The sequence below is a fragment of the Paenibacillus sp. 01T442 genome (genome assembly GCF_056398345.1).
Map to the genome: position 1 here is coordinate 1 of NZ_JBFTPF010000033.1, position 57,671 is coordinate 57,671.

A 57,671-nucleotide genomic window follows, 5' to 3' on the forward strand; every position below is an offset into this window, starting at 1 on the left:
CGGCGATTTTAGCTGTAGTTTTTACAGTTATTTGAAAGCTAGCTACTAAAATGAGCACACAGCACACTACTTCTACTTCTACTTCTACTTCTACTTCTACTTCTACTTCTACTTCTACTTCTACTTCTACTTCTACTTCTACTTCTACTTCTACTTCTACTTCACCCTAGCTCAACTCGCTGTCACCATGCCACATTAAATAAGGAGRAAGCTTCAATTAGCCCAAGACTGAGAAAAAACATGAATCCAGCCCAATCCAGAGCTTGATTCATGTTTTTATATTACTCACTATAAGGCGCGATGCATAGCCCCTCTTCATCCTCTTCGACGCCAAGCGGGACAATTCCAGGACGTGTCCGGAAAGGCGCAGTACGGTCGTTGCCAAAAAATGTAGACATGAGTCTGCCGTTATGATCAATAAACATTGTTCCGTGGCCGCCATGCGGGACGGCAAGTCGCCTTGGGGTATACGGGCCGTACAGCTCATCCGCAACCGCATACATCAAATCATACGTACCATCGACGCGTTTATCGCCGTTCCATTCTGCCGCACCCAGAATATACTTGCCCTTATATTTGACGATGAAAGCACCTTCGTAGCCCACTCGCTGACCATCCGAACATAGCAACTTACGAGGGTCTTCCGCAAAGCCCGTCATATTCGTCTTCATCCTAGCAATTTTACCATCCTGCCAAACAAAATACACGTGACCATCCTCATCTTGGAACAGGCTGGAATCAATATCCGTATTCGTCATTCGTCCCATATCAATATAGGGCCCTTCCGCAAGTCCGGTTATGCTTTTAATCATCCCTGTACTGCCGCCTTGAAGTGAATAAGTGATCCAAAATGTATCGTACAGATAGATCATCTCTGGTGCCCACAGACAAGGGTTCTCATAAATGTTGTTCTCCCAGGTACCGTTTTCGGACAAATCCCATACCTTCGCTACATGGTTCCATTCCTTCAAATCGTGTGAGCGCCATATATGGAGCTGGTTATTCCTGTCCCAAAAATTGTGATGCGGCTTATCTGACGTCCCCGTCAAATAATAGGTGCCATCCGGCCCCGTGCTAATATGCGGATCACGAATCGGGAAGTCAGCAATCGGCTTAAGAGTTCCTACCCCACCTTTTTCAAGCAATACGTCCTCACGTGGTCGAATAAATCCTGATCTCACCAAGGACATTGGAACAATGGCAGGATAGTTCTCGACCAGTGAATAGCTGCCACAGCCCGAGAAAGAGGCATGCAACTGATTGTCTACATCAGAAAATAAAGAGATCTGACCGCCATGGGGAAGTGCCAAATACCGCCGGCTGTAGGGGCCATAGATCGATTCGCTCACCGCGACGAAAGTATCTACAGCATCGCTCCCCATTCTAGCAAGGGCATCTGCGCAAAACATATAATAAAATCCTTCCTGTTTGTATAGAAAAGCCCCGTATGTTCCTACCTGCACAATCTGACTATACGAGGGATGATCCTCACGTCCTGCAACCTTCCAAGGCTGAACTTCTGCCATTCGAGGCGATTCCGCGAGACCTGTCATATCTTCTGTCATTCGAGCGATCTGGCCATTTCCATACACCCAATAAACGGCTCCATCATCATCCTTGAACAACGAAGCATCTTGCCCGTCATCCGTTATTTTCCCCATATCCCGATATGGACCCAGAACAGATGCTGATAAGCTTTGGAGCAATCCTGTGCCGCCAGCCTTTAACCCATACGTAATCCAGAACATCCCATGTACATAGTGGATTTCAGGAGAGCAAATGCCAGCAGGGCCCTTGCTTGCCTTCTGCCATGTGCCGTTTTGCTCGAAGTCCCATATGTTTGTCGGACCGTTCCACGACGTTAAATCGGTGGAGGTCCACACTTGTATATTAGAGACATCCGTCGTGCCGGTCAAATAGTATATATGATCCGGTCCTTTACAAATACTCGCATCGCTTATAGCGACATCCAATATTCGTTCTATKGGCACAGCAGATTCCGTATAGCCTGTACATGCGGACCATTCTGTCTCTGGATGCGGAGGCCGCATGAGAAAATCACTTTTCATTTCGATGATTCCTTTCATCTACCGAGTTGTGTTTGTAGCATAAGTATAGCGTGCTTTGAACAAACGCTTAATAGAGAAAGTGGTACGTAAGGTGAGGAAAAGGGACATCAATCATCAAATAAAACTGTTGTGCATAATCATGGATTCTTGGTAAAATGACCGGAAGAAGAAACTGTTTTCGTACTTAGAAACCAAAGAAGAAGAAAGGAACTCCCTAAACAAGCGATGTTAAATATACCTAACAAATCCGGGCCTATCTATCACCTGCCATTAGTTGGAGAACCCCCTCCCCTCAGTGTGCAGTTCTTGGGAATTAATTATTGTGAAAAGGATTATAGGAATATTCGCATGCTTGCTACGATTACCGTTTTCGGTTTCGTATTGTCAGGCCAAGGCGTTGTTAGGGTCGGTACCCAATCCCAAACTGCTTGTCAAGGCGACATATTTATCCTTCCAGCTGGTTGCTACCATGAGGTTACCTCGGACATCCACCACGAGGAGCAATGGAGCTACATCTGGCTTAATATAAGTGGAAACTGGATGATAAAGATGCTCGAAGCGTATCAATTGCTCCCCCATATCGTGACGCAGGACAGCGGATTAGAGCCTCTTTTTCAAGAAGCTATTGAAGCTGCCCAGCAAAAATCTGTCGAGGACATGCAAACCGAGCTTCAAATCATCCTCATGCGAATGATCATTGCCCTCTCTGACATATTGCGTAAAAGAGGTAATGCCTTAACTTCAACCGTACAAGTGATCAAGCAATTTTTGGATAACAGCATCCTTCATCCCTTCGACTCGCCTGAGCTCTCTTCCCATATTGGCCTTTCCATGAAGCAAATGAATCGCTTATTTAAACGAGAAGTCGGAACAACCATCTATAACTATGTCATTACTAAGAAAATAGAATCCGCTAAGCTGATGCTCCTCGACACACGACTAACCATTAGCGAAATTGGTTATAAGCTAGGATATGATGATCCGCATTATTTTTCGAACCTATTCTATAGCAAAACCACTGTGAGACCAAGCGACTTTCGTCGGATATTTAGTCAAAGTGRATAGGTGAGGAGGCAATTTGTGATGATGTCAAAGGGATGAATCCCTGCCGTTGCAAATAATTTCCCAGGAAATCTATCCGCATATCGCGAAGCTTCATCGCTGCTTCGCATTCTCATTCATTCGGCAGAACTCGGCAGGTACTGCGTCTGCAAGCCATACTTCATTCCCCGCATAGTAGAAGACCACTCCTGCTTGGGTAGCTTTCTCTGTATCAATGGCTAATATAATTAATTCCCCTCTGCGTTTTCCAGCAAGCGTTGCAAAGTGAAGTCCTTCGGACAAATGGACATATTGACGATGCATAGGACGTAATCCCTGTTTTAAAATCTTAGGGGCAGCATGCACATTCGTGCCATGGTAGAGTACGGTTGGAGGTATTGCAGCTGGATAGCTAACTTTATCATGGCTATGCCCATATCGGGCTCGGATTCGATCTCCGATAACCTCAAAGCGCTGCTTTTCACAACGCGCGACAACTTCTTTAACATCACTTACGCTAATCTCTGACCACTTCGGATGTGCTCGAAGAACATCTATTAATTCAGCAACCGTACAGGAACCATCGTTAGGATCTAGGCTCAGCCCGAATTCTTCCGGCGAATGCCGAAGTATTTTACTCATAAACTTACTCAATTTTGTTTGCATGTTATCTTCTAACATCCCACTCACGTCCTAAACATAAATTCAAATTTGTTATCACATTTCTCAACTAACCAAAAACMCAACCCTCACATCCGTCTCCTCTTTCATCCATAGCATCGTCTGCCCTTTATGCAGATCCGACTTCATCGATTTCACCAGCTTCTCGATATCCACATTTTGCTCATAATGCCACTGCAGTGCAGCGGATACATATAATTCATTTAACTGGGCAAAAGTAAACCCTTCTGTTAGCTTCGCCGTCAAGAACATCAAGGCGTCATTCAAAAGCTTTCCTATCCCTTTCTGCTCCAAATAAATTTGTCTCAGCTCCTGGTCTAACACATAGACGTAGTCCCCATACGCTTTAGGCAAGTCGCCCTCGGCTCTAAGCGGAGCTGATACAGCCGCTGTTACTTCCTTCATTTGTACTTGTTTCATTTAGCACCTTTTACTGTCGCCATAGGCTTACATTTAGCTACTACTTCAGCCAAACCCGCTCCGACGACACTTTCAATAATTTGATCAACATCTTTGTAAGCTTGCGGTGATTCATCTAGAATCGACTCTAATGACCTTTGGTTGACGACAATTTCCTCACTCGTTCCCACTCGCATAGAAGAGGCAAACTCATTCAGCGTTATCAATCTTTTCGTCGCACTGCGTGAGCGAATTCGCCCTGCTCCATGACAGATGGAGTGAAAGTTGGCTTTGCCGCCCGGTGCTCCTACCATAATGTAGGAAGCAGTCCCCATTGAACCCGGAATCAGCGCAGGGTGACCTGTTGTGAGATAAGGCTGTGGGTTATCAGGATGTCCAGCCGGAAGTGACCTCGTCGCCCCTTTGCGATGGACAAAATAAGACTGCTCTTCATGCTTTTCCTCCCACGCATAGTTATGCATAAGATCGTACAACGTGGTCATTTCAAACTTCGAGCCGAACATATCTTTACCGGCCTCACGAATGGCATAAGCAATCAAATGGCGATTGACGACCGCATAATTGAGCGCTGAATACATCAGATTGACATAAGTCTGCGCCTCCGGATGTTCCAAAGGTGCAAATAACAGCTTAGGATCGGCCGTTCCTAATCCGTTCATCCGCATCACCTTTAACATATCACTGCTGCAATATTGACTCACAGAGCCACCCCATGCACGCGAACCTGAGTGAATCATGATGACCACTTGACCATCGAATAGTCCCCATGCTTCAGCAATCTCTCGGTTCTCTTCCGCAATTTCGATCGACTGAATCTCCGCAAAATGGTTCCCATTCCCAAGCGTCCCAAGCTGACGATGTGACCGATGCCAAACATGGCTCGGAAATCGATTCAATGCATTTTCATCCAAGGTAAATTTACTGCTCTCTACATGTGTAAGCGATGTCGCCTTGCGTGGCGTATACCCGTCAGGAATGTACTTCTTGGGAAGTCCATGCAGCCCTTTGGTGACGATGTGTTCCAATCGAATGTCCGAGAAATGGCCGCGTGCATGATCTTCAACGGGTAAATACTTCTCGATCGTCTTCACTAGCTTGCGGCGCAGCTTCACATCCTTCAGTTCATCCTTATGCAGATTCGTCATATGCACGCGCATGCCACAGCCAATATCGCTGCCGACAATTGACGGTGACACATACCCGTTATGCGAATTCCATACTGCTGTCGTGCCTATACAGGTACCAACACCGACATGTACGTCAGGCGTGTAGCTCATATATACTTGATTCGGTATCTGCAAATTGTTGTTAGCCATCTGAAATACTTGATAATCTAACGCTTTAAACAACTCAGGTCCTGCGTATACATGAACGACTCCCGCTGGGAGCTGGACCTCTTGATAGTAATTTTCTTTCATTCGTTCTGTTCCTCTTTTCTTATTATGTGGACGCAAAAAAGCCATAGACCAACATCGTCTACGGCTTTTTCATGTCAAATTTAAACTAGGCATACTCCAAGAGTACCTACGTATTCGTCACAAGTCCGGTTGAGACCGATGGTATGAAGTGCTTTTCAGTTGTCAGGTTATTGATAGAAATTTGATTGCGAATCATATCGTCGGCCTCCTTTCCATTCATTTACAAACATCATACGAGTCAGAGCTAAGAACTGTCAATCCATCTGTGGCGGAAAGATTAATTATAGTGATCAGGCTTATTTATTAAAAACATTGCTGTCTCCCAATCCCTTTTTAGGGGAATACATTAAAACGTCCTTGCTGCCTCAATATCAAATGCAAATTGTGCTTTATGGCAATAGCCCGATGCTGCTGTTAGTCATATGCTGTTTAGTTCACCTTAGTATACTCTTTGGAAGTCCAACGACATCGTACTTGAAGCGATACTTGCCGCTCTTTTACGCGGCTCCTTACGTATTATGGCTGTTTTTTCTAAGTACTAAGGATCATCGTATCTTATACAATGCGAATGTGACTGATGGACGAAGTCCGCTCGATCCGCTTTTTCTGCTTTGTACCGTACTCGTCGTAGCCGGGTATATCCTGATTTCGGTTGTGATTCTCTCCATCTCTTGGTTTCGAACTCGTAAATTGAAACATATGAAGTCTCTTCGTTCCATGCTTCTCAGTTTATTCTTGCTTTTTGCCTGGTTTGTCATGGTCACCTCTCTCTTACAGGTGAAACTAGTGACATCACGGAATGCCATGATTTTATTTTTTATCGGCTATTTGTTCTGGGCAGTTGCCCTTCGTCACTTCATATGGTCATTACGTTGGAGATCTTTATTTGAAGCATTTTGCGCAAATTCTGGAAAGCTGCACTCAACCTGATGATAATCGGAGGAGACGAATTTGTGTGGATCATTTCATCCATGCATGAAAACATTGAATTAGACACGTTTATTAATGAAAGATTATCTCTATTATACAAACTCCCTTTTCAATATGAGGACATTCAAATCGCCATTTCATTTAGTTCTGGCGTCAGTATGTACCCTAGGGATGCGACGGATATCACGACATTAATGAAGAAAGCGGATGAGGCTATGTACAAAATGAAACACAGCAAATCAACCGTTAAATGAATGTGATCAAGAGATTGGCTGTAAAATGTGTTAAGAGGCCGTCTATTGGCAGCCTCTTAACAGTGTATGATTTTTTTCATGAAGTCCACTTCTGCCTATTCGCCGATCGGCAGACAAATATGAATCGTTGTCCCCTGGCCTTTTTGACTAGTTATATCCAAAGATCCGCTATGTGCATGAATAATTTGCTGTGTCGCCATCATGCCAAGACCCGTTCCGTTCTCTTTTGTACTATAGAAGGGAGAGCCGATTTTAGAAATGAGCTCCTGTGGAATTCCATGTCCATTATCAATGACTTGAACCATGATCGAATCTCCGCTTGGTCTTGATCCCACAATGTCAATCATCCCGCCATCTGGCATAGCCTCCATTGCGTTTTTAATTAAATTAATAAAAACCTGCTTCAACTGAACCCCTACACATGGAATGGCAGGCATTTCCTCTAGATGAAACGTTCTTAATTCAATATTGTTAATTAACGCTTGTGAGCTCATCAGCATGACGACATCCTGAATAATTTGCCAAATGTTTTCACTTTTGAACTCTTGTGCTTTTGGTTTAGCTAAGTACAGCAATTCACTTGTAATCAGCTCGATTCGTTTAAGTTCATCCTTCATGATCGCAAAATAATTTTTATTAACCTCAGGTAAGGTTTTTTCAATAAGTTGGGTAAATCCTTTCAATGATGTAAGCGGATTCCTAATTTCGTGAGCAATAGACGCCGCTAGCTGGCCGACCGCTGTCAGCTTTTCTGCTTGTAACAGCATCGTTTTGCGGTTGTTTTCTTRCGTAATATCTTTCGCAACTCCAAATACCCCCATAACCTCATCATTCACTATGATGGGTATGTTGGTCACTTTGACATCAATAATACCCCCATTTTTGTGATAAGCTTTCGTTTCATAATGCTGGGTAATACCTTTTGCCGCTTTATAAAAACAGCTTTTCGTCTTCTCCAATTCTTCCGGCGGTATTAATGGCAAGTACGACATTCTTAATAGCTCGTCCGCACGGTAACCAATCATTTGCTCCATAGCCGGGTTCACCCGAAGGTAATTCCCTTCCAAATCAAATGCAAAAACAGCATCAGGGTTATATTTAAATAAAGACTCATAATGCTGCTCCTTTTCTAACGAAATGCCCTTCTTTTGTGTAATATCTTGAAAAAAAATCGAAAGACCGCTGGAAGACGGATAGGCTCTCACACTAAACCAAACTGCTAGAGGTGCATAAAAAATATCAAATTCGACTCTTACTTGCTCTTGCATTGCTTTAAAAAATTGKGCATACAAAGTTAGATACACCGCATGCGGGATTTCACTCCACATCGATTTGCCGATGAGCATTCTCGCATTGGGAAATAAAACACTAGACGCTTCMGCGTTGATATAAGTAAACTCCCAGTCCGAATTGACTGCAAAAAATGCATCCGAAATTCGATCAAGTATCTCATTCCGTTCATTTAAGTCAACCATGTTTTGCCCTCATTTCGCGAAAAGTGAATTCAACAAAAAAAGCCTAAATAAGAGCTGCAAAAAGCAACTTTTATTTAGGCTTATGCCCAGCGTTCTTTCTGGTTCATTACCGCCAACTTATGGACCCGGATTTAAGATGAACACAATGACGCTTTTATCCAAATGAAAGTCCCAATCGACAAACACATCATTAATCCTCGCATTTAGGAAGCTCTGGAAATGACCGTTATTATGGAGATGACTCTTTTCGAGGTTACGTTTAGCCAACCTTAAACTTTCTTCATGTCCAATTCGAATTAATTCTTTTTCAATACTAATTAGGATACCATTTCGAATCACTACAAGGTTTCTTTCATTGATCAAGTATGAGTATACTTCGTCCGGCTTTTTCTCAACCTGTTGTGAGATCGTATTAATCTCCTGATGAAGCTCCTTTTTCCCTGTGTAATCTGATTCTAATGAGATTTGTTCATGGTCATCTCCAGATTCGATACCGACCATAACTCCGGAATGATTATGAAGTCCCCAATCGTAATAGAACTCACCAATTTTCATGCCAGCAAATACGAACAGATAAGCTTTTATTTCAGGAATTAATGTCTTCATCAATAAGTCTCTAGTCGATTGTACCGAATGGATCTGATCTTGATGAAGAAGAATTTTTTCCGTCGGTGATAGGAAGTGTTTCAAATAAAGTACGACAAACGGACGATTGATGCTGACAAAAATGGATTGAGGACCTTTCCCGAATGACTCTCGTAGCAACCTGCCTACGTAACTCGCTATTTCGGTTTGTGCTTGTTTATCCAACATCATTCATCCTTCAGTAAGGCAAAAGCATTATTTCTTTCACCCCAGATTTATTGTAAATAGTTATTTGGAAATATTCAACAGAAACTTTACTTAGTATGTACCCCTGGCAGCGTTCTATCCATCTATGTATCAAATTGGTTTCTAATCGTGACTTGGGTTTAAAATAAACACAATTACGCTTTTATCCAAATGGAAATTCCAGTCCGTAAATATATCCAAAATCGATGACTTTAAAATTTTTTGTAAGTGATTGTTATTGAACAAATGATCTTTTTCAAGGTTTCGCTCTGCCAGCTTTAAGCTTTCTTCAAAACCTAACCGAATTAATTCTTTACTAATATTAATCAAAATACCTGTTCTGATAACGAGGAGTGTCCTCTCATTTATGAGATAAGATTGAATGTGATCGGGGATTTTTTGAATGAGAAGACTGATTCTCTCAATCTCAAGGTGAAGCTCTTTTTTCCCTGCATACCATTCTTGAGGGCCATGATATACTTGATTCTCTTCGGATGCAATGCCGACAAATACGCCTGAATAGTTATGCAATCCCCAATCATAGTAAAATTCTTGAATGTTTAATCCTGTTAGAAGCAGCAAATACGCTTTAATTTCTGGAATTAGAGACTCCATCACTACGTTTCTCGTATGTTGAACGGAATATAAATGGTTCTACTGCAGAAGAATTTTCTCCGTTTGCGATAAAAAATTCCTTAGATATATCACCACAATCGGACGATTGATACTGACGTAAATTGATTGCGGTCCTTTTCCAAAAGCATCTCTTAGCAATCTTCCAATGTGACTTGCGATCTCGTGTTGTGTTTGCTTTTCTTGATTATCCAAAAATCTCATCCTCAGCTCAGGTAAGGCTAACTTTTACCTTCCATTATTTAGTGACAAAAAAAGCCTAAATAAAAGTTGTTGTGAACAACTTTTATTTAGGCTTATGTCCAGCTCAATCTCTGGTTCATTAAGTCCGAAGTAACAATTAGACAAACTTAAATTCTTCATTAAAGGCTCAAGCATTATTTCTTTTACCCTAGTAATTATTTTAATAATTTTTTCTAAATATAACAAGACAAATTTGCCCAGAATTTCTCTTACTACAAGCAACTCGATCATTTCTACTCTAATTCCTACCGACGCTCTAGCAATCCCCCAATTGAAGACTGCACTCCTGGTAAAGAGGCATTTTTCAGGATATTTTCGTTAAGCCGCATATACGTCGAGGTCAGATTCCTCAATGCTGCCGGGCAGCCCATGGAAGTGGTATATACGTCCCCCTCTTTTAACCGTAAAGCGGAAGCGAAACTTATCAGTTTTTAGACATGTTTCTATCTCCAACAAAAGAGTTCAACTGCTCTAATAAGTTGCCTCCACCATTAAAAGAAATCGTCCCGATTTTCTCACAAATCTTTTCCAAGAATTCAAGCTCCTTCAGTCGGAACAGGGTTTGATTCTCATCCATAAGCTTCGCTGTATTCAACAAGCTTCTCGTAGAAGCCGTCTCCTCGCGCCGCGTAATGAGATTAGCCTGAGCTTTCTTCTCAGCCAACAACACCGTATTCAAGATATCCTTAATATCACCAGGCAAAATAATATCTTTCACACCTGCCGACAAGAATTGCACGCCATAATCTAGACTTTTCTCATTCAAGCGTGACAATACGTAGGTGGTGACTTCCTGTTTCATTTTCAGCAAATCATCTAATCGCAAAGTACCAACATACTCACGTAATACAAGTTGCAATTGAATGTACATTTGCTCTTCAAACGATTTGATTTCAAGCGCCCGAAGTGGATTTATAGTGCGATATTGGCACACAAAGTTAAGTCGGAGTGTTACCTTATCCTCCGTCATCATTTCTTGTCCTGTCATATCCATTTGCTGTTGACGGAGGTCAACGGTTTTCACAGAGACTCCGATTGGCCCYTTCCAGAAATAGTATTTGCCGGGAGCAAGCTCCTTTTGCATGACATGGTTATAAAACAATGCTCCACTTTCGTGACTAGCCACATCAAATGTTTGATAGTAACCTATTAGCTTAGGAATGATAGCTGGATCAATCTCATTGGGCAGTTCAGGATTACGTATGTCTGCACGAAGATAGGTGTGTTCTTTCAATACGTTCCAAAAAGCATATCTTCCAGCTGTCAACAAGCCAACGAATTTGCCATCTTCATAATGCAGCACATACTCATTGTCTTGAACCTGTATCATATCCAGCTCTTTGATGAGTATGTCGTCATGCATAAACAACTGAAGATCTTTCCCTTTCACATGAAAAGCGTTCATGATATTTAAAATCTCAACATGATCATCTGAAAATGGCGACAGCCGATATGTGCCTGGTTGTAAACTTTTATAGTAGCTGCCTTTACGAAATAGCAGTCCTMGTTCGTCATTGTGTATCGTTACTTTTTTAAACATGTTAAAACCTCCTTGAGTGTTAGATCACGTATTTGGAGTCTTCCTGCGATTAGAGCGGAATTCTGCTTAAGAATACAAAGTATGAATATCGCCATTTAAAACTCGTTAGAGATGTTCGGTTTACACTAGAAAACCTTCTATCTTCCGTTAGTAACAAACGGGTTTAAGCATTCTTGTAATCGGTATCTGCAGATTGCATAGCCTTCACGCAGTGTGCCATGTGTAAGCCACAGAAGACTCCAGTACACGATCAATTAAGAATAATTTTTTTGCTCGATTAAAAGTCGAGTGCTCTACCACTGAGCTAATCGTTCCACACGATAGGGGATTCGAACCCCTGCACCTGGTGAATATAAGTCGGAATGAACATTACAGTATACATACACATAGGGATGTGTACGCACTGCTGGACGATTTGACATCCTAGCCATGGTAAAGTCATCCGTATCTACATCCAAATCTATCTTCGCCTATTTCCCTAAAAACGAACATGGTGAAAGTATGGCGACAGGTAAAAAGTTTCCTTTTAATTTCTCGTTTCCTGTTGCCGATACAAAAAAAGATACGCACAGAGGGAACACTTTTTCAAAGTGTCCCTTCTATGCGTATCCGTGTATTGCATGTCTTCCGTCTTTACCTCATCTTTATTCCCTAGTCAACATTTTTTGGACTGCTTGAAAATCATGCTCCAGCCGATCGTAGGCAGGAAATGGCGCATGGCATTCCAAGGTTATCCATCCCTTATAACCGACTTCCTTCAGCGCATCGAACATGGGTTGATGGTCAGCTTCCCCCTCGCCCAAGCGACTTTGCAGAAACGCTTCTTGTCCGCGATGCGTCAAGTTAAGGAAAGTGCCTGGTGCTCCAGCCTCTTTCACACGTATCTCATCTTTGACATGAACATGGAATAAATACTTGTCCAGATTTACGATAGAATCCCTGCCATAATCCGTCCCCGTAATATACATATTACCTGCGTCGTGAATCATCCCAACATTGTCATGCTGGGTCAAATTCAATAGCTTCAAGCTGCTGTCAACGGTTTCTACAAGTGATTCATTATGAATTTCAAGCACTAGCTTTATTTGAAGTTTTTGAGCCATCTCAGCGCATTTATTCAGCCAGTGAGCCGCTTTGGCATAGTGGTAGTCGTATGCCATGAAAGCATTCGGCCCTCCCGGGGATACCCGAATCATGGAAGATCCCAGCTCTCCGCCAATTTCCAACAAACGATTGAAATCGCTGAATGCTTGCTCACACTCTCGATCGCTAGCCGTCGAGAAGCCGCCCATATAGCCGGCAAGTACCGGAATTTCGAGTCCCAAATCCGCTGCTAGCGACTTGATTTCCTGGATCCGCGGCGTACTCGTTGTCGGAGAAAGATGTGGCTCGCGAGCTGCAATTTCGATCCCATCCATGCCCAACTTTTTAGTTAATTTCATAGCTTCTTGAATACTATGTGCCATAAAAACACCGCTAAATGCCGCAATTTTCAATGATATCTCCTCCTAGAGATGAAGTTGATTTCTACTATATCAACAATGCTTCTCTTAAAGTTGACTTTTCTTTCGAAGAATATAGGCATTTTTTACAAAATACAAAATAAACCTGAGGCTCTGCCTCAGGTCCTTTGTAAAAACCCAATCTGATGTGTATAGGGAGGGTTGTCCATGTTTCAAGGTAAACAGGCGAGCCTATTCTTCCCAAACCTAAAGAGTATCGCGAAAAGAGGATGGTTGCATTTTCTAACAGACATGACAGCCTCTAATAGCTAAAAATGAGGCCGTTTTGATTTTTAATGGACACCAGAAGCGTTATTGACTGATTTGTGTGCCAACATGTGTGGCAAGGGACTGAATAACGGCCGTGGCGTCCGTTAGCATTTGGACTCCCTGCTTTTCTTTTTAAATAACGGCTCCCCTGTCCGTAACGCAGAAAAAATGAAAGCTAACCTTGCATCACAACTGGTTCCCTCTGCTGCTCTTATCCCAACAGCAACGGTTAACTTAGGTGAAGTCTTCCTACTACCCATTTTTTAGAAAGAGGGTCGGTCTTATTTACACTTCCCTTGCTGGGCGTTTAAGCAGCACAATACCATTTACCGGTAGATCGATTACACCTTTTACCGTTTCATTCGACTCCAACAACGTGTAATCTCTGTCGTCAAGAGAAATACGTTCGCTTTGGCCACTGAAATTCATGATAAATACATATTCCGTTGAAGTATCTGTTCGCACCTGAATGGTTACTCCCTGAGGGAGGTACGTGTTCATCGCTCTAGCAACGCCCGTTTGCTCAATAAGTTTCGAGTAAAAAGCTTGAAGAAAATCTGCCTTCAAACGCGTCGCCATGTGATAAGCCTTCCCTTTTCCAAAACGATTAACCGTAAGCGCAGGTTTCCCTGCATAGAAGCTGTCCGTATAGACACCTAGTACCTCTGCACCTTCGGTATGGATCAGCTCACAGATCTCATGCGACTCGAAAGTCCCCGTTAGTCCGAGTTCATTATCAGATGACATCGATAAGCCATTACGATCGTGATCATATAGGCCTTCAATCTCTTCTGCCCAAATGCCAAGCGTTGTCCGAAGTGGTCCTGGGAATCCGCCCAAATGACATAAATCATGTTCGTTCACAATACCTGACCAATAGGTCGTGACCAGCGTTCCACCTTGCTCAACGAACCTTTCCAGTTTACGCCCCGTTTCTTCACGGCAAAGATACAACATAGGCGCAACTACTAGCTTGTACGAGGACAGGTCATCCTCCGAGCCAATAACATCGACCGGTATACCCTGTTCCCAGAATGCTTGGTGATGGGCAAGAATGGTTTGCTCATAGTGAATGCCCATATTTCGCGGCCCTTGAGCGTCTTTCACGGCCCAGCGGTTATCCCAATCGAACAGAATCGCTGTTTCCGAAGGCGTCGTAGTGCCTACTACTTCAGAGATGTTCGATAAGGTCTTCCCCAGCTCTGCTACATCATGAAACACTCGTGTATGCTCATGTCCAGCATGGTCTACGACAGCACCATGAAATTTCTCACTGGATCCTCTGCTTTTACGCCATTGGAAATATTGTACGGAATCCGAGCCATGGGCTATTGCTTGAAGAGAGGACAATCTGTGCATGCCAGGTTGCTTCAGCTTGCTGACCGACTGCCAGTTCGTAAGGCTAGGTGTGCTTTCCATCAGCAGAAACGGCTTCTTCTTCAGCGAGCGGAACAGATCATGATAGAAAGCAATGGAAGCACCCAATTGGCTATCATTCTGCCCTTCATGCCAAGTTGGATAAGCATCCCAAGAAATTACGTCCAGTATGTCAGCAAATTTTCGATAGTCTAGGCCTTCAATTAAATGCATATTTGTTGTAACCGGAAGAGCAGGATTGGAACCCCGAACCGCATCAATCTCGTGCTTGCAGAAATTTACTGTTTGGTCCGTAACGAATCGACGCCAATCCAGATTATGCCCATGAACCATATACTCACCATGTGGTGCTGGAGATTCAACCTGCGACCAATCCGTAATCGTATGTGCCCAGAATGAGGTCCACCAAGCCGCATTTAACGCTTCCAGCGAACGGTATTTCTTTTGCAGCCACTCTCGGAAGGCATCCTGACAATACTCACAGTGGCAATCTCCACCAAATTCATTAGAAATATGCCAACCGATAACCGCAGGATGCTCGCCATACCGTTCAGCAAGCTTCGTGTTAATAATCGCGGTCTTCTCCCGATAAACGGGGCTGGTATAGCAATGATTGTGCCTGATTCCATGCAAATTACGTACGCGGTTTGCCTCTACCCGTCTAACTTCTGGATAGCGCTCTGACATCCACGCAGGACGTGCTCCACTAGGTGTTGAGAGCCAAGCGTAGATGCCATTCTCTGCAAACGTATTCAGAATTCGGTCCATCCATTCAAAAGTAAAGGTCCCTTCTGCCGGCTCTAGTGCAGCCCAAGAAAATATACCAATCGCCATCACATTACAACCAGCCAGTTTCATCAGGCGTATGTCTTCCTCCAAAACCTGTGGGTTGTGAAGCCATTGGTCTGGATTATAATCAGCACCGTGCATCATGACGGGTAGCTTTGGGCTAATTGGATGAAATTTGTGAGTCATTTTCAAATCATCTCTCCTCTATGTTTATCCTCGTATTCTCTTATATACTTTGATTATAGGATAAATAGCTGATAAGATAATAGAACTTATGAATTAAAAAATCGTACAATATGAACATCGGTGGTGAAAATAGGTTGATGCCTTTCCTTTTTGCTGAATTTGCTATGCTCGATAACAAATTGCCCCTCTATGTGTATTGTGTAGGCAGTCATGAGCAAAAGCATCTTCTACGACCTGATGGGTATCCAGCTCATCAACTTTTCTTAAGCCGACGCGGGAAGGGAATATTTCGCTTACAGGGTAGTCCGGATATGATCATGACGCCTGGTACCATGCTAATCCTTCCCGCGGGTGTACATCATGAATATTTTCCTGATCAGAGTGAGGATGCTTGGGAACTAGGCTTTGTGGCTTTTAGCGGCTCCATTGCTAGTTCCATTCTTGAGCACCTTGGCAACCAAAATCCGACGCTATTACAGCAAAACCAATTTCAGGCGTATTGGAATAAGCTTGAATCCTTATGGCAGCTTATCAACTTGAATAGCGAAAGTGGTTATTGGGAAGCGTCTAGAAAAATGTATGACTTCCTACTGTCTGTCATCGAAGGACAGTCCGATCAAGAAATAAAGCAGCGAATGAAACCAATCGGACATTCCAATGCTGCTTTACAAGAAGCGATTAAACTTATTCATGATCACTATAATGAACGCTTGCATTTATCCAACTTGGCAAGAGCAGTCGGGTATTCTGTTCAACATTTTCATCGTCTGTTCGTCAGTATTTACGGTATTTCCCCTATGCTCTATATCCAACAGATCCGTATGCGCCGTTCAGTTCAACTCTTTGAAGAGAATCCTTCTATTACTGTTGAAAAGGTGGCACAGCAACTGGGTATGGAGACCAGTTATTTTATTCGAATTTTCAAACGAACGTATGGCAAGACGCCTAAACAATTTATGAAATATGAATAAAGAACTTTCGCACCACTTATTAAGTGCCAATCAAAGATATTAGATTATGACTGTTTTGTTATTGGAATATTCGACTTATGTCAACTTACTGTTTAATCTTAACGCCACGTGCTGCTGCGAAATTGCCAAACATCCCGATATAGTGGGGCGAAACCTAGGAAACTAGCGCTCGCAGCAGGCGAGTAACTTCATTTTTTTCATCCACTTTATATTCAGCTTACATACATCATGCATAATAGACATTATCGACTCTATGTAAAAAGGCGGCTTACAATTAATGACTTCACTTGAACCTGATGCACGGAACGCATCGAACCTATTAGGCTCTGCTAAATCTTCACTTGAAAAAGTAGCCTATCAACAAATTCGTGAGAATATAATCAATGGGCATTTTCTGCCAGGCACACTGCTCTCAGAAAATGAGCTGGCCGATCAACTCGGCATGAGCCGCACGCCAATTCGAGCAGCCATCTCCCTCCTAGAGACAGAGGGATTCGTGGAATCGATTCGGGGACGGGGTGTCTTCGTCAAAGAGATCTCCTTTCGGGAGTTTCACAACATGCTCGAGTTCCTGGCCTCGATGCAGCTGTACAGCCTCGAAGTCGCAGCGTTCCGGAAGCTCAGCTTCAATCTCCCTGAGTTGGAATATCTTCTCGCGAGACAGCTGAGCGCTTCGGAAGAAGACGACTACCGCACCTATTACGAATGTGGGCTTCTCTTTATTGAAACCATGCTGCTTCTTGTGAAGAATGAGAATATGATGCAAGTTCTCGAGCAAATTAAAGGGAAGTATATGTTCAAAATCATTTCGTACCGCAAGCTGCATGTCCACACATTGCCGAAGCCGCAACAATCGGGACAATTTAATCAACGCATCTATGATGCGCTTGCAGCAGGAGATTTGAATGAAGCGAAAAGAATCATTCTAGAGCTCATCGATCAGACGCGTCAGCAATTTCAATCTTTTCAAATGTAATATTCTCCGAAAACCAAAAAGCCTGTGCGTACCGAATTTCGGTCTGCACAGGCTTTTCAATCATGTATACAATTAGTTTTGAACTCTTAATTTCTTTTTTATCTTCCCTGCCACTAGCTCAAGCAAGATGGCAAACGTAAGAATGAGATACGTAATGGCTCCGATTTCCCTCACATCATAATAATAGGAGCTAGCCATAAACATATCAAACCCAATTCCACCTGCACCAGCTGCAGCACCCATAGCTAACGCTACGGAGAAGTTGATTTCAAATCGCATAAACGTCCATGAAATCAAGTACGTGATAGACGAAGGCAATACAGCTTGAAATACGATTTGAAGCCAATTCGCACCACTTGCTTTTAAGGCTTCAATGACGCCTTTATCTAACTCCTCGAATGATTCCGAGTAGGTTTTGACGAGATAACTGACAGAATGGAACGTCATACCAATGACCGCTGCCACACTGCCTAACCCAGCAGCAACCGCAAAAATCAATACCCATAGAACAGTTGGTACCGCTCTAATAAATGCAACTATGCCTTTAACTATAACGGATAGTGTAGGATTGGATAAATTAGTGGCGGCCATTAAGCCGAGTACTAACGCGATAACGGCGCCGAACAACGTTGTCAGAAATGCCAGTCCTAGGGTGATAAACAAATATTTAACCGCATCGATGAAGGTAATATGGTGTAAGAGCGGTCGAAAGAACATGGTTTTAAGCGTATGGCCTGTCGATATGACAGCATCAAGAAACTGAATGTCCTTATAGTCAAAAGTTATAAATGCATAAAGTGTCAATACGACGATTGACACCAAGGTCAGCCGGATCACTAGCTTTTGTTTACTAAACGGCTTCTTTATTTTCAGTTCTTCCAAGGTCAGTTCCATTTTATAAGATCACCTTCCTGATATAGGTAGAAACCGATTCTATGATAAAGATAGCCAGGACGAGAACAAGAACGATTAAAGATGCAGCGCTGAAATTTAGACTTTTGTAATACAAGCTGAAAAGGAATCCAATTCCCGTGCCGGTCAAAATACCAATTAGCGTGGCCTGACGAATGTTCGTTTCCATCATGAACAAAATCCAACTGATCAGTTGTGGTATACAAGCTGGAATGACAGATTGCGAAATAATGGAAAAGTAGCCTGCTCCCGTAGATCTTAATGCTTCTACAGAGCTGCTGCTCACTTCGTCAATCGACTCCGTGAAAGCACGGGTCAAGAAGCCAAAGGAGCCAAAGAATAGCGCGAAGTATCCGGTTAGTACATTTTGACCAAAAGAAATGAGTAATATCATCGACCATGCGGATACATCAATGTTACGAAATACGGTTGCGATTGATCGACTCACAAAACTGAATACGCCACCTGCCCCAGTCGTATGGGACCCTGCAATAGCGAAAATCAAAGCAAACAAGGCTGCCACGGCGGTCGCCGCGATCGAGACAAGTACCGTCTCAGTGAGGCTGCTGATAATGACAGGAAGCCGTTTCAATGCTTTTTCATTCGGATAGAAATTATTGAATGCCCATTCGGCAGCTTTCGGGATAGAGGTAAAGCCTTTGATGACATTATAGTTCGTTATGACTATGGCGATTAGCGTGATGGCAAGCAAGAGAGCGCAATATAACAGAGTTTTCAGTCGCTTTCTGGCAAAGAAATTATCTTGCATGACTGCCCTCCAGCTCCTTCAAATCTATAAGATCTTTCAGCTCATCAAGCTCATCCAATTCTCCTTGTTGCTCATGAATCTCTGAACCGTAAATTTTGGCTAACTGCTCGCGATTGATTCCTGTCGGCTTACCGTCGTAAACGATGGTTCCCTTGTTCACACCGAGAATCCGGTCTGAGTATTTCAAGGCTGTATCCACTTGATGCAGATTCACGATAACGGTGATACCCATCGTGGTAGAAATATTGCGCAGATGATCCATGATAACCTTAGAGGCATTAGGATCTAGAGAAGCGATTGGTTCATCGCAGAGCAGCATTTTAGGATTCTGCACAAGTGCCCGGGCTATCCCAACCCTCTGCTTTTGTCCACCGCTCAGTTGATCACATCGCTTATAGACCTGATCTTCCAAGCCGAGCGTTTTCAAAATGGTGTAAGCTTGATGCTTCTCCTCCTTGGAGTAAATCCCAAGAATTCCCTCCAGCGTTGACTTATAACCAAGTCGCCCGTGCAAAACATTTTCGATGACAGACAGTCTATTCACCAAATTATAATGTTGGAAAACCATGCCCATCTGAGTTCTCAACCGTTTTAATTCACTCTTCTTACTTGCCAAAATATCTGTGCCATTAAATTGAATTTCTCCACTGCTGGCATCAATCATTCGGTTAATACAGCGAAGCAGCGTCGACTTACCGGCCCCTGACGGGCCGATAATCGACACAAACTCCCCTTCTTTCACAGCGAAATTAACATCTGTTAACGCTCTTGTATCCGTGCCATATTGCTTGGATACCTGCTTGAATTCCAGTAACATTGTCATGGCTGCTCCCTTAATCGGTTTCACATGTTGTTGTCATACATTTTAGTTGTTGTAGAGCGTTCTGATTGGGTTGAAAAACGCATCATCCACAGTAAGGAATTTTTCTTTACCGGTCTTTTGCTTGAACATGCCTGCATCCTTCGAATCTTTCGGCAGGAAGATCAGAGGGTTCTTCGTTACCGCGTCGGATGTGAATGCATCCTTTAATTTCTTCGTGTCCTCTGCGCTTATCGTACCTGTGTTAATGACAAATGGTTGGTTCAGAACTGGCGTTACGGAGATAACCTCGAATTCTTTACCAATCAATGTATTAAACGGTTCTGCAGCACCTTGTTTTACTTTGTAAACAGCTCCTGGCGTGTTCGCCGTTCCTGAGCCGAGTTCGATATAGTTAGCCACGCAAGTATCACAGAAGGCAGCTACATCAGCTTTACCCGTCAACAAATTAACTGCTGAACCCTGGTGAGTTCCTCCAAAAAGGACATCGCTAAAGAATTTATCCTTACCGCCAATAATCAAATCGTCCACGGTCAAACTCTTGTACTTATCTTTTTTAGTAAAGAAAGTAAGGATTCTGCCGGAAGGAACTTTAAAGCCGGATGTGGAGGAGTTGGATACGAACGAAAACTTTTTGCCAGCAATATTGTCAATGGAATACATGCTGCCGACTTTATAGGCATCTCCATCGCCTTTACGCACGTTTAACCAGCTATTGTAAACAGCATCATCCAGCGTTCCTGACTCCCCACTCTGAACAACTAACGGTTGGACTTTCTTATTCTTTGCATTTGCTTCAACATAACCTTGCGCACCCATATAGACAATATCCGCACTGCCGCTGGCAATTGCTTCGATTGCGATCGTGTAGTCAGTCGTCGTTTTGTGTTCGACCTTTTTCCCAGTGGCGGCTGCAACAACTTTACCAATTTCATCCCGTGAAGTTTTCATATCTGCACCAGATTCATTCGGGTACCAAGCTAAGGTAATGGTGTCTTTCGTCTTTACCGCTTTTGTGTCATTCTTAGCATCATCGGCTTTCACACCACAACCTGCTGATACAGCTACTAAAGATAAAGAAATCATGAGCGTTAACATTTTCTTTTTCATAATTAAAATGCCTCCTAATATTTTATGATAAAAGCGGCTATCCTATAATAATGAAACGAGCATACGTTCAAGTTCTTCAAGAGAGATTTCAACTGGATTATTATCCATTCTCCCCTTCGTGTACGAGTGAGATACAACCTCACGGATACCTTCGACGGTAACACCATATGGGCTTAGATTGCTTGACAATCCATAGATGGTATACATACTTCGGATGAGACTATCCACTTCTTCCACATTCGCTGCTCCAAAGGCACGTAGTAATTTATCAGGTTCGATTAATGCATCGAAATTATGTTTCAGAACCGTAGATAAAGTTATGCTAGCGGMGATACCATGATCGATCCCAAAAATCATCGTAAGCGGATAAGATATCGAATGGCAGGCCGTTGTTCTCGTGTTGCTAAATGCCAATCCCGCCATTAAACTTGCTAAGGATAACTGTTCTCTCCATACTAAGTTATCTGGTTGCTCGATTAATAAAKGGAGCGTTTGCCGAACTCGTTCGATCGCTTGCAGCGCGTACACGCGGGTAACTGCGTTTGTATGAACAGACCAATACGCTTCAGTTGCATGGCACAAGGCATCTAACGCTGTAGAAACGCTTAAACGGAGCGGCATCGTAACGGTTAACTCTGGAAGAATTATAGCTGACCTAGCATACAGCCGCTCATCCGAAACCGAATATTTGCTTCCGCATTCTTCGTCCCATACCGTTGCCCAACATGTCACCTCAGAGCCTGTTCCCGATGTCGTTGGTATCCCAATCCAAGGGGTAAAATAGGGCTCACTGCGGTACGCCTCACTTGTGATCGCTTCTCGAACTTCAGCGATTGTATGAAACGTCTTGTGCTGCAAAGCCGACATCACTTTAGCTGCATCCATGACACTGCCTCCGCCAATTGCCACGATGAGGTCATACTGGAAAGGCTCAATCTCCTGTTTCAGGTTCAAGATATCTGCCACATTAGGGTTGTTCAGGGTCACTTCAATCAGTAAAGTTTCCTTCTTGGAAAGTGCGTTTAAGAAAGGCTGTAAGCAATCACTCTTCTCAACGCCCCCACCTCTTGTCAGCAGCAACACTCTCTTGACATCTGCATAACGTTTGTTAAACGACTCAGCGAATGCTTCCGCCGCTTCTGTTCCTAAGGATACCGCTACTGGATTATAAAATTGGTTCATCTGATTACCCGCTCCAAACCGCTTCGTTCAATCTCTTCAATGACAATTGGAAGTTGAGTAATTGAACCGATAATATAATCTGCTCCTGCTTGTTCAAAAGTAAGTCTCGTTTGATTCATGCGCTCTGCAAGTTCATCGGGGTGCAAGCTCTCAACTTCAGCCTGCGTTAAACCTAACTCACTGCTTCCAAGTATGATAGCAACCGTCCATACCCCAGCATTCCTGCCTTCATGAATATCGGATACCGTATCTCCAACCTTGATGACCGCTTTCGGAGGGTAGATGCCGAGTTCCACTAAGTTCTGGAATATCATATACGGATACGGCCGGCCAGCCTTTACTTCATCCGATGCGACCATATAGTCTGGTGAATATCCCTTCCGCTTAGCTTCCGGTACGATAACCGCCATCATGCTTGCTGTATATCCCGTCGTCGATCCGATGGCAAGCCCTGCATTACGAAGGGTTTCCACCGTTTCTAAAGCTCCCGGAATCGGATCAGTATAAGTTTTCAAGGAATCCATCAAGATGGCTTCGAATCGAACATAAAGACGATCAACATCTTCCTTAACGGGGTGCGTTCCATACGCGTCAATCCATGCCTGTTTGACTCTTTCCATCTCCAAAATAGCGTGAATATGATCCCATTTCAGAAGACCCATTGGAATTCTTGCTTCCCGATCCGTGACTGGTACTCCCGCTTCTTCAAAAGTTTGAATAAATGCGTGCATGGGTGCAAAGCATCCGTAATCAATTACGGTTCCTGCCCAATCAAAAATAACAGCTTTTATGCTTTCTGTGTGAATCAACATGACTCCTCATTTCTTGGTGGCTTTGATATTTTCAATTATAGATCGACACAACGCAAACACGCAATAGATTTTGCGATAATTTACGTGAAATTAACAATTATGTGCTGTTATATGCTGTTTTTAACACTGGGAAAACATAATAAAAACGCAAGTCATTTAAACTTGCGTTTTGTTAAAGAAAACGACTGAACTCATACAGCTGTCATCCTTCTCGCATCTCGCAATCATGGATGTGATTAGATGGAAAAGCTACATCTAATTCCGCTCGATTCGGCTGATTTTTCCATCTAGATGGAAAAACTCCAGTTAAATTTCACCTTTGTCGTGAAAAGCGAGCAAATGGTTGAAACTAGCTGGAGTTTTTACAGTTATTCTCTGAATATAGGTCAAATGGTCTGATTTAGATGGAGATTTTCCAGTTATTGCGGCAAGCTGCGATTAGCCTGCGTTTATAATGGAAATATGTTGTTTTTTATACATCTCAAGAAGATCAGTATCCATATAAGAATCGGTTACAATCGTATCAATCTGATCCAATCCACAAATGTTCAGGTACGATACCGTTTCGAATTTGCTCGAATCCGCTACGACGACCTTCCGCTTGGCGCTCTTTAGCATGGCATTAATGACCCCATCTTCGCCCTGGCGAAAATCGGTCAGCCCTTTCTCAAGGGATATCGCATTAATACTAATAAATGCAAAGTCGATATTAAAGCTCATAATTTCTTGTTCAATCGAGCGGCCGTACAAGGAGAACTCCTCATGATTCAAATAGCCTCCTGGAATGATAACCGTGAAGCCCTTCTTCTGGGCCAAAATATCTGCGATCMGAAGCGAATTCGTTATGACGGTAAGCTTCTCAAAACGAGCAGCGAGTCGCTTGGCAACCTCAATATTCGTCGTGCCAGCATTGAGAGAAACAGCTTGATACTCTCTCACCAGTTCAACAGCATACGCGGCTAATTCCTGCTTCCTTTCGTTCTGCGTAATCTTTCGCTTAAAGAAAGCTTGATTCGTAGCCAACTCTTCTCTTTTGGAAACAGCTCCCCCATGTACACGCTGAAGCTTATCTTCTTGTTCCAGACGTTCTAGATCCCTACGAACAGTATCAAGGGAAACTTGCAATAATGACTTTAATTCGACAACCGTGACTTGCCMCTTGGATTCTAGCTCCAATAATATTAATCGATGCCTTTCTGGTGCAAGCATTTCGTATCTCCTCCGTGTTAACGCATCCATCTGCATTGTATCTATCTATCCTAACAAAAATGCTTAATCTAGTAAATGTGACATTTGACATCATGTCGCGCGCGCCCCTAGTCATGGAAACCATCAAGCATATTCTAAGCAAAAAAAGATGCTTACAAAGAACATGCGTTCTCTGTAAGCATCTTTCAATTTCATTTCCCAAATAAATAATTGTGTATAGCTTGAACAGTTTCCGCTCGAGAAGTATTGCCTTTTGGCGAGAACTGCCCTTCTCCCGTTCCATTCAGCAGCCCGATTGAAGCTGCATCTCGAATAGCCTGCTTCGCCCATGACGATATCTCGTCTTGATCTTGAAATTGAATTGCACGTGGATCTGACAAGGCATGTCTAGGCATAATTGCCCACGCACGCATCAACATGACAGCCATCTGCTCACGGGTTACCAGATCATCTGGCGAGAAGCTCGAGTCACTAACACCTTGTACAACGCCACTCTCCACAGCAGCTGCAACATCTTGGCCGTACCAGGCTGTGCTCGGAACATCATCGAAATTACTTTTAATTGACCCTGATAGGCCAATCGCACGGACAAGAAGTGCAGCGAATTCAGCCCGTGTGACACGTTTGTCTGGTTCGAATTGACTGGTCTCTTTCCCTTTTACAATCGGTTCAGCCACGATATCTTCAAAAATATGTCTAGCTGCCAAGTCACCGATGACTTCCGCTGCCCAGTGGCCGCCGGTATCTTGGTATTTCACATTGTAATCCAGAACAACGTAGGAGCCTCCATTTGACACGTTAAACACAGCTTCTGGCTTATCCCATGCCATATTTTCCGACTGATATGCCAGACTACCATCCTCATAAACCTTGTATAGTCCTGCCCGTTTGGCATTTCCTTGCGGAGGTACTTTCATACTTAGTTGTATAGGTGTGAAGTTCTTGTTTGGCTCCTGCAATCCTTTGCTACCGTTCGTCGGGAATTGCCAGTTCACTTGGACTACCGGGGTTAAGAACACCGTTCTTTGGCTGGAATCCGATTGCATGCCACCCAGCAACTCATCAGTGATCGAATTGTAAGTCAACACAAGCGAGCTTTTTTTCCTATTCTCGTCATCAAGACTGGAGCCGGCTTCGCGAATGGCTTTCATCGAAACTTTTGCCGATCCCCAATCAAATACAAGCTGAAGATGATCCCCGGTAAACCCTGCAGCTGCTTCATACGGAACAGCAACTTGGGATTTCCCCTCTTCCACTCGAATCGTGGCTGTGCCCTGTTCATTCTTAAGAGTTAAATCATCAGGTTTAATAACCTGTACAAATGGCTCGGAAACAAGATGAGTATCCGTCGGTATAAGGCCGCTTTGCCCGCCAGATCCTCCACCCGTGCCGCCGCCTGGTGATCCCGAATTGCCGCCTGTATCAGCTGCCCTTACGGTCAGCTCATAGGTAGCCTTAAGCTCATGATGAAAAGTTGTGATCGTTACCGTTCCTTGTTTTTTCGCTGTTACAAGCCCATCGGCATCGACCGAGGCGATGCTTTCATCGCTGCTGGCAAACTGCAAATCCTCAGTAATCGTCTCTAGTTTCTGATCACTATACGTTCCCAGCAATTTCACTTTCGCTTTTTCTCCGATTTTCAATGGATTCAACCCAGTAATCTCCAACTTTATTAGCTCTGGAGGAGTCAGGATCGAATCGTCTCGAACGTTAATCGTATAGTTGGTGCTCAACTGCTGATACGTAGCCGTGATAACCGTCTGGCCTGCTTTCAGCGCAGTAACCGCACCTGACCTTCGATCTAGCGCCGCTACCGTTTCATCCGAAATGAACAAGTTTAATCCAGACGGTGCTAGGAGATTAGCATCGAGCAGCACCGAGCTGCTGCTGTCGCTATATACGGCTGTGACAACCGTTTGCAGATGATCCCCAACCATCGCCTGCTTCAAGCCATCAATCTGCAGTGATTGCATAACAGCCCCTGCCGTTGACGGGTCTTGCACAATCAACTTATAAGAACCTGATACATCCCCATTCGTCGCTGTGATGATGGTCTCACCTCGCGAATGAGCGGTTACCACTCCCGCTCCCGTAATGGAAGCAACAGCCGAATTGCTGCTGGTAAACGAGTATCCCTCCGTAGTTTCCACCACTTTACCATTCTGGTAAGTCGCCTCGACAACCGTGCTTCTCTGCTCACCAATCTTCATTGGCGCAAGTCCCTTCAAACGGATCGACGTCACCGGTGAATCCTTCAAAGTAAACGTCTTCTCCACCGATTTCGTCGTATTCCCATACGAATCCGTCGCTTCCGCGTACCAGGAATAGGTCGAGTTTGTAGTCAGCCCTGACCATTCCCACGCTGATTGTCCACCGCTCACGATAGGCTGAGCTGCTGCAAGTTGCTGTATTTTGCTTCCTTTGAGACCGATATAACCTGTCGCCAACTCGATATCGCCAATATCCGTGTTAAGCGGCAACGTATACGTTTCATATTGCTCTTGAAAAAAGCCATAGTTATCATTCGTTATCGTCGAGTAAGGAACCATATAAACCAACTGTTTTTTAACATCAAAATAAAGCATTCGCAAGTAAGCTGCTCCGCCTAACGACGTATCCTGATAATCATGCAGCAATTCATAGACGACTTTCCCGTCAATACGCTTCACATTATAGAAGGCAGCTTGACGATGTCCGCATAGCACCATGAAGACATTGCTGTTCGGTGCAATGACTTTTTCCATAATTTTTTGTCCGCCAAAATCTTGCGTATCATAGTTGCCTGTATCATATAACAAGTACGAATGCGTAGTAACGATGGCTTTGCGATCCTTGTACCGGCTGAGCACATCATTCGCCCAGTCGATGGAAGCTTGATCAACACCCCAGCTCAGATAGACGATAATAAAATCCATGCCGCCAGCAGAAATTAAATCATAATGGTTTTTATTATTACGATCAGTTCCTCCGTAATAAGGTTTGTTCTTAAATCGATCCTCACCGAAATATTTATAATATAACTGACTTGAGCTTGTATTCGTATAAGGTGAATTTACGTCATGATTACCGGCAAGTACACCATATCGCACATTAGCGTCATCCAATATTTTCATACTGCGATCCGCATTTACCCATTGAGGATCAGACGTAGCAACATTGACAATATCTCCGGTATGGACGACATATTGAATGTTTTTACTATCTTTATTGTCTGCAACCCACTGGGTCATTTTGTCGTAAACATCCGGAAAGTCCTGTGCTTCCATTTGCGTATCCGTCATCCACGCGAAGGAGAAATCATACTGGTCACGTTCCGGCTTCTGCCCTGGGAGCATGGTATTCTGCTGTGTAGCTGCAACATACAGTTTCACTTTCTTATTCGCATCCACCATCGTTGCTGTATCTAAAATAGCTGTGAGTTCGAAATCGCTGTTGTTCGCATTTCCCACCTTCATCGCAACTTGTTTCCATTTACTAGCGATAAAGTCCCATGCATAGATCATTACTTGTTGCTTGGAATGTCCTTGCCAAGTTACTTCCAACTCATCTATCTGGGATAGATCACCTTCAACGGTCATATCGAACCGTTGATATGGATAATTTTTCAAAGATTGCGTACTATAGTAAGAACTATCAGAAGCCTGTATCGACTTTAAAGCGTTATCCGGCAACGGCTGTTCCACGGTAATCGCGTCAGTTTTCGGCGGATCCATGGAATTTGTGAAATCATACGCTTTGTTCGTCGACGAATTCGTTTGAAAATCGCTTACAAATTGTACATTTTTCTCGTAAAATGCGAGATCCATCGTATCGTCCGTCGGTTCGATTACATCAGCTTTCAATGACACTTTCCCGTTGGCATCGACAATCTCACCGTCAGCACCTTTCAGTGTAACAATCGGCTTCAACTTGCTTCCATCAATCTGGAATGCAATACGCTTACTGACTACCAACTGGGAGTTGGAAGTAGCGACAGCGTCAATTGCAAGCGTATGCTGGCCGCTTTTCAACGATAATAACGTCGTTTGGAATGCTGTTGATTGGGAGCTGATCGTAACTGGCGCACCGCCGTCTAACCTGTAGGTAATGACAGCAGACTGACTAATAAATCCACTGAACGTAAGATCAGGTGAATAATATGTAGCCCCTTCTTTGGGTTGAAAAACCGTCATCTGTAAAGCGGCATTCTGGGATTCCGCTTCTCCGTAAATAAGAAAGGTATCCATCATACTCAAATATTCAGCTTGTACCCATGAAGCGCTTCTAGCCGTTCGGGATATTCGTGCTTCATCGATCCCTCCTTTGAATGAACTGCCTCCTATCGTTAAGGCGCTGCCCGCCTTAATATTTCCTGTGCGCCGACCCTCGGCAACCTTGACTCCATCGCGATACAAAATCAGGTTATTGCCTGCAAGTGAGCTATTATAGGTCAGCGAGAGGTACGTCCAATTGTAATCAGTAGCCCCTCCATTTAATTGCAGGCTTGCTGTTTGACCATTTAAGTTATTATCCGTTGCATCGGTAAAGACGTTAGCCATCCATTTGCCGGCCACCGCTTTTAACCAATACGCATTTTCCCGAACCAACATACTGCCCGCTACTTTCCCCTGAGCTAATCGCGCCCAACCGGAAATCGTGATTTGCGGCTCTCCGTCGCCTATATTCCCATTGTTGGTTGTATTGGCTGGATAGATTGTCCCCAAGCTATTCTCAAAATAGCGTCCAACCCTATGATATTTAGGATCTTCACCCTCCAGTGTGTAGGCCGTGCCGCTTGTTGTGGCACTTTTCGCTTGGCGCAAGCCGATGTTGGCATTTGACGTAGAATCCTTGAACTGCTCCACTTGACTCGGGTTAGCATAATTGTCCACAATCCGTTGACCGAAGTGATAGACTAACAAGAAGTCCGAATTCCAAGCTTGCAACTGATCGTTCGTCTTGAGAGAGCTTCCGCCGTAATAAAGCCACATATGATCCGTGCTGGATGCCGAGCGAATCTTTGGCACTGTCACCCATACGATGCTTTCGCCTTGCGGATCCCATTTCTCAACTTCATACAGCAATTGTACCGATTGATCGTCATTGAAGAAATGCAAGTCATCTTGATTGGTGACCGTGTAATTGATTTTGGAAGCATCAAGCTTCACAGGAACTGGGAAATCCTGCAAATCTTCCAATGCCGCTTGATTGTCGAAACTTATCATGATTCGGTAATTCCGATCCGTATCCGCCCAATTGGCGGTAACCGCTGCAGTCGCAGTGCTAGTAGGCAATACGCCGACAGGCTGTAGGATTTGGAGGAATAGCGCGAGCAGCAGTATGACCATTATTCGTTTTTTCCATAAACCCATTTTCAAAGCTGGTCACTCCTTTATCTTTAATATGAATGCCTATTTCGCTTGCAATTTCATCATGACTTGTACCGCTTCTGCCCGTTTGGATGGCTCCTCAGGAACAAATGCACCATTACCTCGACCATTCAACAGGCCTAATTGTGCTGCCATCTGAACGGAATCGCGCGCCCATGTTGAAGTCTGATCCATGTCTAGGAAAATGGAAGCTTGCTTAAGCTCCACCTTGCCATACTTACGCTCATAAGCTCGTACAAGTAGAACCGCCATTTCTTCTCGGCTGATCTCCGCATCCGGCTTGAATAAGCTGTCTCCCTTGCCGTCAATCAACCCTGCCCCCGCCGCCGAATCTATATATGCTGCATACCAAGCGCTGCTTGGCACATCCGTAAACTTCTCAGCTTTGCTCGGCTTAAGTTCTAGCGAGTTAACCAACAGCGCAACAAATTCCGCTCTTGTGATACTTCGCTCAGGTTGGAAATATTGATCACTTACCCCCTTAACCGTATGATTAGCGCTCATGACCTGAATGGTCCGGAATGCCCAGTGCTCGACAGGGACATCGCTATACGTTTTTTTATACGATAACACAGCATATTTACCATTATTATCTAAATTAGACTCAATGCCTCGATCTGTCAGATGACCTCCCACGTATTTCGTGCTTCCATCTTGGAATAGTTGATACACACCAAGCAATTCCTTGTCCGCGCCTTGAGGTACAACGAACTCAATTTGCACAGAGCCTTGAGGCAATTCCGTAGCGATCTTCTGTCCGTTAGCCATTTGCAGTTCAGCTGAGAAATCATATATGCGGGAGACTAGTGACATCGCTCCTGCATCTTGTTTCAATGTATTCTCCCATTTCTGTTGGTCTTGCTCAGACATGGCCGGAAACGATACGGCAAGTTTGCCTTCGCCCGCAGTTTTAAGTACCATTTCCTTTGCTGCCGATTGCAACAGTTTTCCGCTCACATGAAGGGAAAGGTCATCTTGCCCAATTGAAACCACTTGGCTGCCCGACAATTTGCTTGCCAAAGCCGGGAACAAAACTTGTGTAATATCTGACGCGATATCAACACGGATATTCCCTGACAGCCCTTGGAGTTGTTCATCTGTTACAAGCGTTGAACCCGGCTTATGATCCGTAGGATTGGACGAGCCTGAAGAGTTACCTTCATAAGAAGAATCTCCTCCACCGCCGCCACTTCCATTATCTACATCGAGCACACGAATGGACGACTGTGCAGCTTTATCCTGATAAACTACGGTGACTACCGTCGTTCCTTGCTTTAGTCCAGTCAACCTGCCTTGTGAATCTATGCTTAGAATGGAAGAATCCTCCACAGTCCATTCTGCCATTGAAGCAATTTCGATTGGATCTGCATGATCGTAGATGGCTTGCGCTTGTAAGGAAACTTGCTCGCCAACTTTCATGCTCGCAGGAGCAGTAAGATTAACACCCTGCAGAAGAGGTCCTTGATTTGGGACCACAGCTATCGCATAATTGGCAGCAAACCCTTGGTAGGTGGCATAAAGTCGTGCTACTCCTGACGTTAAAGCTGTTAACTCTCCCGTTACAGCATCGATTTGAACGACGCTTGGGTTGTCGCTTCGATAACTAACATACTGGTTTACAGGGAAGAGTGAATTATCATCATATACAGCTTGAATAACGGTTGATGCTGTATCCCCCACTTTAAGTGTGTGTGGACCGGCAAATTGAAGTGAGATGATGTGAGACTTGCCTGGCTCACCGACAGGTGGCGTAAATGCTACGACGATCATCAGGTCCGCTGTTAATCCATTTGCTTCAACATGAATGAGTGCAGTACCAGGAGCTATCGCTCTGACCTTTCCACTCGCATCAACTTGGATAACGTTTGGATTATCCGATGAATAAGTTGCCAACGTAACGGAATCCATACTGCCATCATTATTAATAAATTTGGCTTGCAGATTGGCAACGTCCCCTGGTTGCATCGTTTGCGGACCATCAATCTGAAGATACTGCCGTACTTTTGCTCTCACTGTAATCTCGACTGAAGCACTGAATGTGCCTAACTGTGCCGTAATCAGAGACTTGCCTGGAGCTATCGGTACGATGATGCCCTGAGCATTGACGGTCGCTACTTCTGGATGTTGACTTTGATAGACAATGGCTTGCTGCTTGGCCTTAACTTCATTGGCCGAGTTGTCGATCAGTTGGAGGACAGCTTGTCCTGATTGTCCAACGACCCAGTTGGTGGGAACATCCAAGCGAATGGACGTGACCGTTGATGCATAATCGCGTACATACTGCTTATACAAGAATTTGGCTTTAAACGCATTTACAGCTTGGCTGTACAACTGCACCAGACCGATCTTGCCTTGCATGTAGTCTTGAGCTCCAACCGGATTCGCGCTGGCCCCGATGGCCAAATCAACTTTCGTTGCGCCTCCGATCTCACCTACTCTGGATCTGGACATCGTTTCTTCGCCATTGATATAAAGCTTTGCAGTCGCTCCATCATATGTCGCCAACGCATAATAGATTTTATTCGCCTCCAACGGTTTACCGCTATCGACAGTAACATAACCTTCTGTGCCAGCATCCTCTTTCACATAAAACATGGCTTCGAGTTTCTTGGAAATTGGATTGAAAGCCATTGAATAATCCGATTCATGCGTTTTCCCTATTATCGTTTGCGTACGACTGAGTGTATCGAGTGAGAATGAAGCAGCCATCGACATTTGCTTCGGACTTAGTTTAGTCTCATTTGGTATGCGGACATACGAATCAATTCCATCAAGCGCCAATACTGGTTTGGCAAAAAGGGGATGATCGTACATCACTGGCGCTCCGACCGCACTGCCTACATGCTGGCCAGGACTGCTATCACTGCCAACGGATTGCGTAAAATCCATATGGAGCAAGTCTGGACCTGAGATAACGCCTGGTGAATCCTCGAACGCTTGTAGTGAAGCGCTCAGTTCGTCCATCAGCGTCTTCGTGCTCTCAGCGGACGTTGTATCCAAATTCGTTTTATACCGAGCAAGTGCTTGCCCGATCTGATCATAAGCAGTTTGCGGAAAAATTATACCGCTTGCGTTAGCATCATCTATCGACTTTTCTACCTTTTCGGCTAACTGCTTGGCGAACACATCTCTCTGCAGACTTTCCCGCTCGTTCTGGTTAATGATGCCACGGTATACGCGAAACTCGTCCAACTTGGCATCCTTCAAGTTAAAGCTCACGTTTTTAGCTCCGTCAGTCCCAATGACGAAATTTAGCGAGTCGATTGATGCCCCCTTAACACCGGAGATATCAACCTCACTAACTTTAACGTTGTTTTGGTACACCGTCAGCATGCCGTTTCTGTCATAGGTATACACCATGAACGTCCAGCCTTTGCCAGCTACGGTTGTTGCCCAGGTATCAATTCTCGTTTTGCCTGCTGCCGTAAAATTCACTTTATCCTTATTGGCTTGCTCCCACCATGTCGAGATCGTAAAACCGGTATTCGCGCCAGTTGACCAGTTTTTGTTAGATACAACAGCCGTATTCGTTGTATCTTTATTATCGATCCAATAGGCTATAGAGAAGTTCATGTTAGCGCCAAATTGCAGGGCAGCCGGCTTCCCCATATCAATATAACTATTCCMTTTAAAATACATGGCTTTCCCGAGGACACCTTCTGTAAAAGTCGGCGCCCCGTTCAGCACTCCGTTATTCCCTTTTCCGGAACGGTCTGTCGCTGTCTCGTCATCAAAATCCAAATACACGACATTGGAAAGTCCTGCAGCCTGGAAAGCAGCCAACGATCGCTCAAGCGCAGCTACCATGGCGACCTTCTCAGAAGTGGATGCTGCTGCATCAATTCCGCTTTTGAAAGCAGCAAGATCCTGTCCGAGCTTGTCATAGGCACTTTCTGGATATACCAAATCACTCGCTCTTGCATCGCTAATTGCCGTTTCAACTTTGGTAATCGTTAATTTCGGAACACCATCCATATACAACTTATCCATCTCAGCCTGATCGATTAGCCCCTTATAGACCCGGAACTCATCRAGTTTGGCGTCTTTCAAGGAGAAAGTTAGATTTTTATTTCCATCAGCACCAATAACGAAGTTTAGAGAATCAATGGTTGCATTCTTATGGGAACTGATGTTAAGTTCACCGATTTTCACGTTGTTCTGATATACCGTCAGCATACCGTTTCTGTCATAGGTGTAGGCCATGAACGTCCAGCCTTTGTTGGCGAAGGTAGGAGCTGCAAATAAATCCAGCCTTGTTTTGCCCGCCGCCGTAAAATTCACTTTATCGGTATTGACCGTATTCCACCATGGCGTGATCGCAAACCCCGTATTGGCGCCACTCGACCAATTTTTGTTGGATACAATGTTGGTATTCGATGTATCTTTATTATCTATCCAGAAAGCGATGGAGAAATTGGTACTGGTGCCGAATTGCAGCTCAGCCGGTTTACCCATGTCAATAAAGGAATTACCTTTAAAATACATGGCTTTTCCAGAAACACCGTCCACATAACTAGGCGTACCGGTTAGCGTCCCTGCAAGATTCTTTCCTGAACTGTCTGCTATCGTACTGTTATCAAAATTAAGGTTCAATTGAAGTTCGTAATCCGCTGCTGCTGCAACAGGCTGTGTCATTCCCCCGATACTCGCCAACAACATCGTCATCGTGCTAAGTAGAGCTATTCCCTTCTTCAGTCTGACCAATGTTTGATTGCTATCATGCCACATACATATTCACTCCCTTGTCCATATTTCGTTTCTTGTAACCACATACTAGCAAATTTAAAGCAGAGTTCGCTCCACGACCCATATTGCTCCCATCAGCGCAATCAACCCTGATGCAATGCCTAGGGCATAGCGATAGTTGCGCCATTTTGATGCAAAGACGACAATCGGCAGCAAGACAAGCCATACACCGATCTGTCCGATCTCGACCCCCACATTGAAGGAGAATATAGATAAGATAAAATGATTCAGAAATGCATCTCGCAGCACCTCAGCGAATCCTAAACCATGGATAAGTCCAAAACCAAGAGACAATGCCCAACGCTTATTGATCTTCCTTAACCATATATTTTCTACTGCCACATACACGATGCTCAGTGCAATTAAAGGTTCAACTACAGATGACGGGATATTAACAATCTTGAGAGAAGCTAGAATAAGCGTAATGCTGTGACCAATCGTAAATGCCGTCAAAGTCTTCAAATAGTCTCGCTTGCGTTGCGGAAGTATGATAAGAGCGGTAACGAAGAGTAAATGATCAATTCCGGTCCAAATGTGGTGGACACCAATTCCGATATATTCAACTATCGACACCAACCAATCGGGCAGCATTAGGCTCCTGTTCCCAGATTTCATCCCCTCAGCTTCTTCCGCCACAAGTCGGTGATCTTTGTTAAAAATCATATCTACCGAGCTGCCCTTGTAGTGGATTTTCGTGAAATTTTGATGTTGAGGATCCAAATCATCAAAAAACAACTCATAGTTAATGGCATAATCCTGGATTGCATCAGGGAAATCATAAACCAAATCGATCATCATATAGGAACGATTTTCCCTCTGCTTAAGTGTTACTCCCTGTAAAGTAGCTGATTCGGTCACATTCGCGCTATTTACAAAAAGCCCCTCCGTAATCATTCGCTGCACATCATCAATTTTCCAGGCAGACTGTTGTGGCGCAGCAGGATCGAAAACGTACGTTGACTTGTTGGATTTGCTATCAAGCCATTGAGCATACTCTTCCGGGTCCAGATATAACTGATAGCGAATGGTAGAATTGTCAATAGTTACATCCGAATATCCTGTCGTCGCCATATGTGCGCTAGCTGAATGTACAGGCCAAATGACAACTAGCARCCATAGTGACAGAAGACATTTAACCAGCCGTTTACCTAACATACCGTTTAAAATAACAATCATTTTCTCCTCCCACTTATTCATGTTTCTCCTTGTTCAGTATAGTAATAACAGCAATATCAAGCAATATATAATGCTGTTTTTTACAATATATTTATTTATTATGCTTTTTATTAGTTTACAAATCATCTATACTTTTTGCTCTTTTAATACAGATAAAATGATTACAAATCTCTCCCTGTTTTATTAAACATGCACGCTAAAAAGAGTGAATTTCCATTTATTGCGAAATAAATTTGTAGCCAGAAAACCTTTTAAAATAAAGGAATATACAGGATATCAACGAGACTCATCTGTCGTTCAGCATATCTATATTCTAATCTGCGTATACCCTACACATATTCCTTCCACAAACGAAAACGCTAATATTTGCATGGAAAGACTGCTAGTACACACTGCCAATTCAGAAGTAAAACAGCAAAACAAAGCATAAAAATGCTTTCTAAGCACTTTTTGAACAAAACACTTGGAGAGGTTTCCTGCATCCCCAAAACAAAAAAGCCCGCTAGTTAGGCGGACTTGATTGGATCTACACGTCAATGCATCGGCTTGCGTTTGAATACTAAGTACAAGAAGAACGGTGCCCACTACACCATTTAAAACCGAGCCCATGCCGAGCCACAAAATGCATCAACAGGCGATGTACCTAAAAAGGGTTGTTTGCCCAGCAAACAATTCAGAATTTCCCTTTGAACAATCGCTGAAGCATTATAGCCATTAATCATTGTCGGCATTGTGGGCATCTCATATAAAGTATACGGGTTACCAAGTGAAATGAATAAGGTTGGAACGTAGGTAGGATACCATGTAAAGATACCTCCCGCCTCTTCCGGTGACATACGCAGGGAATTCTGCATAAAGCCCGGCGAGCGCTGCGTCACGTAGATGACCAAATCGATGTCATTATTGTCCTGTTTGAGATGGTAATTTCTAACCACTTCAAACCCTTCATTCACCAACATCTGTTCAAAGAGACTACCTCCTGCACCATTCTCTGTGAATAAGGAGCCTTCACTCCCAGAAGCAATGAGAAGAACTCTCTTATGTTTTTCAGTGGAAATGGGCAGTAAGTTTTGCGTGTCCTTCACTAGYGTCACTGAGGTTCGAGCTAATTCTTGGGCTAATTTCATATGCTTGTCAGATCCTACACAAGCTAAATCTTGCTGCGCTGGTCTTTCCAGATGCAGACCCAACGAAGCTTTTAGAGCCAGTACCCTCGTCACCGCATCATTCAAACGTTCCTCTGTAATAACGCCATCTTTGACCCCCTGAAGCATGGCTTCAAAGTCATATTGGAGATCTGCTGTGAATAGAAACATATCCACACCAGAAGCGATACAGCCAGGAACGATTTCATGTCGCGGTCCCCAACTCGTCATGCCGACCATCGCTGTCGCGTCGGAAATGATTAACCCGTTAAAACCTAGTTCTTCTCTAAGCAGCTTCACGTTTAGTTCATAGGAAAGCGAACCTGGCGTATGCTGCTTTCTAACATCGTGAATGCCAAGCTCCTCATAGTAAGCGGGAAGTGCAATATGCGCGCTCATTACACTTTTGACACCGGCATAAAAAGCTGAACGATATACACGACCATAGGTTTCGCGCCACTGCTGCATCGGCATGGAATTAACCGTCAGCACTTTATGCTGATCGCGGTCATCCATCCCGTCACCTGGCCAATGTTTCACGCAAGCTGCCATTCTCCCGCTTTCCTGTACACCCTCTACAACTGGCATTGCGTACGTTTCTACCACCTCAAGTGTATCTCCGAAGGCACGTGTATTGACGATCGGATTTTGATGATTATAGTTAATATCCAGCACCGGCCCGAGTACCCAGTTAAAGCCGATTGCCGAGCCTTCAGCTTCTATACCTTTACCAAAAGCTTCCGCCAGTTCTGGCTTGCCCGTAGCTGCAACCTGCATGTTCATGCCCAGATTCGTTCCGTCAACGGCGCCGCCAAATCCGCCAGACTCTAAATCTCCTGTCACCAGCAAAGGCAGCTTGCTTCGGCTCTGCATATCCGCTATTTTCGATTGTTGATTGACCTTTGTCGCATCAGGACTAAAAGCAAAGAGATGCACGCCACCTGGTTTAATGCTTAGTAAATCCTCAGGCTCCGGTGAAAATGGCTTTTGAACCACAACGAACAACTGCCCAACTTTTTCTTCCAAGCTGAGCCCATCTCTCGTTTCCTTTACCCAAGAAATGTCAGACTCTGATAAATAAAATGGTTTTTGACGAAGTTGATCATCTTTCATTTCGCGTGCAGCCTCCCGTTACAGTAAATACTTGCGAATAAAGTACGTCGGTGTACAGCTCCATGCATGACAATAGCTATTAATTAAATTACTGCCATAGGGTGATAGCTTTTTATCGTTGGGGTTATAGATTTCCCAGAAGCAATCCGCTCCGTCTTTGACCATTTCGCCCCAATACGCTCTGATTTGCTCAATCGCTTGTTCAGGTCTACCGCTTTCAAATAAAGCTTCAATGAAATGATGATACATATAAGGCGTTGTCATTCCGATTTCTGGCGGGGACTCCAATAGTCGATCCATCAAATGACCATTTTCTACCCCGTTCAACACGCCTGCCAATGCCATCCACACCTGAGATGCCCATGAAACCTGCTTTGTTGCTCCACTTACAAAGAATCCAGTTTTCTCGTCCCATAAATACTGCAGTGCGCTGCTTGTCACACGATCAATTTGTTCTGAAATGAATGCTGCTTCTTGACTTTTTCCCAGCTCTTTCGCCAATCCAAAGCCCCTTTTGAGACAATACAGCAAAATAGCTTGCGCAGATGCTTGTTTATTTAGCTCCGGATGCCAATCCGTGAAGCACCACCAGGTTTCATCATCACGCACCACTCCGTAAGCATCTAATCGACCTAATCCGATCTCTATTTGTTCAAAGGCAACTGGCCATAAATCTACTAGTGCTTCTCTATCCTTGGATGCTTCATAATAATCGAATAAGGTAGCTACGAAAAAGAGCGAATAATCATAAAGCCGCGTATCATCGACTAACGGATTGGGCTTTTCAAAGACACAAGCCCCAACAGCACCGTCTTCAAGTGTCATACCGCCAAACAAATATAAGCATCGCTTCACCAGATCATGATGATGGAAGGTTTGATAGTTCGCCAAAGCTTGGAGTCTTAAATCCCCGATCCACAACCTGCGGTCCCGCTTCGGTCCGTCCTCGAATACCGTTTGCATGCAGTCTTGAAGCGTCTTAATACTAATGGCATCGATAACTTGTAAGTCAGCCGGAACATTGGCGGGCAGCGGAGTTAATTCCCTCACATCAGCAGAAGTAACCGCTGTGCAATGAATATCGGTAAACTGGACCGTAAACTTACGGGAGGTATCGATAATCATCATTTTCACATACCGGAAACAATATCTACGAGGCAGTTTTAGAACGGTAGGTAAAACATCGATATAAATCGTCTCTTCTTGAAGCCAGGATTTACTCAACCAACCTTCATAACTGTCAAAAGATTCCGCCACCTCACATGGCATCTCGCCAAAGATGAGCTTCAGCCCGAGCGGGGCATCTTGAGGACTGCCCACAGACTTAATCGCAAAGGAGAGATAACCTACCTGATGATCGCCAAAATCCAGAATGAAGCTATCATCCTTACCGAAGGATTTTGCTTCTAACGCTTCCACACTCTCCGTTTCTTGTGTTCTCCACCCTTGAAAAGCTTCTTCATCCGCTACGACCTCGATGACTGATTTAGGCTTAACCATAGACTCGTGCAAGTCAGGAGTTAGCTTTTCTGCTATTTCTACAAATTTTTGATATATTCCCATTACGCTTAAAACACTCCTATCTGTGCGGCTGGATAACTTATATGAGAACTAGTTCAGCGAGCATCGCATCCATTTGTTGCTTCGTTATGCCTGTCATCGTGTTTTCCCCCAACTGCTTGATCGTCGACTTGCGAACGAAATTAAGAAAGGGACCTTCGAATAAGGCTKACATATGTTTTCGGAAAATTGACGTTGCCGCTTCATGATCCAGCACATCATTGATTCTCGAATGTTCATTAAATTTTACGCGGAATAAATCATGATTCGTATAGTTGAACGTATAATCTCCAGATCCAAGAACGACACAAACCCCTTGCTCGACTTCACTTATGGATTGAATGCCAGGGATCGAGGTATCGAGGGAAAGTCCCCCTTCTAGCACGCTGCCAAGCGCAGCTCCCGTAAGAATAACTTCTGCAGTTGTATTAGCAGGAACACGAACCATCAGTTGAATTTGCCCCTGATCAACCTGCCAACCGGATTCAATTCGTCCATAAAGCGAAGTATGCGCTGCTTTGGCATAAGAGAGACTATTCCGTCCAAATAATGGCTCGATATGAATTCGTTTGAAGGCTGGTACGGTAACGTCCATATCCAAGCCGGCTATTTTGCGGTACATCCAGTCTCCGATGGCGCCATAAGCATAGTGGTTAAAAGAGTTCATATCATCGCTCCAGAAGGAACCGTCTGATTTAATGCTATCCCAATGCTCCCAGATGGTTGTCGCTCCCTTGGAAACGGAATACAGCCACCCTGGATAGCTTTCTTGCAACAGCAGTTTAACCGCTGTTTCATGATAGCCGTTATTCGAAAGCGCGAAGCACAAGTACGGTGTGCCCACGAAGCCCGTTGATAAATGATAATCATTATCTAGAATGAGTTCATTGAGATCCTTCGCGACTCTTGCGCGCACCTCGTCCTCGACCAAATCGAAAACGAGCGCAAGGATATGCGCAGTTTGCGTCGGGGCTGCAACGCGTCCATTTTTCGTTATAAATTCATCCTGGAAGGCTTGAATGATACCTTGATAAAGCTCATCGAAGGATTGTGCCTCTTCCTCATGTCCTAGAGCTCTTGCCGCATCCCGAACAATACGTGTCGAATAGGCATAATAAGCCGTTGCAACTAGCGCTACGGGAGTCGCACCGATGTAGCTATTTTCTTTCGCATCCAGCGCAAGCCAATCGCCAAAATGGAAACCTGTGTTCCATAAATATTCTTGCTCACCTTGCGATCGGATGTAAGAAATCCATCCTTTCATGCTTTCATATTGTTCAGCAAGCAGACGTTTATCCCCATAATATTGATAAACCGTCCAAGGGCAGATCACAGCAGCGTCTCCMCAAGCAGCCGAATTCTCGCCGCCTACAACATCGGGGACCACAAAAGGAATCCCACCATTGGGTCTTTGTTCAGCCTTCACATCATGCAGCCATTTCGTGAAGAAGGGACCGCCTTGGTAATTAAATAGCGCCGTGGAGATGAAAACCTGTGCATCCCCCGTCCACCCTAAGCGTTCGTCACGCTGCGGACAATCCGTCGGTACGTCTAAGAAATTACCTCGTTGACCCCAACGAATGTTGCGTTGCAACTGATTCACTCTAGCATCCGAGCATTCGAACTCGCCTGTCGACTCCATATCGGTATGCATGACTTCACCGACAAAAGCATCCAGCGGCAAGCCGTTTTCTTGGCCTGGGAAGCCCTCAACCTTCACATAGCGAAAGCCCATGAAACTGAAATGAGGTGCATAGGTTTCAGGGCCGTTCCCCTTGGCAATATAGGTCACGACCTGCTTCGCTGGCCGCAGGTTGCCGAAATAAATATTGCCTTCTTTATCCAATACTTCAGCATGCTTTAACTCAATTCGCGTACCCGCAGGAGCGGTTACGGTAAAGCGCATGCGGCCTACCATATTTTGACCCATATCGAGCACATGATCGCCCGCAGGCGTTATGAAATAAGCGATAKGACGTATCGTTTCCGTTACACGTGTCGGTGCATTTTCTTGTGGTATCAGCCTATCAAAGCTGATATCTGAATAAATCTCCGTGGATCTCCACTCATCATCTCGGAAGCGTGCCGAGCTCCAGCCAGCTTGCTCCAAACGTGCATCATACGTTTCACCATGGTAAATCGTTGCATACTGAATCGCACCTGTTGAAGCTTTCCATGTCGTATCCGTGGCTACAACAGTCTCTGTACCGTCTTGATATCGAATATGCAGCTGTGCGAGGACAGCCCGACGTTCGCCGTATTTAAAGTTTTTATTCTCAAAGCCMATCCCGCTTTTGTACCAGCCGTCACCGAGTAGAATCCCGATCCCATTGCCCTCTGGATGAAGCAAATCCGTAACATCATAGGTTTGAACTTGCAAACGAGTTGGATAACTCGTCCATCCTGGCGCCAATAACTCATCAGAAACACGCGTTCCATTTAGATACAGCTCGTAGACGCCAGCCGCCGTTGCATATATACGTGCAGATTGGATGGTTCCCTTAACCTCAAATTGCTTGCGGAGTAGAAAGGCAGCCTCGGACTGTGAATCGATCTCACTCTCGTTAGGTGTGACCCAATCGGCTGACCATTCGGCTCGATCTAACAAGCCCATCTCCCACCAAGCGACCTCACTCCATGCGGATTCTCGACCAAAGTTATCCCAGACTTTCACTTTATATAGGTAACGAGTTCTTGACTGTAGCTGCTGTCCCCCATAAACTATTTGAATCGATTGATCGGATTCCGTATAGCCTGTGTCCCATACTGGCTTTGTAAAATCAGCATCTTCTTTAGCTACGATGATCTGATAACCACGCTGCAGTGTGCCGCGGCGATCGGATTCAATTTGCCAGCTTAACTGAGGACTCCCCGCTCCAATACCAAGCGGATTCGTTCTATATTCACATTTCAACGTCGTAACCTGTAAATTCCCCATTGTTGTCCTCCTCTTTGACGATCCCATGATTAGCCTTTAACTGAACCTGCTGTCATACCTGCTACAATCTTTTTGTTAAAGAAAATGAATAAGACGAGAGGCGGTAATGTGATCAGTAAAATATTCATAAATAGCAAATTCCATTGCGTGACAAATTGACTTTGGAAGTTGTACAACGTTAGTTGTACAGTCGCATTCTTAGCTCCCGGGAAGAAATACAGAGGGTTCGTAAAGTCGTTAAAAATCCCGACAGATGACGTGACAATAATCGTTGCCGTTACGGGCTGCAGAAGCGGCAGAATGATTCTGTAGAACAACCCAAATCCACTGCTTCCATCCACCACAGCAGCTTCATCGACTTCACGTGGAATGCCTGACATAAAGCCTTTGTACAACAGAACCCCGAAAGGAAATCCTAGTGCAACCTCGACAAGAACGAGTCCTGGCAGCGTTTTGAACAAACCAAGACCATTCAATACCCAGATCGTGGGTACGATGGCTGGCGGTATAATTAATCCAGACAGGACAAGGAAATTGAGCCATGGCGTGGCACGATCGCTTCTACGCTGCATCACAAAGCCTGCCATCGCACAGACAAGAATCAACACGATAATGGATAAAACGGTTAGCAAGGTGCTGTTATAAAAAGCTCGCAATAGCATGTAATCCCGAGCTGTAATGACTTCTTTCAAATTATCCCAAAGATGAATGGTAGAAGGCCAAGCTAAGTTTAATAGGGAGGATTCTTTCTTATCCTTGAGCGCATTAACGACAACAAAGTAGAACGGAATCCAGAAGATCACAATGGTCAGAAGAATGGCAATGACTTCAATGCTTAAACCTTTTATTTTTCTGCTCATAGTTCCGCCTCTTTTCTATTCAGGTACGAATACAGCGGAAGGGCTAACGCCGTTACCACGATGAATAAGATTACGTTTCCTGCCGTAGCCAGCCCATAATAACCACCTTGGTACTGCTTGTAAATAATGGAAGCGATAAGGTCAGTCGTAAATCCAGGTCCACCTTTGGTCATCGCCCAAACGAGATCGAAGGAACGCAAGCCACCAATAAAGGATAAAATAATGACCGAATTCGTTGCCGGACGGCTTAACGGGAGAATAATATTCCAGAACTTATGGAATGCGCCTCCACCATCCATTTCGAGTGCTTCATAGTATTCCTGAGGAATGGAGAGAATTCCTGCGATATAAATAACAGTCGCAAAGCCCACGCCTTTCCATACATCTACAAGTGCAACAGACAGCAGCGCTATACGGGTATCGCCTAACCAGTCAGGACCAACAATCCCAATTGCTGCTAGTGCTGTATTAATTAAACCTTGTGTCGGATGCATCATCATACTGAACGTAATTCCGACTGCAATGGTACTTAGCAAAGTAGGGAAAAATATAACAGACCGCAGATATCCCTTGGCTCTTATTTTTGAAGTTAGAAAAACACCAAGCAACAATCCCAAAACTACCTTTAATACACAAGTAACTACCGCATAAATGAGGGTATTCTTAAATCCGATCAGTAACGACGCTTCTTGGAAAAACATTTTAAAGTTATCCAAACCGATAAACGTCCAACTCGTTAAATTCCATCTTGTCAAACTGAAGAAAAAAGACATAATGGTCGGAAAAATAAAAATCAATACATAGATAATGGCTGCAGGAATAAGGAAAGCATATGAGTACGTACGTTTGAACACCTTGGCCACCGAAATCACCCCTAAGTTTGAGAAAAGAGCCGGTCCTGCATGAATTTCGCATCGCCGACTCCCTTCTGATTAATCTTTAACTATTACCAGCCTTGCAGACCTAATTGCTTGGCTTGTTTTTCAACATCTTTATCATAAACCTCTGCGCCTTGTTTACCTGTTTTGATAGCTGCGCCGACTTCAGTAGTAATTTGCGGCAAGCTTGCGCCTTTAATTGGAGATACAAATTCCAAGGCTGGTGCTGTTTTGTTGCCATCAAAGTATGGCGTCATATCTTTCACCGCTTGCGCGACGTCATCCGGCAGCTTTGCACCTTTAATCGCATAAGGACCTGATGGCATAGAAGCAGCCGACTGAGCAGCAACACCATCCATAGAAGCGATGAATTCAACGAATTTCTTCGCCTGCTCCGCATGTTTCGTTGCTTTATAAATATAAGCACCACTTGGCATCCACACCGTCAAACCATTCGTAGCTGCACTATCCCCTGGTTGTGCAAAGAAACCGATATCCTTCATTTTGTCTGGGAAATTCTGCTGGAGTGCTGGTGTTGCAAAAGATAGCATCGGATATTGAGCGCCTTTGCCTTCCGCTAGCATTTTCAACCCCGCATCATAGGTTGTTGCTAAGAAATCTTTGTTCATGTAACCCTTTTTCGCGATTTCTTCCAGCTTTTCGAAGCTTTTCAGTGCCGCTGCATCCTTCGCATATTTGGTTTTATTCGCTGTATAATCTTCCGCAAACTTCGGATTGGCGGCTTGGACATTGTAATAATCCGCTAGTACGACCAATTGTGATGTCCAATCATCTTTGTAAGAACCGATGACAGCCGTGATACCAGCTGCTTTAATTTTCTCACTGTTCGCCATCAATTCAGCCCATGTTTTCGGCACGGAGAGACCGAGATCAGCATAAATCTTTTTGTTGTAGAACCAGCCGCCAGCCATCGTCGAGCCAATCGGGCCCGCATAAACTTTCCCTTTAGAAGAAACCGTTGGTTTAAAGGAATCAATCACATTCGCTTGAAAAGGTTCATTGGTTAGATCAAGCAGATTTTGTTCGGGATTAAGCGCTTGCATAAGTGATCCACTGTTATAGAAAAACACGTCGGTCATATCTCCAGTAGCTAGACGGGTTTTGACGATATTATCGCCTTCTCCGCCGCCAGGGCGAGTCTCTGTTTCAACATGAATGTTCGGATACTTTTTTTCGAATGCCGCGACAATCCCTTTTGCAACATTGACAGAATCCTGAGTATTATCAATTAGAAGTGAAATGGTTACCTTTTCATCAGTTTTTTTAGTTCCCGCATCTGTTGCTTTCCCTTTCGTATCGTCAGATGATGTGGATGTCGTTCCACAGCCTGCTACCACACTAGCCAATAATACCGAAGTGGACATTGCGGCAACCCATTTTGTTATCTTTGTACTCATCTTCAAATCCCCCTTAGTCATCTTGGTTAGGATCAATCGATTCCTATGTTCAGGCACGAGTTCGTTTTCCCCGTGCTTTTATCTTAATCGCTTTTCCTAACCTCAGGCAGTGCGTCATTCTTCTGATTCGTGTCCGTATTTTTTAGATGCCCGAGGGATTGGTTAACTGATCTTTATATTGTCCAGGTGTATGTCCCGTATATTTTTTAAATACATCAGAGAAGTGTCTATAGGTATGATACCCAACTTTCTCACTCACATCATTCACTTTCAAACCGCGGCTAAGCAGCGTCTTAGCAAGCTCCATGCGCATGCGGGTGACATATTTAATGTAGGACTCGCCAACTTCCTCCTTAAATAACACGCTGAAATAGGTGGGATTCATGCCAACATGCTCGGCTACCTCTTGAAGTGTGACATCTCGCGTATAGTTTTGCTCCATATAAGTACGAGCACGTGTGACGGACGCATGTCTTGAATGCTCACGGGCATCCATCGTACTGCCAACAATCATCTCAAGTTGACTGCGAAACCATTCCGTCATTTTCCCTCTTGCTGCCATTTCCCGAAATTCAACATGTGGACGGTAATCCTCAGGTATATGACTTGTTTTGTCGCCAACTGACTTTCTCGCTTCTTCCAGAGCCAAATAAAGCAGCTTAAGCATTTCATGTTCAGCCACTTCGCTATCCAGTTTTTCCATTTGGATCCAAGCTATAAAACGATCAATCTGCTCGAGCATGCCCGCCTTATTACCAGAACGCAAACTCAGAATAATCGCTTCCTCTCGTTCGTTTAAACCCTCGGGCCGGGTAATCAAATCACCCAAATCCTCAAAACGTACGATCCCCTTTTCTCCCAGAAAATGAGCGGATCGCAACGCACGCAGCGCTTCTTTAAAGCTTTGCGCGGCATCTTTCAGCTCCGCATATGTCCGTCCGCTCCCCACAGAGATGCCAGCTAGCTCGGACTCCAATTGCAGCTGCTCCCAGAACTCGGGGGTTGGCTGCTGGGCATGTACACATACATGTAATCTCTCAACACCATGCCGAAGCGGAATCACCGTATAGTCCGTATGCTCCGGCATGTGCAACTGAATGGATTCCGTAGCAAGAACGGTCACGCCTGCGAGAGACTCCGCCACCGCTCCATAAATGTCTAGCCACTTCGCTTCCGCTTCTGCGCCGATAAATAATAAATCGAATGTCGCTTTCTCCAAAAGCTCGCGATGGCTGCTGCTTACTTTCGTCTTAAGCTCCAGTACTTCTTGTTGTTGGCTGATCTTATCCATCACCTTGCGGATCGCTTTCTCAATCGTTGGGATCGTAATTGGCTTTTCTAAATAATCGGCAACACCTAGATTGATGGCTCTCTTCACGTATTCAAACTCATTGAATCCACTAAACACAATACATAGCGTTTCAGGCGCTTCTCGCATAATCTCTTCGATCAGCTGAAGTCCATCCATACCGGGCATCCGTATATCCGTGAAAATAAGCTGAGGTTGATGCTCTCGAAATAATTCGAGTGCAGATAGGCCATTATCAGCCGTGCCAATGAGCTCAATGCCAAAGCTTGGCCAGTCTATCATTTCACGAAGGCCTTGAAGCACAATATATTCATCATCAAACACCGCGGCCTTAAGCATCTGTATCCCTCTTTTCACCGAATAGTTGAAAACGAATTTGGATCTGAGTACCTTGATTGACTACACTCGAAATTGTTAATGAACTGGTCGTTCCATAGTACAAGGTCAATCGTTCACGAACATTCTTCAAACCATAACCTTGTTCCGTTGCAGCCAAATCGGCTATTCCTACTCCGTTATCTTCCACTGTAAAAACAAGATATCCATCATCCCTTTTCCCAGTAAGTCGAATTGTACCCTCGCCTACTTTAGGTTCTAGGCCATGATAAATGGCATTTTCAACAAGAGGTTGAAGCAGCAGCTTCATAATCTCCATCCCCATCAAGGCAGGCTCAACCTCTTCTATATATTGAAACCGATTATGATAACGAATATTCTGAATGGTCATGTAATGCTCAATATGCTTTAGTTCCTTATAAACAGATATGGTATCTTTTCCTTTATTTAGGCTTAATTTAAAGCTTTCCGATAAGGAAATCGCCATCTGAGCGACATCATGATTCTTTTGCAAAGCCGCCATCCAATAGATCGAATCTAAGGTGTTATATAAAAAATGCGGCTTAATTTGCGCCTGCAGCGCCCGCAGCTCCGCCTCTCGCTCCTTTAATTGGGCATGTATCAGCCGCTCATTTAATTCTTTATTTTCAGAGACTACGCGTTTAAAGGTTTCCCCGATCGTCCCTACCTCGTCCTGTTCAAACGTCTCTTCGAATTCTCTAGCTCCCTTCGTCCAATCTACCATCATTTTTTTGATCTGTAGAAGCGGACGGGTAATACTGCCAGATATAAAAATGGAATACAACAGCGCAATTACGCCCATAGAACCGGCAATGAGTGTTGTGATTGTCCGAATTTGATTCGATTGCTTAAGCAGCTCATTCACTTTAATAAGATGAATAAATGTCCAATCCGTCGTTTGGTTCTTATATTGGCTAACAAGATAACCACTTTGCATCAATTGGTGAATAAGGGATTCACTGTCCCCTTCTTTGAGAGTGGAATTATCGGTTAACCCGTTATTAAACACGACTTTACTTCTTTCAGGAGAATTATCCAACGCCATGAAACCACCGGCATTGCTGTTTTCATTAAAAATATTGGTGAAAATATCCGTTGAGATATTCACAACTAGTAGACCAATCGTTTGTCCGCTTGGACTTGATGCATCCCGAAATAATTTGACTGTGGAAAATGAATTCTTCGAATGATCGAGGACATCATAGCCAAGAAAAACAACCTTTCCTTGATCTTGTAAAGCACTTGTATACCAATCCGTTTGCTGGATGAGCTTGATTTTATCTGGCTTCTCATAAACTCCTGCGTCATCAGAGCGTCCAGCACAGAAAGTCTTGAATTCCAAATTAAATACACAGATGGAGTTTACAAACTTGGTATCAAACTGGTTGTTATTAATCGCTTTTTGCAGCCTATTGGAGGTCCATTCACTTGTCAATTCAGGTTCCGTGCTCTGTGCAGTGTTGCTGTTCGACAAAACCTCCCTCACCTCATTGTTCACCACGATGGAACGATTCATATTAATAATGTTGCGAAATAATAAATCCGCCACTTCACTGGATGTTTCCAAATGGTTTTCATAGGTTTGCGCATTCGTTTCCATCAATGTGTTCTTGGCAATATCGAAAGACATATAACCTACAATCATAATTGGAGGTAAAGAGATGATGATCATAGCCACGAGAAACCGGCTTCGAAGCCGCTGTAAACGGAATCTTGATTTGAGATACCGCAATCTGTTTTTCATATTGTGCCTCCCCCATCCATTGTCGTATATATCTTAAGATAACGTGAAAGCTATATAGGTATTATAACTAGATCAACCCTAGTAACATAATGTGCTTATTTTTTGGGTGAGTGTCCGTTTTTTTTGGGTGAGCAGAACGCAAAGACCCGGAGGTCCATTCATGTATGGATAACCGGGTCAATTTTCGTTTTTATAATCGTTAGGCGATACATATATTATTCACGGCCTATTATTTCAAGCAAAAAGGACTTAAAATCGACAATACGCTGGCTCCGTGGTCCATGCTCCGTCCCATTGCCTAAATCCGTTTCGCTTATTGATCAATTCTCGATAGACCTTCATGAATGTACCTCATTTCTATGCTTATCCCTTGATACCGCTTGAAGTAATGCCCTCAACGAAAAATTTTTGTGCAAAAACAAAAAGTAGTACAGGCAATAAGATAACAATAGAAGCCCCAGCCATTTGAAGTGAATAATTGGACCCATATTGTGTAGAAAAATATTGAAGYCCGACGGTTACCATTTGTTTCTTCTCGCTTGAAATAAAGATAAATGGACTTGCATAGTCATTCCAAATATAAACGAAAGAAAAAACAATCATGGTCATTAAAGCAGGAACAGCAAGCGGGAGGATGATTCGAAAATAAACACGATAATGGGAACATCCGTCAATAATTGCTGCTTCCGTAAGTTCTTTTGGAATACCCATAAAAAATTGCCTTAAGAGAAATAAAAAGAATACATCAAAAACAGCAGGAATAATGAGCACCCAATGTGTGTTTATCAGATGCATGTACTTATAGATTAAAAATCTAGCTACAATTGTTGTATCGGGAGGAATAGCCAATGTGGATAAGGATATAAAAAGCAGTACATTTCTTCCTTTAAAATTCAATCTAGCAAAGGCGTATGCAGCCATTGTTACGACGATACCACGTAATAAAATCGATAGCGCTACTACTTTCAGCGAATTCCCTATCCAACGAAAATAATTCGGTGAGGTTAGCAACGTTTGATAGTTACCCCAATAGATCTGTTCGGGAATCAAATGTTTCAGCGGTTCATTAAACGCTTGAGCCGTCGTTTTAAGTGAGGCAGATATCATAAATAGAAAAGGAAATAACATCATCAACGCTACAATGAATACGAAGAATGAGTAAGCAAGTGTAGCGATCGATAGTCTATTATTAGCGATGAATGGCTTAGTCGATTGTTTGGCAATTAATAATGCACCCATTTCTTCTGTCCTCCCCATTGAATAACTGAAATAATCATAATAATAAGAAATAGGACAATGGCTTGTGCAGCAGCATAGCTGTAGTGATTGAATGAAAAGGCCTCTTCGTAGATATTAAGAGAACTCACACGGGATGCTGTTCCCGGCCCACCTTTGGTCAGCGCGTTGAAAATGGTGAAATTCTGAAAAGAACCAATCGTGGCTGTTATTATTAAAAAGAAGCTTGTTGGCGAGATGATTGGCAATGTAATACGAACCAATTTTTTAAGTTTGGATGCCCCATCTATCTCAGCAGCTTCATATAATTCCTTGGATACACCCTGCAGTGCCGCCAAATAAACAATCATTTGGAACGGAAAATTCAACCAAATGGCTACCATTGCTGTAGTGGGAATCGCCATCTTCGCACTGGCAAACCATAAGGGTGGATTGGAAATACCGAGTACTTTAAGCAAAGCATTCACAAACCCACCAAATGGATCGAACAACAATGAAAACACAATTGAGATCGCAACAATGTTTGCCACATAAGGCATTAGAAATAGTGATCGGCTAAAGCTTTTCCAATAGAAATACTTATTCAGGAGCACAGCAGCGATAAACCCAACCGCCGTAAGGAATGGCACATAGAGGATCGTATAATAAAAACTTTTTAGATACGATGAGACTGCAATGGGATCCTTCCAAATGGCTGTGTAATTGGCTAAGCCCACCCATGTAACTGCGTTCAATGGTTTAAAATTATTCAAATCCACAAAACTAATAAAAAAAGCATAGAATAACGGTGCAAATTGAAAAATGATAAATCCAATAAAGAAAGGTAAAACAAATACAAATGCAGCTCGTGCCTCTTGTTTCTCTAGGCTTCCGATAGTTCTCTTTATTCTCAGCTTAGACATCTTCGGCTTCCTCMTACAACAAAGGAGCACCCTATCTTCCTAAGTGCTCCTTCCGAAATGATTGTATTAATTCTTCAAGGTTTTAGCTTTATCAATGGCTTCGTCTGCACGTGATTTGATCGCTTTAATCGCATCATCCAGCGGTTTTTGTCCTACAAGATACGACTCGCCTTCTTGTAAAATAATTTTTCCATATTCCGCAGCAATCGAACCTGTAATTTTTTCTGGTTTGAGACCTAAGTTAGGGGTCAAAAATACATCCTTCAGATCTTCCGAAGAAATGCTATCTGCAGCGGGGAATTTGGCTGCCATTTCATTAAATATTTTATCCGTATCGTCTTTGGTTAAATCGACACGTGCTGGCGTGCCGGATCCGCCATACTTATATTGATTGTCTGCAAGCCAATTCACAAAATCAGCTGCTTCCTTCGGATGTTTAGAAAATTTATTAATACCATTACCAGAAGTAATACCGATCATGTTCTTGCCACTCGGATCAACTGGCGGTTGCGTAATCCCCACCTTCCAATCGCGTGGATAGGTCTTCAAGTCAATTGGTGCAAAGGCAAACCAAGTTCCCGTGAATTGCATGGCATATTTTCCGTTCATAAAGACATCATAGGGGATTTTCTTGGACTTTGTTTCAAGCCAGCTCGGCTGAATTTTCAATTTATTCCCTAGATCCCCTAACCATTGTAAAGATTCTTTGAACGAAGGATCATCATAATTCGATGTACCATCCGCTTTATAACCACTAATACCTCTTTGTGCAGCTAATAAATAAAATGTATTATCGTAATCAGGGAAGTTTGAACCGTATATGCCTTTGCTTGGATCCGTTAATTTCTTAGCCGTCTCCACATATTGATCCCATGTCCATTCACCCTTCGGATAAGGTACTTTGGCATCATCAAAAATCTTTTTATTATAAAATACGGCCCAAGTTCCTGCGCCAGTTGGCAGCATGTAAATTTGATCATTGAATTTGGTTAAGTATTTGCCGTATTTCTTCTCATAATCAACTCCCGCCTGCTTATAAAGATCATTCAAGGGGAGGAGAAACCCACTGTTTGCATATTTAGCGTGAATGATTGGATTTTGAAGTGGGATCACATCTACATTCCCAGACGTCGAAAGATCAATATCGATCTTTTTATAAATCACATCTCCATCGCCAGCAACTGTCTCTAACTCGACTGTGTTACCAGAAACCTTTTTATAATCCTCTAATAGGGTCTTAGTTGCTGGTAAGTTAGCATTTCCAGAAGTGGAATACCATTTGAGGGTTACTGGTTCTTTGGCAGCTGGTGTAGTCACTGCACTGCTTGATGGTGAAACTGTTGGAGCGACGCTGGCAGCAATTTCATCATTCTTCGTACTACAACCGGCTAGAGACAATACGATCATACCGCCGATTAATAAGGTAACACTTGCGTTTCTACCGTTCATTTCCCCCACTTTTCATACCCCTTTTCGTTTGTTTCTGCTACTTCTTTACTATAATTCTTAACACCTTCCATTCAAATGTAATATCTTTCGAGTTTTTCACCTTTCTCTACTTCCCATAAATTGTTCATCATTTCAATTTGTAATAAATAAAGAAAAAATGGTTTTTTTTGAGATCATACCAATTATCTATACTTGAGAGGCGACTCTCCTACATTTTTTTTGAATACTTTACTGAAATAATATTCATCCGAATATCCGACTTCTCTGGCTATTTCTGCGATTCTTAAATCCGTCGTTTTTAATAAAAACTTGGCTTGACTGATCCTAACCTCTGTAATATACTCAATAAAATTTTGACCTGTTTCTTTTTTATAGAGATTGCTTAGGTAAGCTGTAGAGAGCTGCAAATGTTCGGCAACCTTTTCTAAAGAAAGGTCTTCTTTGTAATGCTTATTAATAAATTGCTTCGTTATAAATACCCGCATATTCTCATTGTTATTTAGCAATTGATCTGTAATTCGTTGCTTTAATTGGTTAATCCAATCGATAAAATCAACCTTTAAATTCATATTCGTTATCTCACTGTACATCTCTTTATGAATGATATTTTTTCCTGTTAATTGATATTTTTCTACAAAGGTTTGAAATAAATAATAAATGGCATAACATAACCCCGTTAATAATTCCTTCGTTAAGTTATTGGATTGGCTCATTTTCTGGACTAACAGCTGTAGCGCATCATGAATCGACTTGACTTCTCCATCAAGTAGGGCTGATTCAACCTTTTTCATTTCTACCGRAATATCCTCGTTTTCTTGTAGGGACATTTGCTTTATTTCACGATAATGAATACTGCTACCTCTTGGGAAAATAAATTTAAATCGGATAGCCTCTTTCGCTTCCTTGAAGGCTTGCTTGATTGGCATTTCCTCCTGATGGTCATCGCTAATCCCGATGCAAACCGACGTGCTTAAATATTTACGCAAGGAAGTTCTCATATTGTTTGTCAACTCAGTTAACCTTTCTCCACGATCAACTCTCTCGTTCTTCCTCAATGAGAAAATGGCTATAAATTGTTTCGGATATAGGCTTACAACCTGTCCTTCGGCATAACTGGATAAAACTTCTTCTACAATATTAAGAATAGAATAATCAAGTAAATGCGGGGATTCGCCATATTTATCATAAATAGTTAAATCATCGACCTCGACGATTAAACAACTCAGATTTTTTTCCAAATAATTTACATTGAGCACATGTAATTGTTTCTGAATTTCTTCTTTATTCTGAATAACACCTAACAGCAAGTCTTTGATAAATTTTTCTTTATGAAGTGCTGTATGTATAAGCGGATACTCTTGAGATATCGATCTATTCAAATCCCTTTTTTGGGATGATAGTACGGCAACTCTAAGCTCCTCCATCATCTTCATCAATTGCTCAGGCTCCAGTTCTAATTTCAAAATATAATCCTCAGCACCGTGCTTCATGGCTTCCTTCACATAGGCCAAATCATCATAGGCACTTAACACGATGAATTTTGCAGGATGATTCTCATGCTTTAATTGCTTAATTAATTCAATCCCCGTCATAACAGGCATTTTAATATCTGTCAAAATAATATCAGGTGAATGCGTTCTCGCCATCTCTAATGCTTTCTTCCCATTCTCAGCTTCACCCACCAACTCAAACCCCAATTCTTCCCATGGTATGATCGATTTTATTCCTATTCTTACAAGGGCTTCATCATCAACAATTAGTATTTTCAACATCATGTTCATCCACCTATTCTCTATACGGATTCTCCCATTAAGTCCATAGGAAGCACGATACGAACCCTTGTATACACACCAAGTTCACTATCCACCTGAATGCCGTATCGTTCACCACAGATCATTTTGATACGAAGATTGACATTCATTACACCAATCCCGCCCGCGTAATCTTCTTCATTCATGTTCTCATTCAAAATTTTGGATATCTGAGTATCCGACATACCCACACCGCTATCTTCAACAACGATTTGGAGATTTGACTGATCCGTGAATATGTTAATTCGTATGCATCCAGGTTCTTCTTTTGGTTCGAGACCATGAAAGATGGCATTCTCAACAATCGGTTGTAAGATGAATTTGACGCATTTTAAGGAAAGTAAATGCTCATCTACGTCATAGAAAACCTGAAATTTTTCACGATATCGCGTTTGTTGAATATAGATATAATCCTTAATCATACCCAATTCATCATGCAATGTAGTCAATGTGCTTCTCTCTTTGAATGTATTTCTCAATAGTCTTCCCAATGCATCTACGACCTCTTTAATGCCATCCGACTTTTGAATGATAGCCATCYATCGGATTGTATTCAAGGTATTGTACAGAAAATGAGGTGTGATTTGCCCTTGCAGCGCCTTAATTTCTGCTTTTCTTTTTTGGGCTTCTTCCTCAATAACAAGGTTAAAAAGTGAATTAATACGCTCAATCATGTAGTTGAAGTTGACACTGAGCAGACCAATTTCATCAATATTGGAGATGTTGGATTTTACTAGCAAATTAGACCCCCTCACATCTTTCATCGTCAACGTTAATTTTTGTATAGGTTTTACAATCCCAGTTGAAATAAAAAACCAAAGAACGCCTGAGAAAAGCAAGGAAAGAAAAAATACAACCGTCGTAATTATAAAAATATTTTTATTATCCTTCGTTAGCATTTCAATAGGAACCATTTGAACAATTCGCCAGCCATACTTATTCAAATCATAGTTAGATACTAAATAGGCTTTGCCGTTTTTCTTTATCTCGAAATTAGAAAGCTTTTGTTCTTTGGGCAGAATAATACCATCCGACGCCAGACTCATAGCAAGCTTTTCTTGCGGGTATACGATCTTTCCCAGCTGATCTACAATATATAGTTGACTTTGTGTATTTGGAGATGCCTTACTTAAAATATCCGTAAATACATCCGTATTTAAACTCACATATAAGCTTCCAATATTCCTACTGTTAAAATCCCTGATAAATCTAGAGAGCGAGAATACTTGCTTAAATTGTGTCATTCCGGATTTATTGTCGTTGTCATGCACACCTATCCATAGTACATTCCCGCCTAACTCCTCCGAATGTTTATACCATTCCGAGGATTGAAGCAATTTCGTATCAATCGCATAAGCATCGCTCCCGTTCCCATATCTAAATTCACTTCCGTTCACACCAAAAATAAACAGAGAAGTGACGTATTTATAATAATTTGAATAAAATTCCACATTATTGATAACCTGATCCACTTTCTTATAATTAGCATAGTAATCTAATTGGTTATGATTATCTGAGCTAATTGCCTGCTGAATATCCTCATTTATATAAATTAATTCTGTGATTTTTTCTATTCCCGATAATTCCTTTTCGATAGAGTTGCCAATATATAAGAGATTCTCATGAAATGAATCACTTACTTTCTCTTTCAATATTTTCACGGATACCAAATACGAACTTATACTAATCACTGAGGTAGGTAATAACAGGACTAATAGAAATGAAATCATTAGTTTATTTAAGATACTCTTTTTAAAAAAGCGAATTGGATTCACTCGCACTCCCCCTTACTTAGCTTGTTCACCAAGTCACTACAGCTCTTTTGTTTGCGCTTACATTTAGTTGTTGTGTCAAGAGAAGAACCAAAATTAATTACGTTATCTATCTAGTCAAAGCTCATTTTATTTAAAATGACTACATACTCACATGATAATTTTTGTGCTTGCATTGATATTTTTTGKGGGTTATATAAAAAAGCGCGAGTTTGGAGGGGATAACTTCCTCGTAACTCGCGCTTACTTGCGTAGAATAAAAGACTTCTAAGTTATTGGATAATCAACTGTGCAATGCCTACTAAGTCGATAATATCGATCTTGCCGTCGCGATTGTAGTCGGCAGCTTTAATCTCATTCCAATCCGCACTCGTTGTATCCTTTCCGTAATATAAAGCTACTGTGCCCAAGTCACCAATATCGATGAAAGTGTCTTTATTGACATCTCCTGTCGAGAAGACTGTAATCATTTGTTGGTTAAAATGTTGAATGGCTTGGTTTAATACATTGGCCATCTCATCCAGCTGCTCCTGAGTAGACGCAGAATTCAAGTTTTTACTATTCGCAGCGTTGATAACGAGTAATAACGCTGCCTTAGCGTCTGCCGGAAATTGCCCGACATGGGCTCCCACAACGGCGCTATCATATACGGACTGCGCTGTATTCATGACAGCCAAAAGCTTTGTCTGATCAACGGTAAGAATAGAAACCAACAAATTAACTGTTGTAGACGCCATGGTTTGATCTAGCTCATTAGAAAGAGTAACATCAGTTAATTGGAAATTGGCTGTTACGGGTTGATGAATCGATTTCGCATGCCAATTGATCTTGAATACATCTCCGCTCGTTGTTAAAGCCCCTGCTGCTCCTTGGCTCGCAGCCGTAATTCGTATTAGGCCTGGTACATCCGTTTGGATTTGTTGCATTTCGAATCCAGATTTCAGCGAATCTACGGAAACATAGTCCATCAAACTGACATCATAGCTTACTATGAAATCTGCCGCATATACCGCGGAATGTACACTGTCTGACACATTGCTTAAGCCAAAATTGGTTGTGAAGGACGACCCTGCTTGAACGGTTGTCGGCCCCGTAAGGGCAGCTTCCAGTACATTGCTCTGCTGCGGTATTTGACCGCTAATTGTAATCGTCGTGGAACCTTGTACACCACTGCCGTCAGTAGCCGTCGCTACCACTTTTACGATCCCGTTCTTCTTGGCCGTAAGCAGACCATTTGTATTGATGATTGCTTTATCTGTTAGGGCTACGCCATCTGCTTCATAGACCGCCCATTTCACAGACTTGTTCGTCGCATTAGCAGGGAGCACCGAAGCTTGTAATTGAAGGCTTCCGTCCTTCACGATAATCGTCGACGTCGAACTTATGACTGCGATAGATAGTACATTATATGTGTTGTCCGTAACTGTAACGTTAGCTACAGCAGGTATGGCTGTGCCATCTACAGTTC

Annotated in this window: 40 protein-coding genes (1 of these 40 running past the window's edge); 5 read left to right on the forward strand and 35 right to left on the reverse strand. The window is 43.2% G+C overall.

Annotated features, from left to right (window positions below; genetic code table 11):
* Positions 1-281: 281 nt before the first annotated feature.
* Positions 282-2,069, reverse strand: a complete 1,788-nt coding sequence (locus AC1DLM_RS21585; protein WP_477571141.1) for a family 43 glycosylhydrolase — start codon at positions 2,067-2,069, stop codon at positions 282-284.
* Positions 2,070-2,417: 348 nt separating this feature from the next.
* Here AC1DLM_RS21585 and AC1DLM_RS21590 point away from each other — a divergent pair, with 348 nt between their 5' ends.
* Complete coding sequence (locus tag AC1DLM_RS21590) at positions 2,418-3,134, forward strand: helix-turn-helix domain-containing protein (protein ID WP_477571142.1); 717 nt, start codon at positions 2,418-2,420, stop codon at positions 3,132-3,134.
* A 90-nt stretch (positions 3,135-3,224) separates the two neighbouring features.
* On the opposite strand, the gene AC1DLM_RS21595 is transcribed toward AC1DLM_RS21590, so the two are convergent.
* Genes AC1DLM_RS21595 through AC1DLM_RS21605 form a run of 3 tightly spaced genes read right to left on the reverse strand, consistent with a single transcriptional unit; the run spans position 3,225 to position 5,629 of the window.
* Entirely contained in the window at positions 3,225-3,776 is a 552-nt protein-coding gene (locus AC1DLM_RS21595) for an RNA 2'-phosphotransferase (RefSeq protein WP_477571143.1), read from the reverse strand.
* Between the two features lie 60 nt (positions 3,777-3,836).
* A complete protein-coding gene (locus tag AC1DLM_RS21600; RefSeq protein ID WP_477571144.1) occupies positions 3,837-4,211 on the reverse strand; it encodes a hypothetical protein in 375 nt (124 codons plus the stop codon).
* Positions 4,208-5,629 (reverse strand): RtcB family protein, encoded by a 1,422-nt coding sequence (locus AC1DLM_RS21605; RefSeq protein WP_477571145.1) that lies wholly within the window; start codon positions 5,627-5,629, stop codon positions 4,208-4,210. Before AC1DLM_RS21605 ends, AC1DLM_RS21600 begins: the two co-directional genes overlap by 4 nt.
* Before the next feature lie 375 nt (positions 5,630-6,004).
* On the opposite strand from AC1DLM_RS21605, the gene AC1DLM_RS21610 reads away from it, so the two are divergent.
* Together AC1DLM_RS21610 and AC1DLM_RS21615 are read left to right on the forward strand one after the other, a co-directional pair.
* On the forward strand, positions 6,005-6,559 hold the full coding sequence (locus AC1DLM_RS21610; RefSeq protein ID WP_477571146.1) for a hypothetical protein: 555 nt from the start codon (positions 6,005-6,007) through the stop codon (positions 6,557-6,559).
* Positions 6,559-6,813, forward strand: coding sequence for a diguanylate cyclase domain-containing protein (locus tag AC1DLM_RS21615; protein ID WP_441987280.1), 255 nt, complete (start codon positions 6,559-6,561; stop codon positions 6,811-6,813). The genes AC1DLM_RS21610 and AC1DLM_RS21615 overlap by 1 nt, the downstream gene beginning before the upstream one ends.
* Before the next feature lie 95 nt (positions 6,814-6,908).
* On the opposite strand, the gene AC1DLM_RS21620 is transcribed toward AC1DLM_RS21615, so the two are convergent.
* The 7 genes from AC1DLM_RS21620 to AC1DLM_RS21650 all read right to left on the reverse strand — a co-directional run bounded on the left by AC1DLM_RS21620 (position 6,909) and on the right by AC1DLM_RS21650 (position 15,659).
* The gene (locus AC1DLM_RS21620; protein ID WP_477571147.1) at positions 6,909-8,288 is read right to left on the reverse strand and encodes a PAS domain S-box protein; all 1,380 of its coding nucleotides are present in this window, start codon (positions 8,286-8,288) and stop codon (positions 6,909-6,911) included.
* Between the two features lie 117 nt (positions 8,289-8,405).
* A complete protein-coding gene (locus AC1DLM_RS21625) occupies positions 8,406-9,104 on the reverse strand; it encodes a Na-translocating system protein MpsC family protein (RefSeq protein WP_441987282.1) in 699 nt (232 codons plus the stop codon).
* 138 nt (positions 9,105-9,242) lie between these two features.
* On the reverse strand, positions 9,243-9,734 hold the full coding sequence (locus AC1DLM_RS21630; RefSeq protein ID WP_477571148.1) for a Na-translocating system protein MpsC family protein: 492 nt from the start codon (positions 9,732-9,734) through the stop codon (positions 9,243-9,245).
* 39 nt (positions 9,735-9,773) lie between these two features.
* On the reverse strand, positions 9,774-9,956 hold the full coding sequence (locus AC1DLM_RS21635; protein ID WP_477571149.1) for a Na-translocating system protein MpsC family protein: 183 nt from the start codon (positions 9,954-9,956) through the stop codon (positions 9,774-9,776).
* 463 nt (positions 9,957-10,419) lie between these two features.
* Positions 10,420-11,535, reverse strand: coding sequence for a slipin family protein (locus AC1DLM_RS21640; protein ID WP_477571150.1), 1,116 nt, complete (start codon positions 11,533-11,535; stop codon positions 10,420-10,422).
* 644 nt (positions 11,536-12,179) lie between these two features.
* Positions 12,180-13,031, reverse strand: coding sequence for a sugar phosphate isomerase/epimerase family protein (locus tag AC1DLM_RS21645; RefSeq protein WP_477571151.1), 852 nt, complete (start codon positions 13,029-13,031; stop codon positions 12,180-12,182).
* A 561-nt stretch (positions 13,032-13,592) separates the two neighbouring features.
* Positions 13,593-15,659: a beta-galactosidase gene (locus AC1DLM_RS21650; protein WP_477571152.1), complete on the reverse strand. Its 2,067-nt coding sequence runs from the start codon at positions 15,657-15,659 to the stop codon at positions 13,593-13,595.
* Between the two features lie 137 nt (positions 15,660-15,796).
* Between AC1DLM_RS21650 and AC1DLM_RS21655 the strand changes: the two genes are divergently transcribed.
* Both AC1DLM_RS21655 and AC1DLM_RS21660 read left to right on the forward strand, forming a co-directional pair.
* On the forward strand, positions 15,797-16,630 hold the full coding sequence (locus tag AC1DLM_RS21655) for an AraC family transcriptional regulator (RefSeq protein WP_477571153.1): 834 nt from the start codon (positions 15,797-15,799) through the stop codon (positions 16,628-16,630).
* Between the two features lie 277 nt (positions 16,631-16,907).
* Positions 16,908-17,606: a GntR family transcriptional regulator gene (locus AC1DLM_RS21660; protein WP_441987287.1), complete on the forward strand. Its 699-nt coding sequence runs from the start codon at positions 16,908-16,910 to the stop codon at positions 17,604-17,606.
* A 72-nt stretch (positions 17,607-17,678) separates the two neighbouring features.
* Here AC1DLM_RS21660 and AC1DLM_RS21665 read toward each other — a convergent pair whose 3' ends face one another.
* The 24 genes from AC1DLM_RS21665 to AC1DLM_RS21780 form a co-directional block, all read right to left on the reverse strand.
* The gene (locus AC1DLM_RS21665) at positions 17,679-18,500 is read right to left on the reverse strand and encodes a PhnE/PtxC family ABC transporter permease (protein WP_441987288.1); all 822 of its coding nucleotides are present in this window, start codon (positions 18,498-18,500) and stop codon (positions 17,679-17,681) included.
* Position 18,501: 1 nt separating this feature from the next.
* Positions 18,502-19,287: a PhnE/PtxC family ABC transporter permease gene (locus AC1DLM_RS21670; RefSeq protein ID WP_171638601.1), complete on the reverse strand. Its 786-nt coding sequence runs from the start codon at positions 19,285-19,287 to the stop codon at positions 18,502-18,504.
* Positions 19,277-20,110, reverse strand: a complete 834-nt coding sequence (gene phnC, locus AC1DLM_RS21675) for a phosphonate ABC transporter ATP-binding protein (protein ID WP_171638599.1) — start codon at positions 20,108-20,110, stop codon at positions 19,277-19,279. The genes AC1DLM_RS21670 and phnC overlap by 11 nt, the downstream gene beginning before the upstream one ends.
* A 42-nt stretch (positions 20,111-20,152) precedes the next feature.
* The gene (locus AC1DLM_RS21680) at positions 20,153-21,217 is read right to left on the reverse strand and encodes a phosphate/phosphite/phosphonate ABC transporter substrate-binding protein (protein ID WP_441987289.1); all 1,065 of its coding nucleotides are present in this window, start codon (positions 21,215-21,217) and stop codon (positions 20,153-20,155) included.
* Positions 21,218-21,259: 42 nt separating this feature from the next.
* A complete protein-coding gene (locus AC1DLM_RS21685; RefSeq protein WP_477571154.1) occupies positions 21,260-22,399 on the reverse strand; it encodes a phosphonoacetaldehyde reductase in 1,140 nt (379 codons plus the stop codon).
* Complete coding sequence (phnX, locus tag AC1DLM_RS21690) at positions 22,396-23,211, reverse strand: phosphonoacetaldehyde hydrolase (protein WP_441987291.1); 816 nt, start codon at positions 23,209-23,211, stop codon at positions 22,396-22,398. The genes AC1DLM_RS21685 and phnX overlap by 4 nt, the downstream gene beginning before the upstream one ends.
* Before the next feature lie 438 nt (positions 23,212-23,649).
* Positions 23,650-24,420: a DeoR/GlpR family DNA-binding transcription regulator gene (locus AC1DLM_RS21695; protein WP_477571155.1), complete on the reverse strand. Its 771-nt coding sequence runs from the start codon at positions 24,418-24,420 to the stop codon at positions 23,650-23,652.
* Positions 24,421-24,611: 191 nt separating this feature from the next.
* A complete protein-coding gene (locus AC1DLM_RS21700) occupies positions 24,612-29,771 on the reverse strand; it encodes a DUF2341 domain-containing protein (RefSeq protein ID WP_441987473.1) in 5,160 nt (1,719 codons plus the stop codon).
* A gap of 39 nt (positions 29,772-29,810) precedes the next feature.
* On the reverse strand, positions 29,811-34,517 hold the full coding sequence (locus AC1DLM_RS21705) for a LamG-like jellyroll fold domain-containing protein (protein ID WP_477571156.1): 4,707 nt from the start codon (positions 34,515-34,517) through the stop codon (positions 29,811-29,813).
* A gap of 54 nt (positions 34,518-34,571) precedes the next feature.
* Positions 34,572-35,732, reverse strand: coding sequence for a HupE/UreJ family protein (locus AC1DLM_RS21710; RefSeq protein WP_441987294.1), 1,161 nt, complete (start codon positions 35,730-35,732; stop codon positions 34,572-34,574).
* 572 nt (positions 35,733-36,304) lie between these two features.
* Positions 36,305-37,969, reverse strand: a complete 1,665-nt coding sequence (locus AC1DLM_RS21715; RefSeq protein WP_477571157.1) for a glycoside hydrolase family 3 protein — start codon at positions 37,967-37,969, stop codon at positions 36,305-36,307.
* An 18-nt stretch (positions 37,970-37,987) separates the two neighbouring features.
* Positions 37,988-39,532, reverse strand: coding sequence for an alpha-L-rhamnosidase-related protein (locus AC1DLM_RS21720; RefSeq protein ID WP_477571158.1), 1,545 nt, complete (start codon positions 39,530-39,532; stop codon positions 37,988-37,990).
* A 37-nt stretch (positions 39,533-39,569) separates the two neighbouring features.
* Positions 39,570-42,467 carry a family 78 glycoside hydrolase catalytic domain gene (locus tag AC1DLM_RS21725; RefSeq protein ID WP_477571159.1) on the reverse strand — a complete coding sequence of 966 codons (2,898 nt, stop codon included), beginning with the start codon at positions 42,465-42,467 and terminating at the stop codon, positions 39,570-39,572.
* A 29-nt stretch (positions 42,468-42,496) separates the two neighbouring features.
* Entirely contained in the window at positions 42,497-43,327 is an 831-nt protein-coding gene (locus tag AC1DLM_RS21730; protein ID WP_441987297.1) for a carbohydrate ABC transporter permease, read from the reverse strand.
* Positions 43,324-44,190 carry a carbohydrate ABC transporter permease gene (locus AC1DLM_RS21735; protein WP_441987298.1) on the reverse strand — a complete coding sequence of 289 codons (867 nt, stop codon included), beginning with the start codon at positions 44,188-44,190 and terminating at the stop codon, positions 43,324-43,326. Before AC1DLM_RS21735 ends, AC1DLM_RS21730 begins: the two co-directional genes overlap by 4 nt.
* Before the next feature lie 83 nt (positions 44,191-44,273).
* A complete protein-coding gene (locus AC1DLM_RS21740; RefSeq protein WP_441987299.1) occupies positions 44,274-45,623 on the reverse strand; it encodes an ABC transporter substrate-binding protein in 1,350 nt (449 codons plus the stop codon).
* A 142-nt stretch (positions 45,624-45,765) separates the two neighbouring features.
* Positions 45,766-47,271: a response regulator gene (locus AC1DLM_RS21745; RefSeq protein WP_441987300.1), complete on the reverse strand. Its 1,506-nt coding sequence runs from the start codon at positions 47,269-47,271 to the stop codon at positions 45,766-45,768.
* Positions 47,264-49,033, reverse strand: a complete 1,770-nt coding sequence (locus AC1DLM_RS21750; RefSeq protein ID WP_441987301.1) for a sensor histidine kinase — start codon at positions 49,031-49,033, stop codon at positions 47,264-47,266. Before AC1DLM_RS21750 ends, AC1DLM_RS21745 begins: the two co-directional genes overlap by 8 nt.
* A 363-nt stretch (positions 49,034-49,396) precedes the next feature.
* Complete coding sequence (locus AC1DLM_RS21755; protein WP_477571160.1) at positions 49,397-50,272, reverse strand: carbohydrate ABC transporter permease; 876 nt, start codon at positions 50,270-50,272, stop codon at positions 49,397-49,399.
* Positions 50,257-51,171, reverse strand: coding sequence for a carbohydrate ABC transporter permease (locus AC1DLM_RS21760; RefSeq protein WP_477571161.1), 915 nt, complete (start codon positions 51,169-51,171; stop codon positions 50,257-50,259). The genes AC1DLM_RS21755 and AC1DLM_RS21760 overlap by 16 nt, the downstream gene beginning before the upstream one ends.
* Before the next feature lie 66 nt (positions 51,172-51,237).
* Entirely contained in the window at positions 51,238-52,620 is a 1,383-nt protein-coding gene (locus AC1DLM_RS21765) for an ABC transporter substrate-binding protein (RefSeq protein WP_477571168.1), read from the reverse strand.
* 182 nt (positions 52,621-52,802) lie between these two features.
* Positions 52,803-54,395 carry a response regulator gene (locus AC1DLM_RS21770; RefSeq protein WP_477571162.1) on the reverse strand — a complete coding sequence of 531 codons (1,593 nt, stop codon included), beginning with the start codon at positions 54,393-54,395 and terminating at the stop codon, positions 52,803-52,805.
* Between the two features lie 17 nt (positions 54,396-54,412).
* Positions 54,413-56,206, reverse strand: coding sequence for a cache domain-containing sensor histidine kinase (locus AC1DLM_RS21775; RefSeq protein WP_477571163.1), 1,794 nt, complete (start codon positions 56,204-56,206; stop codon positions 54,413-54,415).
* A 269-nt stretch (positions 56,207-56,475) separates the two neighbouring features.
* Positions 56,476-57,671: the final stretch of an NPCBM/NEW2 domain-containing protein gene (locus AC1DLM_RS21780; RefSeq protein ID WP_477571164.1), read on the reverse strand. Its footprint extends 3,268 nt past the window's final position; 1,196 of the gene's 4,464 nt are visible here — the last part of the coding sequence; the start codon falls outside the window, past its right edge; the stop codon is at positions 56,476-56,478.

What these genes read in the sequence shown, in the direction of transcription:
- AC1DLM_RS21665 (WP_441987288.1), bottom strand. Translation starts at nt 18,500, where the DNA reads ATGGAACTGACCTTGGAAGAACTGAAAATAAAGAAGCCGTTTAGTAAA.
- AC1DLM_RS21615 (WP_441987280.1), top strand. Translation starts at nt 6,559, where the DNA reads ATGATAATCGGAGGAGACGAATTTGTGTGGATCATTTCATCCATGCAT.
- AC1DLM_RS21670 (WP_171638601.1), bottom strand. Translation starts at nt 19,287, where the DNA reads ATGCAAGATAATTTCTTTGCCAGAAAGCGACTGAAAACTCTGTTATAT.
- AC1DLM_RS21610 (WP_477571146.1), top strand. Translation starts at nt 6,005, where the DNA reads ATGCAAATTGTGCTTTATGGCAATAGCCCGATGCTGCTGTTAGTCATA.
- AC1DLM_RS21740 (WP_441987299.1), bottom strand. Translation starts at nt 45,623, where the DNA reads ATGAGTACAAAGATAACAAAATGGGTTGCCGCAATGTCCACTTCGGTA.
- AC1DLM_RS21750 (WP_441987301.1), bottom strand. Translation starts at nt 49,033, where the DNA reads ATGAAAAACAGATTGCGGTATCTCAAATCAAGATTCCGTTTACAGCGG.
- AC1DLM_RS21635 (WP_477571149.1), bottom strand. Translation starts at nt 9,956, where the DNA reads ATGAGATTTTTGGATAATCAAGAAAAGCAAACACAACACGAGATCGCA.
- phnX (WP_441987291.1), bottom strand. Translation starts at nt 23,211, where the DNA reads ATGTTGATTCACACAGAAAGCATAAAAGCTGTTATTTTTGATTGGGCA.
- AC1DLM_RS21605 (WP_477571145.1), bottom strand. Translation starts at nt 5,629, where the DNA reads ATGAAAGAAAATTACTATCAAGAGGTCCAGCTCCCAGCGGGAGTCGTT.
- AC1DLM_RS21680 (WP_441987289.1), bottom strand. Translation starts at nt 21,217, where the DNA reads ATGAAAAAGAAAATGTTAACGCTCATGATTTCTTTATCTTTAGTAGCT.
- AC1DLM_RS21745 (WP_441987300.1), bottom strand. Translation starts at nt 47,271, where the DNA reads ATGCTTAAGGCCGCGGTGTTTGATGATGAATATATTGTGCTTCAAGGC.
- AC1DLM_RS21660 (WP_441987287.1), top strand. Translation starts at nt 16,908, where the DNA reads ATGACTTCACTTGAACCTGATGCACGGAACGCATCGAACCTATTAGGC.
- AC1DLM_RS21655 (WP_477571153.1), top strand. Translation starts at nt 15,797, where the DNA reads ATGCCTTTCCTTTTTGCTGAATTTGCTATGCTCGATAACAAATTGCCC.
- AC1DLM_RS21730 (WP_441987297.1), bottom strand. Translation starts at nt 43,327, where the DNA reads ATGAGCAGAAAAATAAAAGGTTTAAGCATTGAAGTCATTGCCATTCTT.
- AC1DLM_RS21760 (WP_477571161.1), bottom strand. Translation starts at nt 51,171, where the DNA reads ATGTCTAAGCTGAGAATAAAGAGAACTATCGGAAGCCTAGAGAAACAA.
- AC1DLM_RS21700 (WP_441987473.1), bottom strand. Translation starts at nt 29,771, where the DNA reads ATGGGTTTATGGAAAAAACGAATAATGGTCATACTGCTGCTCGCGCTA.
- AC1DLM_RS21595 (WP_477571143.1), bottom strand. Translation starts at nt 3,776, where the DNA reads ATGCAAACAAAATTGAGTAAGTTTATGAGTAAAATACTTCGGCATTCG.
- AC1DLM_RS21765 (WP_477571168.1), bottom strand. Translation starts at nt 52,620, where the DNA reads ATGAACGGTAGAAACGCAAGTGTTACCTTATTAATCGGCGGTATGATC.
- AC1DLM_RS21650 (WP_477571152.1), bottom strand. Translation starts at nt 15,659, where the DNA reads ATGACTCACAAATTTCATCCAATTAGCCCAAAGCTACCCGTCATGATG.
- AC1DLM_RS21720 (WP_477571158.1), bottom strand. Translation starts at nt 39,532, where the DNA reads ATGGGAATATATCAAAAATTTGTAGAAATAGCAGAAAAGCTAACTCCT.
- phnC (WP_171638599.1), bottom strand. Translation starts at nt 20,110, where the DNA reads ATGACAATGTTACTGGAATTCAAGCAGGTATCCAAGCAATATGGCACG.
- AC1DLM_RS21625 (WP_441987282.1), bottom strand. Translation starts at nt 9,104, where the DNA reads ATGATGTTGGATAAACAAGCACAAACCGAAATAGCGAGTTACGTAGGC.
- AC1DLM_RS21630 (WP_477571148.1), bottom strand. Translation starts at nt 9,734, where the DNA reads ATGGAGTCTCTAATTCCAGAAATTAAAGCGTATTTGCTGCTTCTAACA.